The sequence below is a fragment of the Streptomyces sp. NPDC048600 genome (assembly GCF_055587025.1).
In genome coordinates this window covers 1-54253 of the sequence record NZ_JBVJGZ010000038.1, presented here as the reverse complement: position 1 = coordinate 54253, position 54253 = coordinate 1, and the positions used below count along the sequence as shown (strand labels likewise).

Genomic DNA, 54253 nt, shown 5'->3' with positions numbered 1-54253 from the left:
CGTGTTTCCCGGGGACCGTCCGGCCGTGTTTCCAGGGGACCGTCCGGCCGTGTTTCCAGGGGACCGTCCGGCCGTGTTTCCAGGGGACCGTCCGGCCGTGTTTCCAGGGGACCGTCCGGCCGTGTTTCCAGGGGACCGTCCGGGGTGACCGACCGCTAAGTATGGAACCGGGTTACCATCGCTGACGCCATGCAGAAGAACCCTACGTACACCAGCCTGGTCGCCGTCGGCGACTCCTTCACCGAGGGCATGTCCGACCTGCTGCCCGACGGCTCCTACCGGGGCTGGGCCGACCTGCTCGCGGCGCGGATGGCCGCGCGCACGCCCGGTTTCCGGTACGCCAACCTCGCGGTGCGCGGGAAGCTGATCGGGCAGATCGTCGACGAGCAGGTGGCCGTGGCCGCGGCGATGCGGCCCGATGTGATCACGCTCGTCGGCGGCCTGAACGACACCCTGCGCCCCAAGTGCGACATGGAGCAGGTGAAGGGGCTGCTCACCGAGGCCGTCGAGCGGCTCGCCCCGGCCTGCGAGCGGCTCGTGCTGATGCGCAGTCCCGGTCGGCAGGGCCCGGTGCTCGAGCGGTTCCGGCCGCGTATGGAGGAGCTGTTCGACTGCGTCGACGGGCTCGCGGCGCGGCACGGCGCGGTGGTGGTGGACCTGTACGGGGCGCCCTCCCTGAGCGATCCGCGGGCGTGGGACGTGGACCGGCTGCATCTGACGCCCGACGGCCATCGCCGGGTCGCCGAGGCGGTCTGGCAGTCCCTGGGCCACGACGCCGAGGACACCGAATGGCGGGTGGCCCCGCCGGCCACGCTGCCGCCCGGCTGGTCCGCGCGCCGGGCCGCCGATGTGCGGTTCGCCCGGCAGTACCTGCTGCCGTGGATCGGGCGCCGGCTGACCGGCCGCTCCTCGGGCGACGGCCGCCCCCCGAAGCGCCCGGAACTGCTGCCGTTCGAGGGGCCAGTGGGCTAGGGCGTGTGATCGCGGGGCCGGAGGGGGTGTGCCGGCCGGACCAGGCCCCCCGCCTGCCTGCGCGGCACGGCCGCTGTCGTGCTTCGGGGCGCCGGTCACAGGGCCCGACGGACGGGACGGCGGGGCGGACGCCGCACGTGACGGGCGTCTCGTAGCTTCCGCCGAACCGGGCCGCGGCGCTGGCCTGCACGAATCGCCAGTAAACTCTGGACACGTGACTTCAGCTCCCGCCAAGCCCCGCATCCCGAACGTCCTCGCCGGACGGTACGCCTCCGCCGAGCTCGCCACGCTCTGGTCCCCCGAGCAGAAGGTGAAGCTGGAGCGTCAGCTCTGGCTCGCCGTGCTGCGGGCCCAGAAGGACCTCGGCATCGAGGTGCCGGAGGCGGCGCTCGCCGACTACGAGCGTGTCCTGGACCAGGTCGACCTGGCCTCCATCGCCGAGCGCGAGAAGGTCACGCGGCACGACGTGAAGGCGCGGATCGAGGAGTTCAACGACCTCGCCGGGCACGAGCAGGTCCACAAGGGCATGACGTCCCGCGACCTCACGGAGAACGTCGAGCAGCTCCAGATCCGCCTCTCGCTGGAGCTGGTGCGCGACCGCACGGTGGCCGTGCTGGCCCGCCTCGGCAAGCTGGCCGGGGAGTACGGCGAGCTGGTCATGGCCGGCCGCTCCCACAACGTCGCCGCGCAGGCCACCACCCTCGGCAAGCGGTTCGCGACCGCCGCCGACGAGCTGCTCGTGGCGTACGGCCGCGTCGAGGAGCTCCTCGGCCGCTACCCGCTGCGCGGCATCAAGGGCCCGGTCGGCACCGCGCAGGACATGCTGGACCTGCTCGGCGGCGACGCCGGCAAGCTCGCCGAGCTGGAGGACCGGATCGCCGGGCACCTCGGCTTCTCGCAGGCCTTCACCTCGGTCGGCCAGGTCTACCCGCGCTCCCTGGACTACGAGGTCGTCACCGCGCTGGTGCAGCTGGCCGGGGCGCCCTCGTCGCTGGCCAAGACGATCCGGCTGATGGCCGGGCACGAGCTGGTCACCGAGGGCTTCAAGCCCGGCCAGGTCGGCTCCTCCGCAATGCCGCACAAGATGAACACCCGCTCCTGCGAGCGCGTCAACGGCCTGATGGTCATCCTGCGCGGCTACGCCTCGATGACCGGCGAGCTGGCGGGCGACCAGTGGAACGAGGGCGACGTGTCCTGCTCGGTGGTGCGCCGGGTCGCGCTCCCGGACGCGTTCTTCGCGCTGGACGGCCTGCTGGAGACGTTCCTGACGGTGCTCGACGAGTTCGGCGCGTTCCCGGCCGTCGTCGCCCGTGAGCTGGACCGCTACCTGCCGTTCCTGGCCACCACAAAGGTCCTCATGGGCGCGGTGCGGGCCGGGGTCGGCCGCGAGATCGCCCACGAGGCCATCAAGGAGAACGCGGTGTCGACCGCGCTGGCCATGCGGGAGCAGGGCGCCGAGCGCAACGACCTGCTGGACAAGCTGGCCGCCGACGAGCGGCTGCCGCTCGACCGTGAGCAGCTGGGCGCCCTGATGGCCGACAAGCTGTCCTTCACGGGTGCCGCGGCCGCCCAGGTCGCGTTGGTCGTCGGCCGGATCGACGAGATCGTCAAGCGGCACCCGGAGGCCGCGGGCTACACGCCGGGAGCGATTCTCTGACCCGGTTCACCGCGCAGGACCTGGAGGCCGCCCGCGACCGTCTCGTACCGGACGTCGTCGCGGACGGCCTCCGTGTGCTCTTCTGCGGGATCAACCCCGGTCTGATGACCGCCGCGACCGGCCATCACTTCGCCCGTCCCGGCAACCGCTTCTGGCCGGTGCTGCATCTGTCCGGGTTCACGCCGCGGCTGATGAAGCCCGCCGAGCAGGCGGAGCTGCTGTCCTTGGGGCTCGGCATCACCAATGTGGTGGCGCGGGCCACCGCGCGCGCCGACGAGCTGAGCGCCGAGGAGTACCGCGAGGGCGGGCGGTTGCTGGCCGCGAAGGTGGAGCGGCGGAAGCCGGACTGGCTGGCGGTGGTGGGAGTGACCGCCTACCGGGCCGCCTTCGGCGAGCGCAGGGCCGGGGTGGGGCCGCAGGACCGGACGATCGGGGGCACGCGTGTGTGGGTGCTGCCGAATCCGAGCGGTCTGAACGCGCACTGGACGGCGGCGACGATGGCGGAGGAGTACGCGCGCCTGCGGACGGCGACGGAGAACTGAGCCGCCCCTTCTACGCCGCGCCAGTCTGTGGCGAAGCCGATCCTTGTGCTGCCGTCGCGCAGGCCGGTCGCGGCGAGGCTTGGACTTGCGCCTTCGTCGCACAGTCCGGTCGCGGCAGGGCTGAGCCTTGCGCTTCCGTCGGCCAGGCCGCCTCCCGGCGCCGGTCGGAGAGGTCCGCACGGCTCAGGGCCGGTCGGAGGGATCCGCACGGCTCAGGGCGGGTCGACCTCGGTCACCACGGCGAGCAGCCGGAAGTCGTCCGGCTCCCCGCGCGCGGCCACCCCCACGGCCACCCAGCGGTCGCTGTCCGACGCCTGCCACAGGGACATCTCGTCCAGCAGCACCCCGACACTCCCCCACGGCTCGGGTATCTCCTCGCCCCGCGCCATCCGCACCTGGAGGGTCAGCGTGCTCCAGGGCGACCGAGTCCCCCAGCGCTCGTCCAGGCGCTGCGCGATGCCCTCGCGAAACGCCTCCAACTGCTCCACCGCGCGGCCCCCGCACGCCTCTTCCCCGTCCTCTGCCCCGCCCCCCGCGGCCAGCTCCGCCGTCCAGTAACCCGGCCCCGCCCGGCCCACGTCCGACCAGCCGTGCCGCGCCGGAAAGGGGCGGGAGCACAGCCGGTCGATCGTGTCCAGATACCGCGCGATGTCCATGCCTCCCAGTAAACCCGCCGCCACTGACAATTGGCGGGGCGTCAGGGGCGGGCGAGGACGGGCACGCTGTCAGGCGTCCCGGCGGCACACCCGCCAGGCCCCCGCGGCGAGTGCGGCGGCCGCCCAGCCGGCCGTCACGGCGAGGCCCGACCACGGCCCGAGCGAGCCCTCCCAGGCCTGGTGCAGCACCACCTGACCTGCCTTGTCGGGCAGGAAGTCGGTCACCTTCCCGGCGGTGTCCCCGACGACGAACGAGACCACGAGGACGAAGGGGACGAGGACCGACAGCGCGCCGACGCCGCTGCGCAGCACCGCCGTGAGCCCGGCCGCGAGGAGCGCCGTCAGGGCGAGATAGAGGCCGCAGCCCACGACCGCGCGCGTCTGCTGACCGGTGGTCAGGGTGTCCGCCCCGGAGCCCATCGAGGCACGGGCCGCCGCGAGCGAGCAGGCGGCCGTCAGCAGACCCGTCACCAGGGCCGGCCCGCCGACGGCCACCGCCTTGGCCGCGAACCACCGTCCCCGGCGGGGCACCGCGGCCAGCGACACGCGCAGGAACCCGTTGTGGAACTCCGCCGACACGGCCAGGGCGCCGAAGGCGATGGCGGCGATCTGACCGGGCAGCACACCCGCGAAGGCCATGAACAGCGTGTCGGCCCCCGGCTCCGAGGCACCGGAGAGGGCGGAGAACGCCGTGGACACGGCGAGCAGCGCGAAGAGCGCCCCGTACAGCGGGCGCAGGGTACGGATCTTCAGCCACTCGGCGTGCAGGATCGGTGCGAAGGACATGGTCAGGCCCCCTGGAGCTGTGCGGTGTACTCGGTCTCGGTCGCGGTCAGGTCGAGGTAGGCCTGTTCCAGCGTGCCCTCCTGCGCGGCGAGTTCGAGGATCGGCAGGCCCGCCTCGGAGAGCAGTCGGCCGATCTCGTCCACGCGCGCGTGCCGTACGGTCCAGGCGCCCTCCGGGCCGGCTTCGACGCCGAGGCCGTGGCGGGTGAGCAGATCCACCAAGGCGGGGCCGTCGCTCGTGCGCACCCGGACCCGTGGCTGCACGCGCGCCTCGATGAACTCGCGCATCGGCTGGTCGGCGAGCAGCCGCCCGCGGCCGAGGACGACCAGGTGGTCGGCGAACTCGGCGGTCTCGTTCATCAGATGGCTGGAGACCAGGACGGTCCGGCCCTCGGCGGCGAGCCCGCGCACCAGGGTGCGGATCCAGATGATGCCCTCGGGGTCCAGGCCGTTGGACGGCTCGTCCAGCATCACGACGGGCGGGTCGCCGAGCAGCGCGGCGGCGATGCCGAGGCGCTGGCGCATGCCCAGCGAGTACGTTCTGACGCGGTGCCGCGCGACGGACTCCAGGCCGGTCTCGCGCAGCACCACGTCCACGCGGCGCCCCGGGATGCGGTTGCTCGCGGCCAGCACCCGGAGGTGGTCGCGGGCGGTACGGGAGCCGTGGGCGGCCCGGGCGTCGAGCAACGCGCCGACCCTGCGCAGGGGTTCGTCGTAGGAGGCGTAGGCGCGGCCGCCGAGGGTCGCGGTGCCCGAGGTGGGGCGGTCCAGGCCGAGGACGAGCCGCATGGTGGTGGACTTGCCCGAGCCGTTGGGGCCGAGGAAGCCGGTGACCCGGCCGGGGCGCACGCTGAAGGTCAGGGCGTCCACGGCCCGCCGGGTGCCGTACTCCTTGGTGAGGTCTTGGACGTCGATGCTGGTCATGGCATCAGCGTGGCCGCCGGAGCGGCTGGTTCGCCTCCCCCGCGGGGGGAGAGCGTCTCCCCCAGGTGGGGGAGGCCTTTTGTCGTCGGCGGCTGCCACGATGGGCGGATGAACCGCCTGCTCAGCCCGTTGACCCGGGCCGTGACCTACACACGATGGCTGCATCTGTTCATGGCCGTGGTGTGGCCGGCCATGTGGGGCCTGCTGTTCCCCGAGGAGTGGTGGGTGTGCGTGATCCTGCTGGGCCTGGCCGGGCTGGTGCCGGGCATGCGGACGGTGGAGGGGCTGCAGGCCCGTCTGCTGCTCGTGGGGCGTCGGCAGGAGGGCGAGGGTGCCGAGATCGTGACCGCGCCCGCCGCGACCTGGGGCGACCGCGGACGGACCGTGCTGTGGCTGGAGGCGCGGCTGCTGCTGGGCGGTCTGGTCGCGCTGCTGACGGTCCAACTGCCCATCACCACCGAGACGCTGGTGCGCGCGGGGCTGGGGGCGGGCGGCCCGGACGAGGGAGCGCTGGTCCGGGTCCAGGGCAGTCACTGGTGGCATCTCGCGCTGGCGCCGCTGCCCGTGCTGCTGCTGCCGGTGGTGGTCGTGGCCGCGGGCGTGCTGATCACCCGGCTCGCCGGGCGGCTGCTCGGGCCCTCCCCCGCAGAGCGGCTGGCCGCCTTGGAGGAGCGCACCGAGCGGCTGCTGGAGCACAACCGCATCGCCCGCGAACTGCACGACTCGATCGGGCACGCGCTGACGGTGGCCGTCGTCCAGGCGGGGGCCGCGCGGACGGCGAAGGACCCGGAGTTCACCGAGCGGGCGCTGGCGGCCATCGAGGACACCGGCCGGGCGGCCCTGGAGGATCTGGACCGGGTGCTGGGTGTGCTGCGCGAGGCGCGGCAGCCGGTGAGTTCCCGGCCGACCCTCGCCGACGCCGAACTGCTGCTGGAGTCCGCGCGGGCGTCGGGGGCCGAGGTCGACGCCGAGGTCAGCGGCCCGGTGGAGGACGTGCCGGGCCCGGTCTCGCGCGAGGGGTACCGCATCCTCCAGGAGGCGCTGACCAATGTGCTGCGGCACGCGGGGGCCGTGCCCGTGCGGGTACGGGTGCGGGTGGCCGACGGCACGCTCGGCCTGGAGGTGCGCAACGCCCTGCCGAGCGCGGTCGCCACGTCCGGCAGGGGCAGCGGGCTGCGCGGCATACGCGAGCGCGCCACCCTGCTGGGCGGCCACGCGGACACCGGCCCGCAGGACGGGGACTGGCGCATACGGGCGGAACTCCCCCTGCGCTGACCGCCGTACACGGCCCGGCCTGGCCGATGGGGCAGCGGGCCGTCGGGCGGTCGCGAGAGCTCGACTAGGCTGGCCGGATGCCCGTCTCCGTTCTTCTCGTCGACGACGAACCGCTGGTCCGTGCGGGTCTGCGGGCCGTGCTGGACGCCCAGCCCGACATCGAGGTCGTCGGGGAGGCCGCGGACGGGGCGGCCGTGATCCCGCTGGTGCGGCAACTGCGGCCGGACGTGGTCGCGATGGACGTGCGGATGCCGCTGCTGGACGGGATCGAGGCCACGCGCGCGGTGCTGCGGACGGTGCCCGAGCCGCCGAAGATCCTTGTCGTGACGACGTTCGAGAACGACGAGTACGTCTACGACGCCCTGCGGGCCGGTGCCGACGGGTTTCTGCTGAAACGGGCCCGGCCGGCGGAGATCGTGCACGCGGTGCGGCTGATCGCGGCGGGCGAGTCGCTGCTGTTCCCGGCCTCGGTACGGCAGTTGGCCGCGGAGTACGGCGGCGCCGGGGAGGGTGATCCGGCCGCGCGGGAAGCGCTGGAGCGGGCCCGGCTGACCGAGCGCGAGGCGGAGGTGCTGCGGCTGATGACCCGGGGCCTGTCCAACGCGGAGATCGCCGTCCGGCTGACCGTGGGCACGGAGACGGTGAAGTCGCACGTCAGCGCCGTACTGGCGAAGCTGGGGGCGCGCGACCGCACGCAGGCGGTCATCGTGGCGTACGAGTCGGGGTTCGTCTCGCCCGGTTGACCCCGGGCTTCACCCGGAACCGGCACCTCCGGCACTCGCCGCGGTCGGCCGTGCCGAGTAACATCCGGCCAACACGCGCACGAGCTGGGAGGACGGACGGTGGGGCGGCTGACCGGCGGGGATCCCTCGCTGCTGCGAAGGATCAATTCCGCGGTGGTGCTGCACGCTCTGCGTGCCACCGACTGCGCGACGCTCACGGAGATCACCCGCGTCACCGGGCTGTCCCGGCCGACCGTCGAGGGCGTCGTCGAGGGACTCATAGAGGCCGGTCTGGTCGTCGAGAAGGCGGCCGAGGAGGGTGCCACCCGGCGGCAGGGCCGGCCCGCGCGCCGGTTCCGGTTCCGGGCCGAGGCGGGCCATCTGCTGGGCCTGGAGATCGGTGTCCACCGGGTGGCCGCACTCCTCGCCGACCTGGACGGCCGGGTGCTGGGCGCCCAGACCAAGGAGGTCGACGAGACGGTCGACGCGGACGAGCGGCTGGAGCGGGTGCGCGGCGCGGTGGCCGAGCTGCTGCGCCGGGCAGGTGTCTCGCGCGCGTCGGTGCGGGCGGTGGGCGTGGGCACGCCCGGGATCGTCGAGGCGGACGGCACCGTGCGGCTGGGCACCGCGCTGCCCGGGTGGACGGGGCTGCGGCTGGGCGAGCGGCTGAGCCGCTCCTTCAAGTGCCCGGTGCTGGTGGAGAACGACGCGAACGCCGCGGCGGTCGCCGAGCACTGGAAGGGCTCGGCGACGGACTCGGACGACGTGGTGTTCGTGCTGGCCGGGCTGAGCCCGGGCGCGGGCGCGCTGATCGGCGGCCGGCTGCACCGCGGCTACGGCGGGGCGGCCGGGGAGATCGGCGCCCTGCATCTGCTGGGCCGCGAGGTCACGCCGGAGAAGCTGCTGTCCACGACGGACGAGCCGCTGCACCCGCTGGACGAGCAGGCGGTCGCCGATGTCTTCGCCCGGGCGCGACGGGGCGACGAGGGATCCCGGGCGGCGGTCGACCGCTTCATCCAGCGGCTGGTGCACGACGTGGCGGCGCTGGCCCTGGCCCTGGACCCGGAGCTGGTCGTGATCGGCGGCTGGGCGGCCGGCCTGGACGACGTACTGGAACCGCTGCGGCGTGAGCTGGCCCGCTACTGTCTGCGGCCGCCGAGGGTGGCGCTGTCACTGCTGGGCGAGGCGGCCGTGGCGACCGGGGCGGTGCGGCTGGCCCTGGACCATGTGGAGGAGCAGCTGTTCGCGGTGGAGGGCACGGTCACGGCCCGGCGGTGACCGGTGGCCTTCCCTGCCTCGAGGCTTCGGCGGCCTTCCCCGCCCCGAGGGTTGGGCGGAGAGCTCCGGTGCCCCGTGGGGGAAGGGCACCGGCGGGCCGCCGCGCCGCAGCTCGGGGCGGCGGGATCCTCAGGACGCCCGGCGCTGCGGGTCCTCGTGGATCTCGACGCGGCCCGAGTCACCGAAGGTGAGCCGGCAGGTGTCCGCGCGGTAGGTGGCGACCGACAGCGCGGCCGTACGCCCGGCGGCGAGGAACCGGGTCGTCACGATCAGGACGGGCGCGCCGGGCAGCCGGTCCAGCTCCTTGGCGTCGTCGGCGCGGGCGGAGCCCAGCTCGACGGCGTTCTCGTGGCCCTCCGGCTCCAGGCGCTGGAGCTCGCGCAGCACCGCACGCGCGCGTGCCGCGCCCGAGGGGGCGTCTATGGCGGACAGCGCGGGGACCGAGGCCGCCGGGATGTGCAGCAGTTCGGCGGCGACCGGCTGGCCGTGGGTGACGCGGATACGGCGCACGGTGTGCACGGGCTCGCCCGCGCCGGTCTCCAGCGCGGCGGCGACGGCCGCGGGCGGCACCTCCAGGACGCAGTCGACGGGCTGCCAGGCGTCCCCGGGGCCGCCGGGCCAGGCGTCCCGCTCGCTGCCGACGGCGACGCCCACGCGCGGCGGGGCCACCGTCGTGCCGACACCGCGGCGGCGCTGGAGGCGGCCCTCCAGCTCGAGCTGTTCCAGGGCCTGGCGCAGAGTGGCGCGGGCGACGCCGAACCGGGCCGCGAGATCACGCTCGTTGGGAAGGATCTCCCCCACCGCGAACTCGGAGTCCAGTGCCTCGGTGAGCACGGTCCTGAGGTGCCAGTACTTCGGTTCCGGCACCGATTCCAGCTGCTGGGTCCCCACCCTGTCCTCCGCAATCGCCGTGATCCGGCGGCGTTTTAGCGCCCTTGTTTATTAAAGGTTGTTGCACTTATACGCGACCATAGGGCGGCCCCCACCCTTGGTCAAGACCAATCCTCGATCCCCTGGTCGGCTCACGGGGCGCGCGCGGCGGAGCGTTCACGGCGCGTTCGCACAGGGCCGCATTCGTGACATGACGGCAAAACCCCCGTCGCCCAGGTCAACGCGTCGCCACCCTGCGGGCGTTGGCGTGAACACGGGGTGTACAACTCGGGGCTACCCACGAGTAGCAATCGCTGACAAGCTGTCCGCGAAGCGTCGGCCGTCGTCGCGGGAGTCGTCGGAGGCCTCCGAGCCGCCGGAACCAAGGGAGCCGCTCATGTCCGCCACCGTCACCTTCGAGGTCCCCTCACCGCAGGGGCGGCGGTCCGTGACCATGTCCTACGCGCGCGTGGGCAGCGGTGAGCCGCTGCTCCTGCTGCACGGCATAGGCCACCATCGGCAGGCCTGGGACCCGGTCATCGACATCCTGGCCGCCGAGCGGGACGTCGTCGCCGTCGACCTGCCCGGCTTCGGCGTCTCCCCGTCCCTGCCGGACGGCCTCTCCTACGACCTGCCCACCACCAACACCGCGCTCGGAGCGCTGTGCGAGGCCCTGGACCTGGACCGCCCGCACGTGGCGGGCAACTCGCTCGGCGGTCTGCTCGCGCTGGAACTGGGCCGGGAGAAGCGCGTGCGCTCCGTCACCGCCCTGTCCCCGGCCGGGTTCTGGAGCCAGGCCGAGCGGCGCTACGCGTTCGCGGTGCTGCTGGCGATGCGCCACAGCGCACGTCGGCTGCCCCTGCCGCTCGTCGAGCGGCTGTCCCGCTCGGCGGCCGGCCGGGCCGTCCTGACGAGCGCGATCTACGCCCGCCCCGGCCGCCGTTCCCCGGAGGCCGTGGTGGCCGAGACGCTCGCCCTGGTCAACTCCGACGGCTTCACCGACACACTGCGCGCGGGCACCGACGTACGGTTCTCCGACGACGTCTCCGGCATCCCGGTCACCGTGGCCTGGGGCACCAAGGACCGGCTGCTGCTGCCCCGGCAGGGCGTGCGCGCCAAGGCGACCATCCCCAAGGCCCGGCTGGTCCGGCTGCCGGGCTGCGGCCATGTGCCGATGAACGACGACCCGGCGCTGGTGGCCCGCGTCATCCTGGACGGCAGCCGCTGAGCCGACGGGCGCGGCGGTGGGGTCACCGGCGTGGCGGTGGGGTGACGGGCCGGTGGGCGTGGCCGCGGGATGACGGGCCGTCGGACCGGCGCGCTCCGGCCGGGCCGCGCGGGCCGGTGGCTGCCGTAGGCTCTGAGCGTGCCGCGCACCGGCGTCATCCCCCGGTGTGCGGCACCCGGCGGGCGCCGAGGCCGAGTTGGGTGATCGCGAAACGGTCAAAGAGGCAATAAACCGTACGGAAGCATGCTTTACCCATCGGTCACAAAGCGTTCGTGATCACGCAACACCACTCGTCCAGAGTGGCGTCATGAAACAGAAATTCTCAGACGTCACTCGCGCGCGGCACGGCCGCCCCGTCCACCACTGGCGGCGCGACGTGGTGGAACTCGCCGCCCTGTTCACGGCCGTCGCGGTCGCCGACGCCGTCGCCAACCTGATCGGGCACGGCCCCGACGGTCCGGCCCTGCTGGTGATCTCCGCGGTGGTGCTGCTCGCCACGGCCACGTTCCACATCTGGTGGGCCCGCAGGCACGGCCACGAACCGCCCACGAGCCATACGAGCGATACCGGCGCCCGGCCGCGCTCCACCGAGCGGCAGGCCGGGCCGTCGGGACCGTCCGCCGAGGACGCCACCGGGCACAGCACCCTGTGGCGGATGCGGACGACCGTGAAGGACACCCCCGGTTCGCTGGCCGCGCTGTGCACCGCCCTGGCCGCGCGCGAGGTCGACATCCTCACCCTCCAGACGCACCCGCTGGGCGAGGACACCGTCGACGAGTTCCTGCTGCGCTCGCCCGGCACGCTCACCGCGACGGAGATCACCCGCGCGGTGGCCGAGGCAGGCGGCACACGGACCTGGATCGAGCGGGCCGACGCCCACGACCTGGTCGACGCGCCCACCCGGGTGCTCGGCCTCGCCACCCGCACGGCCCTGGACGCTTCCGAACTCCCTCTGGCACTGCGGCAGTTGCTGGGCCGCTGCACGATCCGCTCGCTGCCCTCCGCTCCCTCGGCCGACGCCGGCGAGGGCGCGGGTCCCGTGGAGGGCGCGCTGGAGGGCACCGTGCTGCGCCTGCGGGCGCCCGAGGGCGGAGTGATCACCGTGGAGCGGCCGTATCTGCCGTTCACCCCGACCGAGTTCGCGCGGGCGCGGGCACTGGTGGAGCTGGACGCGCGGCTCGGCCCGCGGGTGCCGCACGGCCAGGACGTGCTGACGCTGCCGCAGGGCGAGGCCATCACCGTGCGCCGGGCCGACCTGCCCGACGTGGAGGCCGCGAAGGCGATGCACGAGCGGTGCTCGCAGCGGACCCTGAGCATGCGCTACCACGGGCCGGTCAAGGACGCCGACCGCTATCTGAACCACCTCCTCAGTCCGCGCTTCGGCCGGACCCTCGCGGCGCAGGCCCGCTCGGGACGCATCGTGGGACTCGGTCACCTTCTGTGGGACGGTGACGAGACGGAGGTCGCGCTGCTCGTCGAGGACGAGTGGCAGCGCCGCGGCGTCGGCGCGGAACTGCTCGGCCGGCTGGTGACGATGGCGGTGGAGGCGGGCTGCGACAGCGTGTACGCGGTGACGCAGGCCTCCAACACCGGCATGGTCGCCGCGATGCGGGGTCTCGGACTCCCGCTGGACTACCAGATCGAGGAGGGCACGCTGGTGATCACGGCCCGCCTGGACGCGACGCCGGTCACCTCGCGGCTGCCGTACGACGTGCCGAAGGAGTGGAGCGTGCGGGACTGAGCCACGGCGGCTCCTGAGGAGCACCGGCCGCGACGCGGCCGGTGCCGAACGGGAGTCATGGCCGGTCCTGAGGAGCGCCGACCGCGGCCGGACCCGAACGGGGACGAGTCGCGGCCGGTCCTGGGAGGGACGGCCCGGCGCACAACGCGCCGGGCCGTTCCTTGTTCGGTGCGGGACGCTCCTGACGGAACACGCCCGGTCGTCCGCGCCTCGGGTCAGACCCCGGACACCGCCTCGACGCGGGCCGTCGCGCCCGCGGGACCGCCGGCCCGACCGAGCGCCTGGTCCAGGTCGGCCCACAGGTCCTCGACGTCCTCCAGGCCGACCGACATGCGCAGCAGCCGGTCGGAGACGCCCGCGCCCCGGCGGTCGTCGGCGTCGACGATGCGGTGGCTGATGGATGCGGGGTGCTGGATGAGCGTGTCGACGCTGCCCAGGCTCACGGCCGGGGTGATCAGGCGGACGCCCGCGATCACCTCGTGCGGCTCCCCGTGGACCTCGAAGGCGACCATCGCGCCGCCGATGCGCGGGTAGTGCACCCGGGCCACGCGCGGGTCGGCGGCGAGCCGGCGGACCAGCTCGGCGGCGGTGTCCGACGCCGCGCGCACCCGGACCGGGAGGGTGGACAGGCCGCGCAGCAGCAGATAGCCGGCCAGCGGGTGGAGGACACCGCCCGTGGCGAAACGTATCTGCCGGAGCTTCCCCGCGAACTCCTCGTCGCAGGCCACGACACCGGCCATGACGTCACCGTGGCCACCGAGGTACTTGGTGGCGCTGTGCAGCACCAGGCGGGCGCCGTGCTCGGCGGGGCGCTGGAGCACCGGCGTGGCGAAGGTGTTGTCGGCCAGCAGCGGGACGGATCCGCAGGCGTGCGCGACAGCCCGCAGGTCGACCTCCGCGAGGGTCGGGTTGGCCGGAGTCTCGACCATCACCAGGCCGGTGTCGGGGCGCAGCGCGTCGGCGATGCCGGCCGGGTCGGTCCAGGTGACCTCGGAGCCGAGCAGCCCCGCGGTCAGCAGATGGTCGCTGCAGCCGTACAGCGGGCGCACGGCGACGACATGGCGCAGGCCCATGGACGACCGCACCAGCAGCACCGCGCTGAGGGCGGCCATGCCGCTGGCGAAGGCCACGGCGGACTCGGTGCCCTCCAGCCGGGCCAGGGCGGTCTCGAAGCGGGCGACGGTCGGGTTGCCCAGCCGGGCGTAGACCGGCGGGCCGTCCAGCTCGGCACCGGTCTGCGCGAACGCGTCGATGCGGGCGGCCTCCCCCCGGCTGTCGTAGGAGGGGTAGGTGGTGGACAGGTCGATCGGCGGGGCGTGCAGCCCCTGGCGCGCGAGGTCGTCGCGGCCGGCGTGCACGGCCTCGGTGGCCAGGGCCCGGGGTGCGGGCCGGAAGGCGGGCGCCGGGGTGGCGGAGCCCGCGGGCGTGTCCATGTCGGTGTCCATGGACGGACAGGGTGAACACCGGCCGGGCCGGATGAGGTGAGCCCCGTGCTACGTTCGACGAGTGGCTGAATCTGTCGTACTGGATCCGGTCGATCTTCAGTTGCTGACCTTGCTGCAGAACGACGCCCGGACGACCTACCGCGACCTCGCCGCCCAGGTGGGGGTCGCCCCCTCGACCTGCCTCGACCGGGTGACCCGGCTGCGGCGGGCCGGGGTGATCCTCGGGCACCAGCTGCGGCTGGATCCCGCCAGGCTGGGCCGGGGGCTCCAGGCGCTGCTGTCGGTGCAGGTCCGGCCGCACCGGCGGGAACTGGTCGGTCCGTTCGTCGAACGCGTGCGGGCGCTGCCGGAGTCGCTGACCGTCTTCCATCTCACCGGCCCCGACGACTACCTCGTCCATGTCGCCGTCGCGGACATGGCCGATCTCCAGCGGCTGGTGCTGGACGGGTTCACCGCCCACCGGGAGGTGGCCCGGGTGGAGACCCGGCTGATCTTCCAGCGCTGGGACTGCGGGCCGCTGCTGCCTCCTTCGCCCTCGGCGCAATCGGGGTGACGCGCGGCGGGCCGCCGTACGAGGATGGTCCGCATGTCAGACACCACGAGCCCGCTGCCCCGCGAGGTCGCCGACAGCTATGTCGACGAGCTCGTCGCCCTCGATCCGGTCGCCGGTACCTACCTGGGAGTCAAGGAGAGTTCGGGGAGGCTGCCCGACCTCTCGCCCGCGGGCCAGGAGGCGCTCGCCGCGCTTCAGCGGGCCACCCTCGCCGCGCTCGACGAGGCCGAACGGCGGCCCGGCGCCGACAGCGACATCGAACGCCGCTGCGCCCGGCTGCTGCGCGAGCGTCTGACCGCCGAACTCGCCGTGCACGAGGCCGACGAGGGCCTGCGGGCCGTCGGCAACATGGGCACCCCCGCCCACCATGTCCGTGAGGTCTTCACCGTCACCCCCACCGGCACCGACGAGGACTGGGCGGCGATCGTCCGGCGGCTGCGCGCGGTCCCGGCCGCGCTCGCGGGCTACCGGGAGTCGCTGACCCTCGGCCTGGAGCGCAAGCTCTACGCGAGCCCGCGTCCGACGGCCACCTTCGTCGAACAGCTCGGCGAGTGGGCCGACACGGACGGCCACGGCCGCGGCTGGTTCGAGGACTTCGTCTCGGCCGGACCCGACGCGCTGCGCCCCGAACTGGACGAGGCCGCGCGCGGCGCGACCGCGGCCGTGGTGGAACTGCGGGACTGGATGCGGGAGGTGTACGTCCCGGCGATCGAGGGCGCCCCGGACCCGGTGGGCCGTGAGCGCTACGCCCGCTGGTCGCGCTACTACAACGGCACGGACCTGGACCTCGACGAGGCGTACGCCTACGGCTGGGCGGAGTACCACCGGCTGCTCGGCGAGATGCGCAAGGAGGCCGAGAAGATCCTGCCCGGCGCCGAGACCCCTTGGGTGGCGCTCGCGCACCTCGACGAGCACGGCCGGCACATCGAGGGCGTCGACGAGGTCCGCGAGTGGCTCCAGGGCCTGATGGACCAGGCGATCGAGGCGCTCGACGGCACGCACTTCGAACTCGCCGATCCGGTGCGGAAGGTGGAGTCGCACATCGCGCCCCCCGGCAGCGCGGCCGCGCCGTACTACACGCAGCCGTCGGAGGACTTCTCCCGGCCGGGCCGCACCTGGCTGCCGACGATGGGGCAGACCCGGTTCCCGGTCTACGACCTCGTCTCCACCTGGTACCACGAGGGCGTGCCGGGCCACCACCTGCAGCTCGCGCAGTGGACGTACGTCGCCGGGAACCTCTCCCGCTACCAGGCCACCCTCGGCGGCGTCAGCGCCAACGCCGAGGGCTGGGCGCTGTACGCGGAGCGGCTGATGGACGAACTGGGCTTCCTCACCGACCCGGAGGAGCGGCTCGGCTATCTGGACGCGCAGATGATGCGCGCGGCCCGGGTGATCGTCGACATCGGCATGCACCTGGAGCTGGAGATCCCGGCGGACTCGGCCTTCCACCCGGGCGAGCGGTGGACGCCGGAGCTGGCGCAGGAGTTCTTCGGCGCGCACAGCAGCCGTCCGGCGGACTTCGTGGAGAGCGAGCTGACCCGCTATCTGACGATCCCGGGCCAGGCGATCGGCTACAAGCTGGGCGAACGCGCCTGGCTGCTGGGCCGCGAGCAGGCCCGCGCGCGGCACGGTGACGCCTTCGACCTCAAGGCCTGGCACATGGCCGCGCTGTCGCAGGGGTCGCTGGGTCTCGACGATCTGGTGGACGAGCTGTCCGCGCTCTGACGCGGGGACGGGTGCGGCGGGGTCGTACGGGCCGCGCCGCACCCTGTGCCGGCCGGTGCCGGACGGGCCGGGCCGCACCCCGCACCTGCGGTGCGGCGGCCGGTCCGCCGCGCCTCGCCGCTCAGCAGCCGCAGTCCTCGGCGTCCACGGGAGCGGTCAGCGGGTCCGCCGCCCTGCGCTCGCGGCCCTCCCAGGTCTCGTACTCGAAGCCCTCGCGCACCCAGTACTCGAAGCCGCCGAGCATCTCCTTGACCTGGAAGCCGAGTTCGGCGAGGGCGAGGGCCGCGCGGGTGGCGCCGTTGCAGCCGGGGCCCCAGCAGTACGTCACGACGGGCACGGACCTGTCGAGGAGCTGACCGGCCTGCTCGGGGATGAGCGCGGTCGGCAGGTGGACGGCGCCGGGCACATGGCCCTGGTCCCAGGACGCGGTGGAGCGGGAGTCCAGCACGACGAAACCGGGGTCGCCGCCGGCGGCCAGCGCGGCGGCCACGTCGGAGACGTCGGCGTGGAACACCAGGCTGGCGCGGAAGTAGGCGGCGGCCTCGGCCGGGGCGGCGGGGGCGACGCGCAGGACGGGGTTGGTGGTGGCGGCGGTGGTCATCGCGGACCCTTTCGCTGAGGGCTGTCCCACGACAGTGCCGGCCGGGCGACGACGTTGTCCGAACGGCCTTGCTGTCCGATGACCGGAAATCTACGGCCGTTGATCACCTTCCAGAAGTGCCGTTCCACGGCGTGGACCTTGATCGGCCGGGGATTCTCCTGCTATCCATCGGGGATGACCGCTTTTTCCCCGGACGCCACCGACTGGCGCATCCTCGACGTCCTCCAGCGCGACGGCCGGGCCAGCTTCGCCGAGCTGGCCCGTGCGGTGGCGATGTCCGCGAGCGCGGTCACCGAGCGGGTGCGGCGGCTGGAGGAGGCGGGGGTCATCCGGGGGTACTCCGCGGTCGTGGACCCCGACCGGCTGGGGCTGCCGATCCTGGCGTTCGTGCGGCTGCGCTACCCCAACGGCAACTACAAGCCCTTCCACGACCTGGTCGCCGTGACGCCGGAGATCCTGGAGGCGCACCACGTCACGGGCGACGACTGCTTCGTCATCAAGGTCGCCGCCCGCTCGATGCGGCATCTCGAGGAAGTGTCCGGCAAGATCGGCGCGCTGGGCTCGGTGACGACCAGCGTCGTCTACTCCTCACCGCTGCCGAGACGCCCGCTGGGTCAGTGAACGCGCCGGAAGCAGCCCGATGGGCGGGGCGGGGTCCGTGACCGTGCCGGCATCCGCCTGACCGGCAGTGCGGGGGCACCCGACCGCGCTGGGACCCGCCCGACCCGACGGTGGCCGGGTCAGGTGCCGCGCTGCCGCAGCTCCGACCCCGCTCTGCCCTTGACGACCTCCAGCTGGGCGTGGATCCGCCGCCGCAGGTCGGGGACATGGCTGACGATGCCGACACTGCGGTCGCGTTCGCGCAGGGAGTCCAGGACGTCCAGGACCTCGTCGAGGCTCTGGTCGTCCAGGCTGCCGAAGCCCTCGTCGATGAAGAGGGTGTCCAGGCGCACCCCGCCCGCCTCGTCGGTGACGACGTCCGCGAGGCCGAGGGCGAGGGCGAGCGAGGCGAAGAAGGTCTCGCCGCCCGACAGGGTCGCGGTGTCCCGCTCGCGTCCGGTCCAGGCGTCGACGACATGCAGGCCGAGTCCGCTGCGGCCGCGCCCGGAACGGTCGTCGGAGTGCACCAGGGTGTAGCGGCCGGAGGACATCCGCAGCAGCCGGGCGCTCGCCGCGGCGGCGACCTGTTCCAGACGGGCGGCCAGGACGTAGGACTCCAGGCGCATCTTGCGCTCGTTGTCGGCCGAGGTGCCCGCGGTCAGCGCGGCCAGGCGGGCCACGCGGTCGTGCTCCTCGCGCAACGGGGCGAGCCGGCGCACCCCGGCGGCCGCGCGCGCGGACAGCCGGTCGAGCTCGGTGCAGCGCCGGGCGGCCGCGTCCCGCGCGGAGGCGGCCTCGCGCAGCCGCCGGGACGCGTCGGCGGCGTGTGCCTCCGCGCCCGCGAGGTCGGCGGGCGGCCGCTGGGCGGCCGCGGCGGTGTCGGCCTCGGCGAGCACGGCCCGTACGGCGGCCTCCTCCTGCTGCCAGGCGTCCAGACGGTGCTGCAGTTCGCGGTGGGCGGCGTCGTCGAGGAGCGCGTCGGCGGCGGCCCGCGGGGTGTCGAAACCGGCCTTGAAGGCGGCGTCGGCGAGCCGGGCGTCGGCGTCCTTGAGCCGCTGGGCGGCGTCCTCCGCGGCGCGGGCGGCCCCGGCGGCGGCGTCCAGCAGCGCGACCTGCCGTTCCAGCTGCGCGGCGCGGGCGGCCACGCTGTCCAGGGCACCCCGGGCCTCGGCCAACTCGGCTTCCAGCGCTGCCCGTTCCCGCTCCAGGGCCTCGCGGCGGGCCGCGCGGGAGGCGGACCCGAGGGCGGCCTGCTGGCGGGCCTCGGTGCGGCGCCGGTGCTCCTCCTCGGCCCGGCGCAGGTCCTCGTGCGCGAGGTGGAGGCCGGAGGCCTCGTCCCGGGCGCGGGTGTGGCGCCGCTCCAGTTCTGCGGCCTCCTCGCCGAGCAGGGCGGCGGGGCTGTCACCGGCCTCGGCGGTGGCGGCGGCCAGTTCCTCCCGCAGCGTGCCGAGGCGGCGCTCGTCCCTGGCGCGGGTCTCCTCGGCGCGCTGGGAATCGGCCAGCGCGTGTTCCTCTGCCTCGCGGTCCACGTGCCCGGAGACCTTGCGGGCGGGCGCGGGGTGTTCGGTGGCGCCGCAGACCGCGCAGGGTTCGCCGGCGCCTAGGTTCGCGGCGAGTTCGGCGGCGATGCCGGTGAGCCGCTGTTCCTTGAGGTCGAGCCAGTGGGCGCGGGCGTCCACCGCGCGCCGCGCGGAGGCCAGTGCCCGCTCCCGGGCGGCGTCGGTCTCGGCGGCGAGGCGGTCGCGCCGCACGGCCGCGTCCAGCCGCCGCCGGGCCGGTTCGCGCTGCACGGCGAGCTGCTCGGCGCGGGTGGCGGCCTCCTGCGCGGCGTCGATCCGGGTCTGCAGGGCCGCGCGGCCGGTCTCCCATCCGGCGAGCCAGCCGTCCGCCTCGGCGAGGACGTCCTCGTCGGCGCGCTCCTGCCGGTCCAGTCCCGCGCGTTCGGCGCGCAGTCCGGCGAGCCGCTGCTCGGCGCGCCGGGCCGACTCCAGCCCGCCCAGCTCCTCGGCGGCCCGGCGGGCGGCGGCGGCGAGCCCGGCCGCGCCCTCGCCCGCGAGGCGGTCGGGCAGCGGCGCACGCGCGTGGGCCTCGGCGGCAGCGGCGCGGCGGTGCTCGGTGTCGGCGATGTCGCGCAGGTCGAGAGCGGGCGCGACGGCCTCCGCCTTGCGGGCCCGCTCCATGCGCCGCTGAGCCGCCTGGTGGGCCTCGGAGCGGTCCTGGAGGCGCCGCGCCCGCTCGCGCGCCTCGGCGGACCGCCGCTGCAGCCGCGCGGTCTCCCGTACGTCGGCGAGGGCGTGGTCGGCGGCGGCCTGGGCGGACTCGGCGGCGGCGAGGCGGCAGTGGGCGACGGTGAGCTGCTCGCGCGCGGTGCCGCGGGCGACGGCCGCCGCGATCAGCACGGCCTCGGCCAGGCCGGGCTCGCCGGGCGCCAGTTCGGGCAGCTCCATGGCGGCCCCCGCGGCCTGCTGCATGCGATGGGCGTCCGCGAGCAGCGCGGAGTCCCCCTCGCGCACCCCGGCCTCGGCACCGCGGCGGCGTTCGGCGAGGCGCTTCTCGGCCTCGGCGAAACGCTGGGTGTCGAAGAGCCGGCCCAACAGCCTGCCGCGGGCCTCGGCGTCGGCGCGCAGGAACCGCGCGAAGTCGCCCTGGGGCAGCAGCACGACCTGGCAGAACTGCTCCCTGCTCATCCCGAGGAGCTGGGTGACCTCCTCGCCGACCTCCTGGTGGGAGCGGCTGAGGTCCTTCCAGGCGGCGGCCGTGGTGTCGTACTCGCGCAGCCAGGTCTGGGCCTTGTCGAGCGTCGTCCCGGCGCCGCGCTTCTTGGGTCGCTCCCAGGGCGGCTGCCGGGTGATCTCCAACCGCCTTCCGGCGACGGTGAGTTCGAGCGTCACGGACGTACGGGCGGCCGGGGCGGCGTGGTCGCTGCGCAGGGCGGCGCCGAGGCGGGCGCCGGGCACCGAGCCGTAGAGGGCGTAGCAGACGGCGTCGAGGACGGAGGTCTTGCCCGCTCCGGTGGGGCCGTGCAGCAGGAAGAGCCCGGCGGCGGACAGAGCGTCGAAGTCGACAGTGTGGGAGGCCCCGAAGGGGCCGAAGGCGGTCAGTGCCAGGCGGTGCAGCCTCACCGGGCCACCTCCCGCACGGCCGCGTCGACGCGCGCGGCGTCGAAGGCGTCCCGCAGAACGGTCCGCTCCCGCTCGTCGGGGCCGGCGCCGCGCACATGGGCCACGAAGTCCTCGGCGATCTCCTCGTCGCTGCGGCCCGCCAGCCGCCGGGCGTAGGACACGTCGGGGTCGTCCGGGGCGCGGTCGGGGTCGAAGACCAGGCTGAGGGTGTGCGGGAACCGCTCGGCGAGCCGGGCCATGGGGTCGGCGGGGCGCACGGCGTCGGTGAGGGTGGCCTCGACCCAGGCGTCCTGGTGCGGGGCGAGGTCCGGGTCGGCGAGCAGCTCCTCCAGCGTTCCCCTGATCCTGGCCAGCTCACGCGGCACCGGGCAGTCGAGACGCTCGGCGGCGACCGTGCCGTCGGCGTCGAGGTCGACGAGCCACATGCTCTTGCGGTGACTCGCCTCGGAGAAGGAGTACGGCAGCGGGGAGCCGGAGTAGCGGACGCGCTCGGTGATGGTCTGGCAGCCGTGCAGATGTCCCAGCGCGGCGTAGTCGACGCCGTCGAAGACACCGGCGGGGACGGCGGCCACACCGCCGACGGCAATGTCCCGCTCGCTGTCGCTGGCCTCGCCGCCGGTGACGAAGGCGTGCGCGAGGACGACCGACCGCGTGCCCGGCGCGCGTGCGGCGAGGTCGGCGCGGACCCGGTCCATGGCCGCCGCGAGCACGGTCGCGTGTCCCGGCCGTTCGACGCCGAACTCGTCCTTGACCAGGGCGGGTTCGAGGTAGGGCAGGCCGTAGAAGGCGACGTCGCCGTGGGTGTCCGCCAGCAGCACGGGCGTGCCGCACGCGGCAGGGTCGGTGCGCAGATGGATGCCCGCCCGCCCGATCAGCCCGGCCCCCACCCCGAGCCGGCGCGCGGAGTCGTGGTTCCCGGAGATCATCACCGTCGGCACCCCGAGGTCGGCGAGCCTGTGCAGCGCCTCGTCGAACAGCTCGACGGCGGCCAGCGGCGGCACCGCCCGGTCGTACACGTCTCCCGCCACGACCACCGCGTCGACCTCGCGCTCACGCGCGGTCGCGACGAGGTGGCCGATGAACTCGGACTGGGCACCGAGCATGTTCACGCGGTGGAACGCCCGGCCGAGATGCCAGTCGGAAGTGTGCAGGAGCCTCATGATCCCCGAGGTTAACGGCCGGGTCTGACATCACGGGCGGTTACTCCCGTATCGCCCGTCATGACAGTTCTCACGTACGCAAGTCATGCCCGATTCATCACCGATTGGCCACTTATTGGTCTCAGGCGTCCCCGTACGCCTCGCCGCCCAGCTCGAACCCCGCGGACCCGGCGGTGATGTCGGCGAGCCACCCGCGGAAGGCGTCCACGTCGGCGTCGGGGAGGCCGATCTCGATGGTGACCCGCTCTGCGTAGCGGACGTCGCGGACCTCGCGGCCGGTGGCGCGCAGGTCGTTCTCGACCTTGCCCGCGCGCTGGTGGTCCACGGTGACCGTGGCGAGGCGGAAACGGCGGCGGGTGAGCGTGCCGAGGGTGTCGACGGCCTCGCCGACGGCACCTCCGTAGGCGCGGATCAGGCCCCCCGCGCCGAGCTTGACCCCTCCGTAGTAGCGGGTGACGACGGCGACGACGTAGCGCATGTCGCGGCGCAGCAGCATCTGGAGCATGGGGACGCCCGCGGTGCCGCCGGGCTCGCCGTCGTCGCTGGCCTTCTGGACGGAGGCGTCGGCGCCGATGACGTAGGCCCAGCAGTTGTGGGTGGCGTCCGCGTGCTCCTTGCGGACGGCGGCGACGAAGTCCTGGGCCTCCCGCTCGGTGGCGGCGGGGGCGAGCGCGCACAGGAAGCGGGAGCGGTTGACCTCGGTCTCGTGCACGCCCGCGCGGGCGACTGTGCGGTACTCGTCCTGCATCCGGCCAGCCTATGCGGTGCGCGCCGGGCGGCCGTACCCGGTGCCGTGACCGGAAGGGGTCACCGGCTCACCTGTCCGGTCAGGGCCCTAGTTCTTCCTGCCCCGCGGAACCATCACGCCCATGAGCAGCGCGCAGCCAGGCGCGAGGGCGTTCCAGGAGTGTCCGTACCAGGCGAGGACGGCGATCGCCGAGGTGGGGAACTTCTCGCGGACCGTCTCCAGGGAGTCGTCCAGTGAGCTCCCGGCCAGGGTGAGGACGAGCTCCTCCAGACCCGGGTTGTGACCGACCAGCAGGAGCGTCTGCACCGCGGGCGGTGTCCCGCGCGCCACGGTCAGCAGATCCGGCACCTCGGCGGCGTACACCCTCTCGTCGTAGCGCACCGGCGGCGGGGTGGCCCATTCCGCGGAGGCCAGTTCCCAGGTGCGGCGGGCGCGGACGGCCGTGGAGCACACCGCGAGGTCCGGTACGCAGTCGGCCTCGGCGAGCGCGCGGCCCGCCTCGGGGGCGTCCCTGCGGCCCCGGCCCGCCAGCGGGCGCTCGTGGTCGGGCACGCCCTCGGGCCAGGCGGACTTCGCGTGCCGCAGCACGAGCAGGCGGCGCAGCGGGCCTGCTCCCGTACGAGGGTTCACCGCGGGGCCCCCAGGTCGTGGGTGAGGTCCAGGCCCAGCAGCCGGTCGGCGTAGGCGTACGTCTCGAAGCGGGCGCCGTCCGGCAGGTCCGGCCCGGCCCCCTCCACCTGCCGCAGCACCCGCAGGACGCCGGGCAGGTCCAGGTCGTCCTCCCAGGCCTCGCGCAGACGCTGCCGTACCTCGGCGGGGATCGGCCGGGAGGGGCTGCGGGCCCATCCGGCGACGGCCCGCCTCCAGCGCACCAGACTCTCGTGGGCCTCCGTGCGGGCCGCGGTGTCCAGCTCCATCTCGGTGCCGCGCGGCCGCGTCAGCAGGGCGAGCCGCAGGACCGCGGGGTCGGGGCCGGGTTCCGAGGCGGCGAGCACGGGGGCGACCTCGACCAGGACGCCCCCGTCCGCGACGGGACCCTCTTCCCGTACGCCCACGTGGATGACCTGCGCCTCGCCCAGGCCCGCCCCCATGTCCCGGCCGTCCTCGAAGGGCCGTACGCCGAGGGCCGCCGCGGCCGCGCGCAGCTCGGCCTCCCGAGGGGCTCCGGCGAGGACGGCCCACACCGGGGTGCCGCCCAGTTCCAGCGCGCGCACCAGCAGGTCGGCGACGAGCAGCACACGCAGGGCGGTGAGGCCGGGCCCGCCGGCATGGGCCTCGACCCGGGTCAGGCCCCGGCGGACGGGGGCGGCCTCGACGGGCTCGCCGGTACGGGCGTCGATGATGCGCAGCACGAAGCGAGCGTAGGCGCGTGTGCCGGAGTGCGCAGGCATGTCGTACGCATTCAGGTCACGGCGTCGCGCGACCCCGGCGCGGGGAATCAGCGTGCGCCCCTCTCTGTTGGCCACTCTGGGCGGCACCGGCCGCCCGGAGTGACGACGAGGCCGAGGGAGGCCCTGGTGTACGGCGACGCAGCGGCGGTCCGCAAGATTCTCACCGAGTCCGGTGACACCTGGGCCGTGGTCGGCCTGTCGCAGAACCGGCGGCGCGCGGCGTACCGCGTCGCCGAGGTGCTGCAGCGCTACGGCAAGAAGGTCGTGCCCGTGCACCCCAAAGCGGAGACCGTGCACGGCGAGCCGGGCTACGCCTCGCTCGCGGACATCCCCTTCGAGGTGGACGTCGTCGACGTCTTCGTGAACAGCGATCTCGCCGGGGCGATCGCCGACGAGGCCGTCGCCAAGGGCGCGCGGGCCGTCTGGTTCCAGCTCGACGTGATCGACGAGGCGGCCTACGGCCGTACCCGCGCGGCCGGTCTGGACATGGTCATGGACCGCTGCCCGGCGATCGAGATCCCGCGCCTGGGCTGAACCGCCGGACCCCTTCTCAGCCGGCCGTCGCGAGCAGGAACATCACCGCCCCCGCCACCACCGAGAAGGCGCCCGCCATGGTGTGCAGCCGGGCCCGGCGCAGGGCGCCGCGGACCTGCCAGGCATGGGCCAGTTCGAGGAGGTCGCGGCGGCGGCGCCCGGCCTGCTCGGCGTTGGCGCGGGCCAGGGTCAGCCGGTAGGAGACCTCGGCGCGGCGGCGGTCGTCGCTCTCGTGGACGAGCAGGGCCTCCAGGTTGGCGGCGACCCTGCCGTGCAGCCGGCAGGCCGCGTCCAGCTCGGCGGGCGTGGTGCCGAAGGGCCCGTAGAACGCCCCTGGGGAGGCTTCGAGTTCGGCGTGCAGGTCGGCCAGCTCCCGGCGTTCGCGGGGTGTCGGGCCGGTGAGCACGCGCAGGGTGGTCAGCCGGGGCGTGAGTGCCTCGGCGGTGTGCCAGATCGCCCAGGCGACCCCGAGGACGGCGAGCGTCAGCCCGGCCGAGGCCAGGGCCAGGTCGCCGCCGTCGTGCACCTCGCCGATCCCGGCCAGCGGCAGCCCGCCCAGCATCACTCCGCCGACGGCGGCGAACGCGACAACGGTCCAGCGGGCCGTGGCACGCATGTCGGTGACCGCCGCCTGCGCGGCGGAGACCAGCGCGGCGTCGGCCGACGGCTGGGGCTCGGGCGGTGTGGTCACCTGGGCTCCGGGGCGGTGGGGCCGCGGTCCGGGTCCGTGAAACCGCCTCCGTCGGCGTCCGCCGGGTCCGCCCTGCGCACCAACGCCCGTGCCTCCTCCTCGCTCGTCGCGAGGTCGGGATACAGCCCCCAGACCTCCCCGTCGTAGAACTCCACCTGCCCCAGGTCGTTGAACCGCACGCTGCCGATCTCGGGCCCGTCCGTGCCGTCCCCGCCCGTCCCGCTCATCCCGTTCCCCCTCCCGCACCGATCTACTTCGGCTGTGCCACCGACGTGGTCCCGCGAACCCCCGCCGCGCCGGTTCTCCCTCAGCCCCACGCGTCGTGGGTGCGTGCCCCGCGCGGTCCGGCGGGGTCGGGCAGCCGCTCGCGGAAGTACTCGCCGACGACGGTGTCGACGACGGCCCTGCGGGCCGGGCCGGGCCGGCAGGCCTCCAGCAGCGCCCACAGCAGGGCCGGGGACGGTCGCGCCCCGGCCGCGGCAAGGACCGCGTGGACGGCGCGCCTGCCGAGCCGGGCGCCGACGGTCCAGCGCAGCAGCAGGCGGTAGAGGCGGATGGCCAGCGCGGGGTTCCGCGGTGCCATGCGGTCCACGGCCTCGGCCAGGAACTCGGTGCGGCGCAGCACGTCGTACGCGTCCCGGCGGGCGCGGCGGCCGGCGCCGTGCTCGGCGCAGCGCTCCAGCAGGGCGCGGGCCCGTTCGGGCTCGGTGTGGCTGATGCGGTCGATCTCGCGGATCAGGTCGGTCGTGTCGAACCGGCCCACCAGTACCTCCGTCAAGTCGTCGAGGGCGTCCCTCGCGAGTCCCGTCCGTGCGGCGCAGGCCAGCAGCGGCACCACGTCGAAGGCGACGCCCCTCCCGGCCGCCCGGTCCATCCGTTCGTCCAGCTCCGCGCGGACCAGGTCCGGGTCGGGCGGGGCGGCGCGCAGGACGTTCTCGAGCTCGGAGCGGGCGCCCTGCGAGGCGGTGTCGAAGGTGCGCCGCAGGGCCGTGAGCCGGATCTCCTCGTGCACGAGCCGGTAGTGGTCCGCCTCGGGTGTCCGGGCCGACCAGGCCTGCAGCAGCCGGGCGAGGTGTGCGTCCTTGAGTCGGCCGAGCTCCAGGCGGACCGGGGGCAGGGCGGCGCGGCTGCCCAGATAGGCGGCCTCGGTGGCGGTCAGGTCGCCGTGCGGCGCGGCCTCCAGCAGGCTGGTGAGGTCGCTCAGCAGACCGGGGGCGAGGCTGTGCTGTTCGAGCCATGCGTGGACCTGCTCGGCGGTGGCCAGGGGGTGCGTGGGCCGCATGCGGCCGAGGGCCCGCCGGCCGCGCCTGCGCCGGAGCCTGACGAGCAGCGCGGCGTAGGCGCGCAGCGGTCCGCCGGGCCCGTCGGGGGCGCCGGCGTCGATACGGCGCCGGGTGCCCTGGTGCGCGGCCGTGGCGTCGGGGCGTACGAAGACGAACTGCGGGAGTTCGTGCAGCGCGTCGCTCTCCTCACGGGTGGCGAACGTCCAGTCGCCGACGACGACCTGGCCGAGCAGGTCGGCCAGCGCGTGCACCACGACCTCGCCGGGCACGGGTGAGCCGACCACGGTCAGCGGGGCTCCGGGATGCTCCATGAGGGCCTCGGCGAGCCGGGTCAGCAGGCCCTCGGGCACGTCGAGGACGGCGCTGTCGAGGTCCTCCAGGAGATGGTTCCGGTTCAGCAGCAGGCCGCGCACCCGGTCCAGGGCCACCCTGGACAGCAGTTCGGACTCGGGGCCGCGCGGGGCGTGGCCGTCCAGGAGCGCGGCCAGGCGGGCCGGGGGCGGCAGCCAGTCGTCCCAGTCGCTGCGGCAGGCGGCCAGCGCGAGGTTCAGGTCCATGCTGTCGGCGGGGCCGGTGAGCACATGGGTGAGGGTGGAGCCGGAACGCCCGTGCCGGTCGCGCGCGGGGACCTTGCGCAGCAGGGCCGCCTCGTGGCCGTAGCGCAGGTAGACGAAGCCGGGGGCGGTGTCCCCGGAGTCGTCCTGGGCGGCCCACACGAGGTGCTCTATGCGGTTGTTCCAGCGCAGCAGCGCCTCGCGTTCGAGCGAGGTGGTGACCGGGCCGACGTCGCCGCGGCCGAGCAGGGAACGGTCGGACCAGCGGTAGACGGTCAGGTCGGCACGCGCGGACCGGATCACCGCGTCAGCTCCCCGGCGCGCCGGACGGCGTCGGCGTGTAAGCGCCGGGCCGTGACGGCGGGCCGGCGGGCCCGCCGGAGGTACGTGGTGTCGTCGAGGTCCTCGGCGGGTCGGCGCGGTCGCCGTGCCTGGTACGGGGGTTCGCCGGAGCGGGCCTGTTCGCCGGTCTCCGCCGTCAGCCCGAAGGACACCGGCTCCCCACCGCCGGTTCCGGGCCGTCGCCCGCGGAACTGCTCCACCCCCGTGTCACCTCCCCGTCGGGGACCGTACGCCGTTCGGCGGATCCCCTCCGCACACCAACTATCACAGAACGTGGTCCGCGTGACGGCCTGTTCGGTCAGCACTCGCGTGGCGTGCCCGGATCGAAACCATGCATGACGTGCAGTCAACTTGCTTTCTACGAAGGCAGTTTGGCTCCTCAGGCACTCAGTGGATCGGGTGCCGCGGGGCGTTCGCCTTCACATCGGAGGCCCTGACGGCGGCGGCCCGTCGGGACCGGGCCGGGCCGCCGTGAGCGGTACGGCGGCCACCGCGAGGGGTACATCCAGGACAGGGCGCCGGCGGAGTGCGCCCGCGCCACGACGCGAGGTGATCGCCATGCCTTTCGCCGACGGGGACATCACCGTCAAGCAGATCGACGCCGAGACCTGGGAGTTGAGGGAGGTACTCACCTACCGGGGCAGCAGGCAGACGTTCGTCGTCCCGGTCCCCTTCCGTACGGACTTCGCCTCGGTGCCCACCATGTTCGTGTGGCTCATCCCCCGCTACGGCGTCTACACCAAGGCGGCGATCCTGCACGACTTCCTGTGCCGCGAGGCCCCGGTGAGCCGGGCCGACGCGGACGGCATCTTCCGGCGTGCCCTGCGCGAGCTGGGCGTCTCGGCCCTGCGGCGCTGGATCATGTGGGCGGCGGTGCGTACGGGCAGCAGGCTGTCGGGGGCCGGAGCCGGTTCCTGGCTGCTGTGGCTGCTGGTGACCGTCCCGGCGGTGGCGTTCCTGGCCGTGCCCGCGCTGATCGTGACCGTGTGGCTGGCCCTGTTCTGGGTGCTGGAGTGGATCGCGTACCTCTTCACCGGCCGCCGCACTCCCGGCCGGGCCAACGAGCCTAGCTTCAGCGGCGTACCGACGCCCGGGTCCTGACCCCGGCGTACCGACGCCGGGGTCCCGGCCCCGCTCAGTCCTCGTGCGGGGGCCGGTCCGCGATGCGGTGGTCCGCGACGCTGAGCGCCTCGGCGACCAGTCGCCGCAGATGACCGTCGCGCAGCGCGTAGACCACCCGGCGGCCCTCCTTGCGGGTGCCGACCAGTCCGGCGAGCCGCAGCCGCGCCAGATGCTGGCTGACGGCGGGCCGGGCCGCCCCGCACCGCTCGGTGAGCGTGCTGACGTCCGCCTCGCCGTCGGTCAGCGCGTGCAGCAGGGCGAGCCGTGTGCGGTCGCCGAGCAGGGCCAGCAACTCCGCCGCGAGCGCGAACTGTTCCTCGCCCGGGGTGCGCGGATGCGCATCGTGCGCAGGTGACAGGTGCATGCGTGCGTTCATACGCACATAATGTCGCCAGGCGCGGGGTACGTCCACCACGCCGCACCGGAAGGGGAACGACGTGAGCGACCGGCACGAGCACGACCACGGACATGACCACGCGGACGGTCATGGACACGGTCACGGGCACCACCCGGCCCGCGGCGGTCTCCGGCACCGCCTCGCCCATCTCCTCACCCCGCACTCGCACGAGAGCGCCGACAAGCTCGACTCCGCCCTGGAGACTTCGGCACGCGGGATGCGCGCGCTGTGGGTGTCGCTCGCGGTGCTGGGTGTGACGGCGCTCGCGCAGGCGGTGGTGGTGACGGTGTCGGGCTCGGTCGCGCTGCTCGGCGACACCGTGCACAACGCGGCGGACGCGCTGACCGCCGTGCCCCTCGGGATCGCCTTCGTGCTGGGCGGCCGCGCGGCCACCCGGCGCTTCACCTACGGCTACGGGCGCGCCGAGGACCTGGCGGGCATCGCGATCGTGCTGACCATCGCCGCGTCGGCGGTGTTCGCGGGCTGGACGGCGGTCGACCGGCTGCTGGACCCGCGGCCCGTGGCACACCTCCCCGCGGTCGCGGGAGCGGCGCTCGCCGGGTTCGCGGGAAATGAGTGGGTCGCCCGCTACCGCATCCGGGTGGGCCGGGAGATCGGCTCGGCCGCGCTGGTCGCCGACGGACTGCACGCCCGCAGCGACGCGTACACCTCGCTCGCCGTACTGCTGGGCGCGGCCGGTTCGGCGCTCGGCTGGCGGCTCGCCGACCCGGTGGTGGGTCTGGCGATCACCGCGGCGATCGTGCTGATACTGCGGGACGCGGCCCGTGAGGTGTTCCGGCGAGTGCTCGACGCCGTGGACCCGGCGCTGGTGGACCGGGCCGAGGAGGCGCTGCGGGAGGTGCCGGGCGTGCGCGGGGTGGGTGAGCTGCGGCTGCGCTGGATCGGGCACCGGCTGCGGGCGGAGGTGGCGGTGGTCGTGGACGGGGAGACGACCGTGCGCGAGGCCCACGCCGTCGCGGTGGCCGCCGAGCACGCCCTGCTGCACACCGTGCCCCGGCTGACCGCGGCCCTGGTGCACGCCGACCCGGCTCCCGTGCCGGGCGAGGCGGACCCGCACCAGGCTCTGGCGCATCACGCGCCCGCCCCGGGGGTCTCCCGCCCCGTCATCACGGCGTAGTCATCACGGCGTAGGAGGCGCGGGGTTCAGGACAGGGCGAGTCCCAGACCCTCGAGCACCGTGACGCCCGGCAGGTCGGCGAAGGCCTTGCCCGGGACGAGGAGCTTGCCACGCCGTCGGCCGCTGCCGACCAGGACGTACGGCAGGTCGACGACGGCGGCGTCGACCAGCAGAGGCCAGTCCGCGGGCAGCCCGACGGGGGTGATGCCGCCGTACTCCATGCCGGTCTCGCCGGTCGCGGTGTCCATCGCGGCGAAGGAGACCTTGCGGGCGCCGAGATGGCGACGGACGGCACCGTTGACGTCGACGCGCGTGGTGGACAGCACGACGCACGCGGCGAGGGTCGTCTCGCCGCCGCGTCTGCCCGCCACGACGACACAGTTCGCGGACCGCTCCAGCAGCTCGCGGCCGTAGTGCTCCACGAAGACGGCCGTGTCGGCCCACCGAGGGTCGGTCTCGACGTAGACGATCTGCTCGGCGGGCACACCGCCGCGCCAGTCGCGCACGGCGTCGGCGACCGGGCGGATCAGCTCGTCCAGACAGTCGGGGGCGGGTACGGCGTGGTCGAAGTCTCCGATGGGTGCACGCATGACCGCACGCTAACAGCCGCTCCGGCCACCGGCCTCGACGTCTCAGTGCACGGGCGGCACGGAGACGGCGAGCACCATCTCCATCGGTTCGCCACCGGTGTTGCCGTACGTGTGCGGGGCCCCGGCCTCGAAGGAGGCGCTGGCGCCGGCCGGGACGCGGTACTCGACGCCGTCCACGGTCAGGGTCAGCTCGCCCGCGGTGACATGGACGAGTTCGACCGTGCCGACCGGGTGCGGATCGGAGGAACTGGACTCGCCGGGCATCAGCCGCCAGTCCCACAGCTCCAGCGGGCCGGGCGACTCCGTTCCGGCGAGGAGCCTGCTGTAGCTGCCGGCCTCCGTGTGCCAGAGCCGTACGGCCTCCTCGCCCGGGACGATCCGGACCTTCGGGCCCTGTTCGTAGTCGAGCAGGGTGGTGATGCTGACACCGAGCGCGTCGCCGATCTTCACGACCGTGCCGAGACTGGGGTTGGTGCGGGCCTGCTCGATCTGGATGAGCATGCCGCGGCTGACGCCGGCCCGGGCGGCGAGCGTGTCCAGGGTGAAGCCGCGCTCCGTCCGCCAGCGCTTGACGTTGCGTGCCAGGGACTGGGTCAGCAGGTCGAGGTCCGCCACATTTCCGTCCAAGGAGTCGGGCCGGGCACGGCTCGGGCCGGTGAACCCGAGGCCTGGTCCAGTATTTTGGATGACAGGGTTCAATCGACCGCACTACGGTGACGTGCACCCGATCGTTCACCGAACTGTACTGCGAGGGTCCTGTGACAGCACTCTTCGCCCTGGCCACCAGCCTGCTCTGGGGCCTGGCCGACTTCGGCGGCGGACTGCTCGCGCGGCGCGTCCCGTCGCTGACGGTGGTGGTCGTCTCGCAGTCGATCGCGGTGGGCGTTCTCGGCGCGGTCGTGGTGGCCACGGGCGGCTGGAGCGAGGCGGGACCGCGCCTGTGGTTCGCCGTGGCCGCGGGCCTCGTCGGCCCGGTCGCCATCCTGTGCTTCTACGAGGCCCTCGCGCGCGGCCCGATGGGCGTCGTCTCCCCGCTCACCACGATCAGCGTGTTCGTCCCCGTGTCCGTCGGCCTCGCCCTGGGCGAACGCCCTCATCCACTGCAGATCGCGGGCATCGCGGTCGCCGTGACCGGTGTGGTGCTCGCCGGAGGGCCGCAGTTGCGCGGCGCCTCGGTGGAGCGTCGGACGATCCTGTTCACGCTGGTGGGCGCGCTGGGCTTCGGGACCTGCGTCGCGCTGATCGCCGAAGCGTCCACCACGCTCACCGGGCTGTTCCTCGCCCTGTTCGTGCAGCGGCTGACCAATGTGCTCGTCGGCGGCACCGCGCTCTATGTGTCCGCGCGGCGCGGCGCGCCGGTGCTGCCGCGGGGCGGCTTCCCCTGGCGCGCGCTGCCGGCGCTGGCCTTCGTCGGGCTGGCGGACGTCGCCGCGAACGGCACGTACTCCGTCGCCGCCCAGCACGGGCCGGTGACCGTGGCCGCCGTGCTCGCCTCGCTGTACCCGGTGGTGACCGCGCTGGCCGCGCGCGGGTTCCTGGGGGAACGGCTGCGGGGGGTGCAGGCGGCGGGGGCGGGGCTGGCCCTGATGGGGACGTTGTTGCTGGCGGCGGGGTGAGGCCGGGGCGGCCGGTCCGGGCCGGGGTTCAGCTCTGGGGGTCGGGGGCCGGTTCCAGTTCGGCCAGCCGGGCCACCGTCTCCTCGTCCAGGTCCGACAGGGCGCGCAACTGGTCCGGGGTGACGCCCTCCGGGATCGGCACCGGGGCCGGGGTGCGCAGGGGCGGCTGCCAGCCGTCCTCGGGCGTCCAGCGCCGAACGACCCGGGCGGGGGCGCCCGCCACCACCGAGTGGTCCGGCACCGCGCCCCGCACCACCGCGCCCGCGGCCACCACCACGTTCCGGCCGATCCGGGCGCCGGGCAGGATCACCGCCCCGGTGCCGATCCAGCAGCCCGGGCCGATCTCCACCGGCTCCATCCGCGGCCACTGCCTGCCGATGGGCTCGTGCGGGTCGTCGTAGGAGTGGTTCGTGGACGTGACGTAGACGTACGGGCCGAAGTAGCAGTCACTGCCGATCGTGACCGTGGTGTCGGCGATGACATGGCTGCCGCGGCCCAGGACCACGCCGTCGCCGATGCGCAGGATCGGGTCCGGGCCGAGGTCGAGATCGGGCATCAGTCCGGCGGTGAGGGTGACCTGCTCGCCGACGATGCAGTGGGAGCCGACGTGGATCCAGGGCTCGCCGAAGACCGTGCCGAGCGGGAAGGCCAGCCGGCTGGCCTCGCCGAGCGCGCCGAAGCGGAACCGCCCGGGGCGCTCCGCCGTCACGGAGCCCGTGCGCTGCACCCAGGCCCAGCCCGTGTGCACGACGCGCTGCGCGAGGCGGCGCCGCCAGGATGAGAACGTGTTCTTGCTCTTCGGCACGGCCTCACGGTACTCAGCGCGCCGCTCCGCCATGGTGTCCAGGGCCTGTGATCTTCGCCCCACCGGGTGGCGTACCGTGCCGGATGTCTACGACTGGGAGGCCGACATGGAACAGCGTGCGTTGATCACCGGCATCGGTGGCAAGGAGCCCGCGATCGACGAGAGCGCCTTCGTCGCGCCCACGGCCTCGGTGATCGGGGACGTGACGCTCGGGGCGGGGGCGAGTGTCTGGTACGGGGCGGTGCTGCGGGGGGACGTCGAGCGGATCTCCGTCGGCGCGAGCAGCAATGTGCAGGACAACTGCACGCTGCATGCGGATCCCGGGTTTCCGGTGAACGTCGGTGAGCGGGTGTCGATCGGGCACAACGCGGTGGTGCACGGGGCGACGGTCGAGGACGACTGTCTGATCGGGATGGGGGCGACCGTGCTCAACGGGGCGGTGATCGGGGCGGGGTCCCTGGTCGCCGCCCAGGCGTTGGTGCCGCAGGGGATGGTGGTGCCGCCGGGGTCGCTGGTCGCGGGGGTGCCGGGGAAGGTGCGGCGGGCGTTGTCCGAGGAGGAGCGGCAGGGGGTTTCGCTGAACGGGGTGATGTACGCGGAGCTGGGTAAGGCGCATGGGGAGGTTCATGCGGAGGGTTAGCCCTGGCCGACGGCTTGGCGGGGGGCTTGGGGGGCTTTCCGTCGCGGTTCGCCGTCCGGCCGTCTTGGGCTGGTCGCGCAGTTCCGCGCGCACCTTGGGGGGCGTTGTGGGGGGCCGGGCCGGGGACCCGGCTCTCCGCCGTCGTGGGGGTTTGCGCAGTTCCCCGCGCTCCTCGGGGGCGTGGCCGGCTGTGGATCCGGCTTTCCGCCGTCCTTGGGTGCGCAGGTCCCCGCGCCCCTTGGGGGGTACCCCGTGTCCCTAGAGGGTTTCTGTGGGGACGGGGGCTGGGTCGGGGGTTGCTGCTTTGGCCTTGCGCTTGAGGATCAGCATGGATGTGAGGCCGATCAGGACGGCGGCTACCAGGCCGAGCCAGGAGAAGCGCTTGAGCCAGGACTCGGCGACGACGCCGACGTAGTAGATGACGGCCGTGGTGCCGCCGGCCCAGACGATGCCGCCGAGGACGTTGGCGATCAGGAACTTCCAGTACGGCATGTGCAGCACGCCCGCGAGGGGGCCCGCGAAGATGCGGAGGAGGGCGATGAAGCGGCCGAAGAAGACGGCCCAGACGCCCCACTTCTGGAAGGAGCGCTCGGCGGTCGCGATATGCCCCTCGCTGAAGTGCTTGGGGAACTTCCCGCCGAGCCAGGCCAGCAGTGGCCGCCCGCCCTTGCGGCCGATCGCGTAGCCGATGGAGTCGCCGACGATCGCGCCGACACTCGCGCACGCGCCGAGGACGAACGGGTCGATGTCACCGTGCTGCGAGGCGAGCAGCGCCGAGGAGACCAGGATGATCTCGCCCGGCAGCGGGATGCCCAGGCTCTCCAGGCCGATGACGACGCCGACCAGCAGATAGATGGCGAGCGGGGGCACCGATTCGAGCCATTCCTGGACGTGCAACGCCGCTACCTCCCAGATCTGCGCAGACCACTGCGTCTCTTCGTGTGCCCGGCGGCGGCACACGCCGCGAAGCCTACCCAGTCAGTCTGACGTCCCGGCCGTCACGGTGGTTGTGCCGGTCCCCGTGGGACACGGTGACGTACGCCACGTCACCGTACCGGCCGGTCAGGCGCGGATCTCCACGCTCGCGCCGAGCGGCAGGTCGCGCGAGGAGGCGCCGAGCCAGACCGTACGGCGGCCGGTGCCGAGGACCCAGTCGTGGCGGCCGGTGTCCCAGGAGGACACGGTGCGGGCGACGACCTGGACGGTGACCTGTCGCCGCTCCCCCGCACGCAGCGCCACCCTGCGGTACCCGGCCAGCACCCGCACCGGCTGGTCGAGCGCCAGGTCGGGCGAGGGCCCGAGGTACACCTGCGGCACGGCCACGCCGTCGCGGTCGCCCGTGTTGCGCACGGTGAAGGACACGGCCAGGCCGCCCCGGGCACGGCGTACCACCAGGTCCGCGAAGGAGAAGGACGTGTAGGAGAGCCCGTGGCCGAAGGGGAAGAGGGGCGGGACGTCCTGGGCGTCGTACCAGCGGTGGCCGATGTGGACACCCTCCGTGTACTCCTCGACGCCGTCCACGCCCGGGTAGCGGCGGGGGTCCCCGGCGACGGGGTGGCTGTCGTCGTCGGCCGGGAAGGTCTGGGTGAGCCGGCCGCCGGGGTCGACGTCGCCGAAGAGGACGGCGGCGGTGGCGGCGGCGCCCTCCTGGCCCGGGTAGTACATCTGGAGCACGGCCCCGGTGCGCTCCAGCCAGGGCATCGCGGTCGCGGACGAGGTGTTGAGGACGACCGTGGTGCGCGGGTTGGCCGCGGTGACGGCCTCGATCAGGCGCGCCTGGTCGCCGGGGAGGGCGATGGTGGTGCGGTCCCGCCCCTCGGTGGCGTCCTCGTAGGCGAACAGCACGACGTGGCGGGCCGCCCGCGCGGCCGTGACCGCCTCGGCCAGGTCGGCGGAGCGGGTCGCGGCGGTGCTGCGGCGCAGCCGGAACAGCAGTCCGTCGGCGCCGCCCTCGGCGGTGATCCGCAGCCGGTGCGCCCCGGCGCCGAGGGCGAGGGTGCGGCGGCGCACGGCCAGGCCGTCGGGGGCGGCGGTGACCAGGCCGCCCATCAGGTACTCGCCCCAGCCGGGCGCGAGCGGGAAGAGTTCCTCGTCGTCGACGAAGACCTCGGGACGGCCGTTCGGCGGGCCCGAGGAGTGCAGGACGAAGGTCCACTCGTCCGCTTCGTCGAGCGTGAGTGTGCCGTCGTAGCTCCAGGTCGTCCCGGCGTCCACGCCCTGGCCCTCGGTGGCGAGGGCGGGGGTGAGGGCGCCCGCGGGGACCGGCTTGCCGAAGAGGTCCTCTCCGAGGGCGTAGGTGACGCGGGTGTCCTGTCCGGCGCGGGCGCGCAGGGCGTCGAGGGGGCTTGCCGCGCGGTCGGGGGCGACATGGGCGCTGCCGCCGCCGCTGACGAAGGGGATCGCGCCGGTCGGGCCGACGACCGCGATGTCGCCCTCGGTCAGCGGCAGGGTGCCGCGTTCGTTGCGCAGCAGCGTGGCGCCCGCCTCGGCCACCTCCCGGGCGAGGGCCGCGCCCGCCTCCGGGTCGCGGCCGGGGCGCGGGGGCCGTTCGCCGTCGAGCAGGCCGAAGCGGTCCAGCGTCGACAGCAGCCGGCGCACCGCCCGGTCGACGTGGCGCTCAGCGACGCTGCCGTCCTTCACCGCCGCCTTCAGCGCGGCGCCGAAGTGGCGGCCGTCGGGCATCTCCATGTCCAGCCCGGCGGTGAGCGCCGGGGCGGTGCTGTGCGCGGCGAACCAGTCGGTCATCACCCAGCCGTCGAACCCCCAGCGCTCGCGCAGGATGTCGCTGAGCAGTTCCTTGTTCTCGCAGGCGAAGGTGGAGCCGACCTTGTTGTACGCGCCCATGACCGCGCCGGTTCCGGCGGCGACGGCGGCCTCGAAGCCGCGCAGCTCGACCTCGTGCAGGGTGCGCTCGTCGACCCGTACGTCGACGGAGTCGCGGTCCTTCTCCTGGTTGTTGAGCGCGAAGTGCTTGACGGTGGCGACGAGGCCCTCGCCCTGGATGCCCTCGATCTCGGCGGCGACCAGGTCGGCGGAGAGCAGCGGGTCCTCGGAGAAGGTCTCGAAGTTGCGGCCCGCGTAGGGGGTGCGGATCAGGTTGACCATCGGGGAGAGCAGTACGTCCTGGCCGAGCGCACGGCCCTCGCGGCCGATGACCCGGCCGTAGCGGCGGGCCAGTTCGGGGTCGAAGGCGGAGGCGAGCAGCACGGGGGCGGGCAGCGCGGTGGCGCGCCGGGTGACGCGGACCCCGGCCGGGCCGTCGGCCAGCCGCAGCGGCGGGATGCCGAGCCGGGGCACGCCGGGGACGTATCCGGCCTGGCCGAGGGAGGCGGGGTCGGGGGCGCCGTGCAGCAGGGAGATCTTCTCGTCGAGGGTGAGGGCGGTGAGGAGGGCCTCGACGCGGGGAACGGCGCCCTTGTCCCGGCGCCCGGCCGTCGCGCGGGCCGGGGTGAAACCGCCGGCGGTGGCCGCCGTGGCCACGGCGATGGCGACACTCAGCAGGCGCAGCGCGGATCGCCGGGGAACGGTGTCGGACATGGGCCGTCACTCCTTCGGTGAGCTGGCACGACAGGTGAACCGCGGGGTGCGCCCGGCGGCCCGGGCTGGGTTCGCCCTGTGGACCCACTGTGCTGCACTGCTCATATGACGGCCCGTCAGACACCACCGGCGCGCGGGAAAAGTACGGGCATCGGCTGCCCGTGTCCATGCCCGCGGCGGACGGCCGCCGGGAACGGCGAAGGCCCCCGCCATGAGGGCCGCGACGCGCGCAAGGCCCCAGCCATCGGGGCCGGGAACGGCGAAGGCCCCGGCCGTGAGGGCCGGGGCATTGCGCGCGTCGCGGCCGGACGGGCCGGAGCCTTGTCCGTGTCGTGCTCAGCCGTTGGGCCGCAGGGTCCACACGACGGTCATCTCACTGGTCACGGCGCCGTCCTCGCGCTGGATGGCGACGGTGACCGGGAACTCGGGGCGCTTGCCCTCGTCCAGCTCCGCGACGACGTCGGCGATGGGCCGGCCGAGCGTGGCGGTGGCCTTGACCGGGCCGAGCGCGATCTTCTTGAAGGCGATGTCCGCGTGCACCGGGAGCGGCACGGCGCGGGAGAGCTGGTCGCCGAAGGCCGCGAGCACGATCGCGCCGCTCGCCGACTCGCCGAGGGTGAACATCGCGCCCGCGTGCGGACCACCGACGTGGTTGCGGTACTCGCTCTGGTCCGGCAGGGCCAGCACGGCCTTCTCCGGAGTGGTCTCCAGGTACTCGAGGTTCAGGGTGCGAACCATCGGCACCGTGGCGGCGAGCAGCTCGCCGATGGACATCTGATCTGCGCTCATGGCGAGGATGTTACCCACGAGTAGCCGAGGTGGCCAGATGCCTCGGGTGTCGCCTTCACCTCTCTTTCGGCCACACGCCCGACACGGGGCCCCGCCGTGCCCGTGCGACTCCCCAGCCGCGCGCGTACTGCACCCCCGCCCCGCCCGTGCGGCATCCCCGGCGCGGCTCCTCACCGCCGGTTTCCCGTGTTGGTACGTCCCTGACAAGGGGCAGTGACCGAATCGTGTCCGGGGCGGCACTAGGGTTACGGCACATGTGGCCAGGAGAGCAGCCGCCCGGGGGCGAGCAGAACCCGCAGACGAACAACCCGTACCAGCAGCCGGGGTACCAGCAGCCGAATCCGTATCAGCAGCCCGGCTACCAGCAGCCCAACCCGTACGCGCAGCAGCCGCAGTGGGCCCAGCCCCAGACGGTCGGCATGCCCCAGCCGCAGCCCGGCGGGGGCGGCGGTGGCGGGAACCGGACCAAGCTGGTGGCGATCATCGCGGCGGCCGCCGTGGTGGCGACGGCCGCGGTGACCGGCTTCCTGGTGCTCGGCGGTGACAAGGACGACACCGCGGACGGCGGTGACAAGGGCAAGAAGACGACGAGCCCGTCGCCAACGGAGTCCGCCGAGCCGAGCGCCTCGGAGAGCGGGTCGGACGACAATCCGCGCGGCACCGAGACCCTCGAGCCCACCGTCGCGGGCTGGAAGGTCGTGGTGAACCCCAAGTGGGGCATCGCCTTCGACGTGCCGGCCGACTGGGAGGTGGAGTCCCCGACCCTGAGCATCGGCTTCGAGGACGACAAGTCCGACTCGGCCAAGCCGCTGATCGTGATGTCGGCGCCCGCCTTCTACAAGTCCAAGTGGTGCACGACCGACGACAACAAGGACGGCCGCACCGAGGACACGGCTCTGGCCGCGGTCGGCAGCAAGGGTGCCGACGGCGCCAAGAACACCGACGAGGTCGCGGTCAATCAGGTCCCCTGGTGGGTCTACGGCGGCTACACCCAGCCCGACAAGAAGAGCCTCACCTTCGACAAGAAGGCCACGGCCTACACCACCGCCTCCGGCATCAAGGGCAGCCTGGCCTGGGCGCAGTCCACGAACACTCCGCAGAAGGGCAAGTGCGCCAGCGACGGCAAGGCGGCCACCTTCGGCTTCAAGAACGCCGACGGCGCCTACGTGGCCTGGAACTTCTACGGCGCCAAGGGTGTGAAGGGCGAGGTGCCGAAGGAGACGATCATGAAGATCCTCAGCACGGTCCGGCTGCACGGCGAGGCGACGGCCAGCTGAACGGTCCGCTGACGCGGCGAGGGTGAGGGCGGCCGCAGCGTCCGCCCGCTCGGCGGCGCGACGGAGACCCGAGCGTCCGCCCGCGCGGGGACACGAAGGTGCCCTCGTGAGGGCAGGGGCGCCGGCCCGCCGCTCGTCGGACAATCGGTTTGGCAAACGCGGGCCCGGGCAGGGATAGTCGGCCGGTGAACTCCGCCGTCTCCCCCCGCCCCGGCCGCCACCTGCGCAGACCCGACTGGGCCGGGCGCAACTACAGCCTGCTGACCGCCGCAGCCTTCGTCACCAACCTCGGCGGTCACGGAGCCCTGATCGCCGCCGCGTTCGCGGTGCTGGAGAACGGCGGCGACGGCGGTGACGTGGGCCTGGTGGCAGCGGCCCGCACCCTGCCGCTGGTGCTGTTCCTGCTGATCGGCGGCGCGGTCGCGGACCGGGTCCCCCGGCACCGGGTGATGGTCGCGGCCAACGCCCTCAATTGTGTCTCCCAGGGCCTGTTCGCCGTGCTGGTGCTGACCGGTGAGCCGCTGCTGTGGCAGATGATGCTGCTCACCGCTCTCGGCGGCACCGGGCAGGCGTTCTTCGGCCCCGCGGCCGAGGGCATGCTGCTGTCCTCGGTGTCCGGGGCGCAGGCGAGCCGCGCGTTCGCCGTGTTCCGGATGGCGATGCAGGGCGCGGCGGTCGGCGGTGCCGCGCTCGGCGGTGCGATGGTCGCCGTGGTCGGGCCCGGCTGGGTGCTGGCCGCCGACGCCGCCGCGTTCGCCGTCGCCGGAGCGATGCGCTCCCTGCTCGACGTCGGGCACATCGCCCCGCGCGAGCCCGGCGGGGGAATGCTCGCCGATCTGCGGGAGGGCTGGCAGGAGTTCGTCGGGCGGCCCTGGCTGTGGGCCGTCGTCGTGCAGTTCTCGATCGTCGGCGCGGTCGTCGGCGCCGCCGACGCGGTCTACGGTCCGCTCGTCTCCCGCGACCATCTCGGCGGGGCGGGCCCCTGGGGTCTGGCCCTGGGCTTCTTCGGGGCGGGCACGGTGGCGGGCGCCCTGCTGATGACCCGCTGGAAGCCCCGCCGGCTGCTGCTCGCGGGCACCCTGTGCGTCTTCCCGCTCGCCCTGCCCTCCGCCGCGCTCGCCGTGCCGGTGCCGATCGGGGTGCTGTGCGCGGTGATGTTCGTGACGGGCGTGACCCTGGAGGTCTTCGGCGTCTCCTGGATGACCGCGCTGCACCAGGAGATCCCCGAGAACAAGCTCTCCCGCGTCTCCGCCTACGACTGGTTCGGCTCGGTCGCCCTGACGCCGCTGGCGGTCGCGCTGGCCGGTCCGGCGGAGGAGGCCTTCGGCCGCACCGAGGCGCTGTGGGGCTGCGCCGTGACGGTCTTCACGGTCACCGCGCTGGTCCTGCTCGTACCGGACGTACGCCGACTGCGCCGCCGTACGAAGGAGGTCGCCACAGGGCCGGTGGCCGTGAGCGGCTCAGCCGATGCCGAATGCCCCGTCGGGGGGCACGGGTGAGGGCACGGCGTCCTCGTCCCCGACCGGCCGCGCGTCCCCGGTGAACTCCCTCAGCGCGGCCCCCTGTTCCACTCTCGCCGCGAACGCGTCGGCCGCGGTGAGCCGGGCCAGGGCGGCCGTGTCGACGGGCTCGTGCGAGGCGACCAGCACGGCGTTGCCGAACCGCCGCCCACGCAGCACGCCGGGTTCGGCGATCATCACCAGCTCCTCGAACACCGCGCCGAACGTGGCCAGCTGGGACCGCAGGAACGCGAACGGCGCCCCGTCCGCCAGGTTGGCCAGATAGACGCCGTCCTCGCGCAGCACGCGCTCCGCCTCGCGGGCGTACCCGAGGCTGGTCAGATGCGCGGGCACGCGGGAGCCGCCGAACACGTCGGCGACGATCACGTCCGCGGAGTCCGCCGTGGCCCCGGCCAGAAAGGCCCGGGCGTCCTCGGCGTGGGTGGTGACACCGGCGTCGTGCGGCAGCGGCAGATGCTCGGCGACCAGGTCCAGCAGCCCCCGGTCGGCCTCCACCACGTCCTGCCGCGAGCCCGGCCGGGTCGCCGCGAGGTACCGGGGCAGCGTGAACGCCCCTCCCCCGAGATGCAGGACGTCCAGCGCCCGCCCCGCCGGCGCGACGGTGTCCAGGACATGCCCCAGCCGCCGCGCGTACTCGAACTCCAGATGGGTCGGCTCGTCCAGGTCCACGTAGGACTGGGGCGCCCCGTCGACCGTGAGCAGCCAGGCACGCTCACGGTCGACGTCGGGCATCAGCTTGGCCGTGCCGTGGTCGACGGCGCGGGAGACGGGGAGGGCTTCGTTCACCGCTCCATTCTGCCCGCGGCGCGCACCGCTCAGGAGCGCGGGGAACCGCGCGACCGGCCGCACCGGCCCGCGGTCCCCCGCCCCCTCGCCTCACCTCACAGCAGGGCGGTCACCGTCCCCGCCCCCACGGTCCGGCCGCCCTCGCGGATCGCGAAACCGAGGCCCGCCTCCAGCGGCACGTCACGGCCGAGCTCGACCGTCATGGAGACGGTGTCCCCGGGCCGCGCGACCCCCGGTTCGCCGAGGTCGACGTTCCCGACCACGTCCGCGGTGCGGATGTAGAACTGCGGCCGGTACCCGGTCGCGACCGGCGTGGTACGGCCGCCCTCCCGCGCCGACAGGACATACACCTGGGCCTGGAACCGGCCGCGCGGCACCACGCTGCCGGGCGCGGCGACGACATGCCCGCGGCGTACGGCGTCCCGGGGCACACCCCGTAGCAGCAGCGCCACGTTGTCCCCGGCCTGCGCCTCCTCCATGGGCTTGCCGAAGGTCTCCAGCCCGGTGACGACGGACTCGACACCGGCGCCGAGCACCTCCACCCGGTCGCCGACCCGGACGACGCCGCGCTCGACGGCGCCGGTCACCACGGTGCCCCGGCCGGTGATGGTCAGGACGTTCTCGACGGGCAGCAGGAACGGCGCGTCCAGGTACCGCTCGGGCATGGGCACGTACGTGTCCACCGCGTCGAGCAGTGCCTCGATCGACGCCGTCCAGCGCGGGTCGCCCTCCAGTGCCTTCAGCCCCGAGACCCGTACGACGGGCACGGAGTCACCGCCGTAGCCGTGGGTGGTCAGCAGGTCGCGGACCTCCAGCTCGACCAGGTCGGTCAGCTCCTCGTCACCCGCGTCCGCCTTGTTGAGCGCGACCACGATGTGGTTCACCCCCACCTGACGGGCGAGCAGCACGTGCTCAGCGGTCTGCGGCATGATCCCGTCGAGCGCGGACACGACGAGGATCGCCCCGTCGAGCTGCGCGGCGCCGGTGACCATGTTCTTCACGTAGTCGGCGTGACCGGGCATGTCGACGTGCGCGTAGTGCCGGGTACCGGTCTCGTACTCGACGTGCGCGATGTTGATGGTGATGCCGCGCGCCGCCTCCTCGGGGGCGCGGTCGATGCGGTCGAACGGCACGAAGGTGCCGGCTCCGCGGTCGGCGAGGACCTTGGTGATGGCGGCGGTCAGGGTGGTCTTGCCGTGGTCGACATGACCCATGGTGCCGATGTTCAGATGCGGTTTGGTACGGACGTACGCCGTCTTGGGCATGGCTCTACCTCGAAGCGTGTGCGAAGGAAGCGGGACCCCGGGACCGGCCGACCCTCCCCCTGCGGGGTCCGCCGGACTGTCCGGAGAGGGTCAGCTTCGGGCGCCGTCGGCAGCGGCCAGGAAGATCTCGACGGCAGCCTTCGGCGCATCCGCGACTGCGGATGCTGCGAGGAGGAAGGCGTGCCGGAACATGTCGTCGATCATCGCCGAGCCGGGGTCCGGCGTCGAACGATTTTCCGTACGACGACGAAGCCTCCCGCGGCACGCTGCCGGGGAGGCTTCGAGGAGCAGGAGCGTCGTCCGGGTGCTAGCCCGCCGACTCCGCCGCGTGCGGGCTCAGGACGCCCGTGACGACGAGGCCGATCAGCACCACACCGAGGATGATGCGGTACCAGACGAACGGCATGAAGCTCTTGGTGGAGATGTACTTCATGAACCAGGCGATCACCGCGTACCCGGTGGCGAAGGCGATGATCGTGGCGAAGATCGTCGGACCCCAGGAGACATGGCCGCCCTCCATGGCGTCCTTCAGCTCGAACGTGCCGGAGGCGAGCACCGCCGGGATGGCGAGCAGGAAGGAGTAGCGGGCCGCGGCCTCACGCTGGTAGCCCATGAAGAGGCCGCCGCTGATGGTCGCGCCGGAGCGGGAGACGCCGGGGATCAGGGCGCATGCCTGGCAGAGACCGAAGATCAGGCCGTCGCGGACGCCGAGGTCCGTCAGGGTCTTGCGGGGCCGCGCGGCCCGGTGCTTGCCACCCTCCTCGTCGCGCGCGGCGAGCCGGTCGGCGACGCCGATGACGATGCCGACGACGATCAGCATCGTCGCGGTGACCCGCAGATCACGGAAGGGTCCCTCGATCTGCTCCTTCAGCGTGACGCCGAGCACACCGATCGGGATCGAGCCGACGATCACCAGCCAGCCCATCTGGGCGTCGTGGTCCTTGCGCATCTCCTTGTCGAACAGTGAGCGCGACCACGCCGACAGAATGCGGCCGATGTCCTTGCGGAAGTAGATCAGCACCGCCGCCTCCGTGCCGATCTGGGTGATCGCCGTGAAGGCAGCTCCGGGGTCCTCCCAGCCGGAGAAGGCCGCGGTCAGCCGCAGATGCGCACTGGAGGACACGGGGAGGAACTCGGTCAGCCCCTGGACGAGTCCGAGGATGAGTGATTCGAACCAAGACATGAAGTTACGGAGTCCAAGTGCCGATCGTGCTACGGGCGTCGGACACGCCGAGCCCGCGCGCGCGGGTCTGGTGTGTTGAGGGGCAGCGTAGCGTCCTCCGGCACAGTGCCATGACCTGGGGCCGTCGAGATGATCGTCGGACGAACGGACCGGGGTGTCGACGCTCATCGGGACGGCACCCGCGTCGCACGGTGGAAAGCTCTTGCCGTCCGGGCCCGCGCGCCTTCCGCTACGGCCGCGTCCTCGGCCCGGACGGCGAGGGCCGGTGTGAGCGCGACCTCTCTCGCCGGGACGGGACCGGCCGGCGCGCCTAGCCTGGACTCATGGCGACGGTGATGGTGCCGGTGCGGGGAGTCGACGTGGCCTACGCGCGCGTGGGCCACGGTCCGCCGCTGGTGCTGGTGCACGGCGCCGGAGCGGACGGTCGGATGTGGGAGCCGCAGACCGCCGCGCTGTCGGACGAGTTCACGGTGGTGTCCTGGGACGAGCCGGGCGCCGGAGGGTCCTCGGATCTGCCGCCGGACTTCACCCTCGCCGACTTCGCCCACTGTCTCGCCGCGGTGATCGAGGACGTGGGTCTCGGCCCGGCCCATGTCGCCGGGCTGTCCTGGGGCGGCACGGTCGCCCTGGAGCTGTACCGGCACCACCCGGAACTTGTGCGGACACTGATCCTGGTGGACACCTACGCGGGCTGGAAGGGCTCGCTTCCGCCGGAGGAGGTCGAGGCCCGGGTCGAGGGCGTACGGCGGATGCTCGCGGCGGAGCCGGAGGAGTTCGATCCCACGCTGCCGGGGCTGTTCGCCGGTGACCCGCCGACGGCGTTCCTGCCGGTGCTCGACGCCATGGCACGGGACGTGCGCCCCGCGACCATGGGCGCGCAGCTGTTCATGATGGCCGAGACCGACCAGCGCGACCTGCTGCCGGAGATCGCCGTGCCCACTCTGCTCGTCTGGGGCGAGCGGGACGCGCGGTCACCGCTGGGCGTGGCACGGGCGTTCCGGGACGCGATCGCGGGTGCGCGGCTCGTGGTGCTGCCCGGCGTGGGCCATATGAGCAACCTGGAGGCGCCGGAGGCCTTCGCTCGCGCGGTGCGCGGCTTTCTGCACGGGTTGCGGCCGCTGTAGGGCGGTCGGGGAAGGCGCCGAAGCGGGACGGGGGAAGCACGCGCGTCAGGCCGCCGTGGATCCTTCGGAACCGGAACCGGAACCGTGGACCGGTGGCCCGCCGTCAGGCCGCCGTGGGGCCCGAGACGGTCCAGCCGGGGCTCTGGGGATGGGCCGTGAGGTCCTCGTGGCGCACCTCACCGCCGCAGGCCCGGCAGGTGACGACGGGGACGAGTTCGTTGCCGCAGTCGTGCTCGATCACCATCGGGCGGTCGTCCTCGCCTCGCAGATGGCGGTCGCCCCACTCCTTGAGGGTCATCAGGACCGGTTCCAGCTCCAGCCCGGCCGGTGTCGCCCGGTACTCGAAGCGCTGCGGTCGCTCGCTGTAGACGCGCTTGGTGAGGACGCCGGCGTCCACCAGGCGGCGCAGACGGGTGGCCAGTACGTCGCGCGGGGCGCCGATGTTGCGCACCAGTTGGTCGAAGCGCCCGTTGCCCAGGCAGACCTCGCGGAGCACGAGCAGGGAGTACTTCTCGCCGACGAGCGCCAGGGTGTCGGCGATCGAGCAGGGGCGCGGGTCCTTGGTGGCGGCCATGCGCCCCATCCTAGGTGAGGGTTTGATTTCCCAACCGAGTGGGTTTGATTTTCCAACCCATGACGCTAGAGTGAGTCCAGATTTCCTACTCACTGGTAATCGCGCCGGTCGCCGCACCGCACCGCGGCGGCACCGACCGGCCGCCCCTGCCCTCACAGGAGGCCACGCAGATGCGTGACGCAGTGATCGTCGAAGCCGTACGCACCCCCATCGGCAAGGGCAGGCCCAACGGCTCCCTCGCCCAGGTCCACCCCGTCGAACTCCTCGCCCACACCCTGCGCACCCTCGTCGAACGCTCCGGCGTCGACCCCGCGCTCGTCGACGACGTGATCGGCGGCACCGTCGACCAGGTCGGCGAGCAGGCCATGAACACCACGCGGTACGCGGTGCTGTCGGCCGGCTTCCCCGAGACGGTCCCCGCGACCACCGTCGACCGCCAGTGCGGCTCCTCGCAGCAGGCCGTGCACTTCGCCGCGCAGGGCGTCATCTCCGGCGCGTACGACCTGGTCGTCGCGTGCGGGGTGGAGTCGATGAGCCGGGTGCCGATGTGGTCCAACGTGCCGCCCGGCGCCGACCCCTTCGGCCCCGGCGTGGCCGAGCGCTACCCCGAGGGCCTGGTACCGCAGGGCATCAGCGCCGAACTGATCGCCGCAAAGTGGTCGCTGACCCGTGAGCGGATGGACGCCTTCGCCGTCTCCTCGCACCGGCGCGCGGCGGCGGCCTGGGACCAGGGCCTCTTCGACGCCGAGGTGGCGCCCCTGCACGGCGTCTCGCGCGACGAGTGCGTACGCCCCGGGACCACCCCGGAGATCCTCGCGGGGCTGCGGCCCGCCTACGAGGACCCGGGCTTCGGCGAGCGCTTCCCACAGATCGAGTGGAACGTCACGGCGGGCAACGCCAGCCCGGTCAACGACGGCGCCTCGGCCGTCCTGATCACCTCGAGCGAGACCGCGGCCCGTCTCGGCCTTCGCCCGCTCGCCCGGCTGCACAGCTTCGCTGTCACCGGGTCCGACCCGCTGCTGATGCTCACCGGTGTCGTCCCGGCGACGGAGAAGGTGCTGCGCAGGGCCGGGCTGTCCCTCGACGACATCGACCTGTTCGAGGTCAACGAGGCCTTCTCCAGTGTCGTCCTGGCCTGGCAGCAGGAGACCGGCGCCGATCTCGCCAGGGTCAACGTGCACGGCGGGGCCATCGCCCTCGGCCATCCCCTCGGCGCCAGCGGCACCCGGCTGACCACCACCCTCGCGCACGCCATGCGCGAGCGCGGCGCCCGCTACGGGCTCCAGACGATGTGCGAGGCGGGCGGCCTGGCCAACGCGATGATTTTGGAGGCCGTCTGAGTCCTCGGCGCCCGCGGAGCTGATGCCTCTGAGCCCTCGGCGCACACGCAGGTGTTACATCTGAGCCTCAGCGCACACGCAGGTGTCACCTCTGAGTCCTCAGCGCACGCGCAGGTGTTACATCTGAGCCTCAGCGCCCGCGCAGGTGGTGCCGCTTGCGCCAGGCCACCACCGCGCCCGCCAGCGCGGGCAGGGCGATGCAGGCCATCGCGATCAGGAAGGCGGGCGAGGTCGGCGTGGAGGCGCGGGCCCCCGCGACGACGTAGGCGGCGGTGTTCGGGATCGTCCCGAGCGCCGTCGCCAGCAGGAACGGCAGCCAGCCCATCCGGGAGATCGCGGCGCAGTAGTTCGCCGCCTGGAACGGCACCCCGGGGAACAGCCGCACCGCGAGCATGGAACGGAACCCGTGCCGGCTGAGCTGCCCGTCCGCGGCCGTCAGCAGCCGCCCCCGCAGCAGCGGCCGCAACGCGTCCTGGCCGAGGATCCGCCCCAGACCGAAGGAGAGCCCGGCCCCCAGCACGGTGCCCGCCACGGCCGCGCCCAGCCCCAGCTGGGAGCCGAACAGGGCGCCCGCGGCGAGGTTCAGCAGCGGCCGGGGCACGAACGCCACGGTGCACAGTCCGTACGCCACCGCGAAGACGAGAGCCGCCGCCGCGCCGCCGAGATGCGGTGGCCACCCGTCGGCCAGCAGCCGCTGCGGCTCGAACACCAGCACGGTCGTGGCGGCGCCCGCGAGCAGCGCCACGAGCAGTGAGAAACGGGACCAGGGCGACAGCAGCAGGCGTGAGCAGCGCCCCGCGAGGCCGACGGCGGGGACCGGCGCGGGGACGGCGACGGGTTCCGGAACGGCGAGGGCGGCGACGACGGCGGTGCCCCCAGAGCGGGTGGTGGCATCGAGCGGCATCCGGTGACACTAACCGACGAACGTGTGTGATCGCCGTATGGTTCGTCTCATGACGGTCACAGGTACCGGCCCCGTAGCGGTCCCGGACAGCGCGCTGGCCGACACCCTGCTGGCACGGCTCACCGACGTCTACCCCGGCGCCGCCGACCCCGAGCGGGCGGCGGCCATGCGCGCGTACATGAAGGACGTGGCACCCTTCCTGGGCCTGCCCACACCCCTGCGCCGCACCCTGTCGCGCACGGTCACGGCGGGCACGGCCCGGCCCGCCGAACCCGACCTGACGGCCGTGGCCCTGCGCTGCTGGGAGCTGCCGGAACGGGAGTACCACTACTTCGCGGTCGACTATCTGCGCCGGTACGTGAGCCGCTGCTCCTCGGACTTCCTCCCGGTCGCCCGGCGACTGATCGTCACGGTCCCCTGGTGGGACACCGTCGACCTGCTGGCCGCGCACGTGGTCGGGGCGCTGGTAGCGGCCGACCCGGCGCTCGGCGCGGAGATGGACGCCTGGATCGCCGACGACGACCTGTGGATCGCCCGGACCGCCCTGCTCCACCAGCTCCGCCACAAGGACCGCACGGACCCCGACCGTCTCTTCGCCTACTGCCTCCGCCAGTCCGGCCACCCCGACTTCTTCATCCGCAAGGCCATCGGCTGGGCCCTGCGCGAGTACGCCAAGACCGACCCCGACGCCGTCCGCGCCTTCCTCACCCACGAACGCGCCCGCTTCGCCCCGCTGACGATCCGCGAGGCCCTGAAGAACATCGGCACCTGACACAGTCAGGGATCTCTCCCACGCATGAATCCATGGCGCGTTCGAACCCCTGACTCGCACCCCCCGCACCACATAACACCTGGCCGGACGGGTCCCACCCAACCCGGCCGAACTGATCGAGCGGTCAGTACCGGACAACCGCCACGGCCGATACCGTCCCTTCCCGTAGCCGGCCGGTAGCGCTGTGTCAGTGCTTGCCCCTAGGCTGGCCCGCATGTCCCCCGATTCCGAGGCCTTTGGTTCCGTGCGCTCCGCCGACGAGGTCAACGAGCGGATCCGCGCGCTGTGGAGACGCGCGGGCGGCAAGCTGACGGCTCAACAGCGCTCGGAGTACGAGCTGTTGGTGGTCCAATGGGCCGAGGCGGTACGCGGCGAGGTGGTCAGGGCCGCCTGACCGGCCGCCCGACGTGGCTCACCTCCGCAGATGGCCCGCCACGTCGTCGCTCAACGGGTAGACCGGCTCCCGCGGCAACAACGCCTCCGCGGCCTCCAGCTCACCGGCCCGCACCAGCTCATGGATCTCCGTCGCCAGCGGCGTGACGTCCTCGATGCCCACGATCCACTCGTCCGCGTACCGCTCGGTCGCCTCCCCCGCGAGGCCCAGCTGCAACGACCGGTACGGCAGCGGCCGAAGCCGCAGATCCCGCTCCGGATCCCACTGCACCCGCGCCGGAGACCGCTGCAACTGCCGCTTCCACTCCGCCTGATCGGCGTACAGCTCGGGCACGTAGTGCGACAGGCACGCGTTGCGCAGCGCCCACTCGAAGCCGTCCCGGCTGATCTCCACGGCGAGCACGGTCTCCTGCCCCTCCTTCACGCCCCATCCGCAGCGGTACATCATCCACAGGAAGGACGGCTTGATCCAGGTCAAGCCGCGTTCACAGTCCTTTTGGGCGGTGGGGTCGGTCATGCCGCGGCGCTGTCGTCTGCCGCACGTGTCCAGAGGGAAAGGTCGCTGCTGGTCGCTACGGCGATGGTGTGCCCGGAGGGCGAGAAGCCGAATGCCCTGAGTGTGGAGTAGTTCGAGTGAAGGATGTGCCACCACCGTTCTCCGTGCGGACCGGCGTGGGGCAGCCCGCCATCAGTGGACAGCAGGACACGCTCGTTCGGCCAGGCCGGGGTGACTGCCTCCAGGGTCCAGCCGTCCGCGGTCGTGGCATGAAGCCCTCCGCCGAAGAGTCCTGCGATGCGTACGCGGCTCCCGCTGATCGGCCCCAGTCCGGGGCAGGACAAGTCGGCAACCGCGTCGGGGGTGCTGTTCACGGGATCGGGGTCACGGTCCCGGGCGATCTTCTCTCCGGTGACGGCGTCGAAGAGACCGTGACCGTCGTGCGAGACGACCATCACCAGATCGTGGCCGTTGCCAGGATGCGATGCGAAGCCGATGCCGAGGAGCCCACCGACCGGGACGAACGGAATGGGCCGCCAGGGTTCGGGTGCCGGCACCACCGGGGCGGCGAGGAGTCGACTCCGCATCGCGCTCTGGTATGCGGAGAGTTCCGGCTCCCGCTCCAGTTGCTCGACCGGACCCGCCTTCTTCGTCCACCTCATCACGACTTCATGATCCACGCTTCGTCAGGTTCACCCAACGGAGTTGTCGGATCCCGGCGCAAGAGGCGGTCCAAAATCGGTGGCTTCCTGATCTGACCGACTCCACGCTGTACGCCATGGAAGAACCGCTCCGCAGAATCCGCGCGCTGCACACGGCGTCCACGATCACCGTCTACCAGGCGTACCGCCCGGAGATCGGCGAACCCGCCGCCCGCAAGGGCCGCTTCCCCGCCGCGTGGAAACCCGACCGCATGACGTGGATCAAGCCCAGTTTCCTGTGGATGATGTACCGCTCCGGTTGGGGCACGAAAGAGGGTCAGGAGACCGTCCTCGCCGTCGAGATCACTCGCGACGGCTTCGACTGGGCGCTGCGCAACGCGTGCCTGTCGCACTACGTTCGCGGACTGCATCCCGATCGCGTCACCTGGCAGCGTGACCTCAAGCGCTCACCGGCCCGCGTCCAGTGGGATCCCGAGCGCGATCTGCATTTGCGTCCCCTGCCGCACCGCTCGCTGCAACTGGGACTCTCGGGCGAGGCATCGTCGCGCTACGCGAACGAGTGGATCGTGTCCATCCGCGACGTGACCCCGCTCGCCCACCAGATCCGCACACTCGTCGGCAGCGGCGAACTGGACACAGCAACCCGACTGCTCCCCCAGGAACAGCACTACCCCGCGGGTGACGAACTACTGGCCCACCTGAGTGGCTGACCGGCGGTCCGGACACGACGCGACAAGGACCGCTTCCCTCCCCGCCCCTCAATAGTGATGCTTGTCGTGCAGGCAAGGGCCGTTGGGGAGCGCCATCACGGGCACCGGCACAGAACTTCTGGTCGCGACCGTCACGGAGGCCGGAGGACGCTGCCCCTCAAAAGTGGCGTGCATGGTTCAAACCAGGGCCGCTAACGTGCGCCACCATGGGCACGGACATTTATGGCGGGGTCGAGTTTCGTCACCCTCATGCAGGCACCGAGGACTACGACGGTGAACCATGGGTGACCGCAATGGATCTGTGGCCGCTGTACGACGAGACCGACTACACGGCCTTCGGTCTGCTCTTCGGAGTGCGCAACTACGCGGGCTTCCCGCCCCTCGCACCCAGCCGTGGGCTTCCCGTTGACCTGTCGAGCGCCATGCGCTCGGAGCTCAGCTCCTGGGTTGCCCGGGGTGAGCTGGACGGTGCGAGCTGGGTCAGTTGGGACGAGCTCGCTTCCATCGATCCCGAAACCCGACCGGAGCACTTCGTCGGCCGAGTGGCCTGGCACAAGCAGTCGCGCCCGTCGGCGCTGCATCGCCAGCTCGTATCCCATCAGTGGCCGACGGAGGTCCTGTCCGTGGTCGGCGAGCCACCGGTGGACTCGCGCAGCAGCTCAGGACCCGTTGCGTGGACCAACGGCGATCTGGCCTGCGCCTACGAACCACTGACCGCGGGTACTGTGCTGGGCCCGGAGACTCACTGGCCGCACGTCTTCGCCGTGATGAAGGCCCTGGCCGACCGCTTCGGTGACGGCGCTGTCCGCCTGGTCGTGGCATTCGACTGACGGCACACGCCCCGGAGCCTTGCCTCACACGCGACTGTGGACGGCCGCCGCTACGCCCCTGGCAAACCGCCTGTTGAGGTCTGCGAAAGCGGCTTGATGATCCAGGTCAAGCCATGTTCACAGCCCTTTCCGGACCATCCGAGAGGGCGGCTACTGCTCCCAAGCTGCCCTCGGTCCTCGCGGCTTTCACCAGCAGCATGGGAAGCAGAGAGATCATTCCCGGGCTCGGCACCAGCATGGTCGGGACCGGCGAGTCGGTGCGTGCGAGGGGGCTCGGTGTAACCGGGAGGCGAGGCGGGCGGAGGATGGGGAAGACTGCGCCGGGTGATCGTGATGCAGCCCGTCTTGGAGATGACCACCACTGCCGGGTTCGACCTCTGGCCTGTTGCTGAGTTCGAGTCGTTCAGCTTCCTGCCGCTCAGCGGCGAGCTGTCACGTGCTGAGATCGGGGCAGCGGTGATGCGCATCGCCGGCTGCAACGACGTCGACCCTGACGGCGATCGTCCGCCCCGACCGGTCGCCGCACTCGACTCGTTCCTTCACGGACTGCTCACCTTCGACATACTCTTTGCGGCCGGCGGCCTGCGGGTGACCGACAACTCCAGCGGCGTCACCTTTCTACCCGGTTGCTGCGATGGGCTGGAGGACTGGCGCGATTGGCAGCGATTCATCGACGACGGCGGCCTGCTCGGGTTCGGCCACGACCCCGTGTCACCGATCGCGGAGCGCTTCGGCAACACCATCCGGCTCACGGTCAATGCTGAACAGGGCGACAGCCCGGTGATCGAGTTGCCAGTCACCGAGCTCCGTCACCTTCTTACCGGTGTCGAGCGCGACCTCGTCGACTTTCTGGCGCTGGCAGCCGATTGGGCCTCTGGGCAGTTGCCGGACCACTGCTCTGCCGTTATAGGCGCACTCGCCGAGGTTCTGGACCTTCCATCGCCGGCCGTACAGCTGCACCGCTAGCACGGGGCCCGGGAACGTCATCGTGTGCAGCGCTTTGGCCGTGCGCCTGCCTACCTGACACCTCGACATGTATGCCGACACTTGATCGGCGGAGGGGCGTGCGCGCGAACCTGTCGACCACCGAGTAAGAGTCTGCGAACGCGGCTTAATGATCCATGTCAAGCCTCGTTCACAGACCATTGACGGGATCCGATATGCCTTGGGGCTCCGCGCAACACACTGGCGAAGGCAACCTCTTCGGCTTCGGGGGCCCGGTCTTTGTTGGGGCATCGGCCCGGCTAGGGCTCGTGTTCGTCTTCGGATGCGGATTCCAGCAACGTGCGGATTGCTTTGAGGCTGTTCAGGCGGATGGCGGTGTCGGGGTGGTCGGGGCCCAGGGCTGCCTCGGTGATGGCCAGCGCCCGCTCCTTTAGCGGCAGAGCCTCGGCGTGCCGGCCCAGCTCACTGAAGGTGGTGGCGAGGTTGCCCAGGCGGTTGGCGGTGTCGGGGTGGTCGGCGCCCAGGGCTGCCTCGGTGATGGCCAGCGCCCGCTCCGCCAACGGCAGAGCCTCGGCATACCGCCCCAGATCACTGAAGGTGGCGGCGAGGTTGCCCAGGCGGAGGGCGGTGGTGGGGTGGTCGGTGCCCAGGGCCGCCTCGCTGATGGCCAGCGCCCGCTCCTCCAACGGCACGGCCTCGGCGTGCCGGCCCAGCTCACTGAAGGTGGTGGCGAGGTTGCCCATGCGGTTGGCGGTGTCGGGGTGGTCGGCGCCCAGGGCTGCCTCGGTGATGGCCAGCGCCCGCTCCGCCAACGGCACGGCCTCGGCGTGCCGGCCCAGGTTGCTGAAGGTTCTGGCGAGGTTGCCCAGGCGGAGGGCGGTGTCGGGGTGGTCGGGGCCCAGGACTGCCTCGCTGATGGCCAGCGCCCGCTCCTCCAACGGCAGAGCCTCGGCATACCGCCCCAGCTCACTGAAGGTGGTGGCGAGGTTGCCCAGGCGGAGGGCGGTGTCGGGGTGGTCGGCGCCCAGGGCTGCCTCGGTGATGGCCAGCGCCCGCTCCTCCAACGGCACGGCCTCGGCGTGCCGGCCCAGGTTGCTGAAGGTTCTGGCGAGGTTGCCCAGGCGGTTGGCGGTGGTGGGGTGGTCGGGGCCCAAGGCCGCCTCGGTGATGGCCAGCGCCCGCTCCGCCAACGGCACGGCCTCGGCATACCGCCCCAGCTCACTGAAGGTTCTGGCGAGGTTGCCCAGGCGGAGGGCGGTGGTGGGGTGGTCGGGGCCCAAGGCCGCCTCGGTGATGGCCAGCGCCCGCTCCTCCAACGGCAGAGCCTCGGCGTGCCGGCCCAGATCACTGAAGGTGGTGGCGAGGTTGCCCAGGCGGAGGGCGGTGTCGGGGTGGTCGGCGCCCAGGGCTGCCTCGGTGATGGCCAGCGCCCGCTCCTC

54 protein-coding genes are annotated in these 54253 nt (G+C 73.3%); 25 read left to right on the top strand and 29 right to left on the bottom strand.

Annotation, left to right across the window (positions count from 1 at the left end):
• Positions 1-189: 189 nt before the first annotated feature.
• From ACZ6SQ_RS34555 to mug, 3 genes are all read left to right on the top strand, one after another.
• The gene (locus tag ACZ6SQ_RS34555) at positions 190-972 is read left to right on the top strand and encodes an SGNH/GDSL hydrolase family protein (RefSeq protein WP_469569244.1); all 783 of its coding nucleotides are present in this window, start codon (positions 190-192) and stop codon (positions 970-972) included.
• 214 nt (positions 973-1186) lie between these two features.
• On the top strand, positions 1187-2629 hold the full coding sequence (gene purB, locus ACZ6SQ_RS34550; protein WP_469569242.1) for an adenylosuccinate lyase: 1443 nt from the start codon (positions 1187-1189) through the stop codon (positions 2627-2629).
• Positions 2626-3171 carry a G/U mismatch-specific DNA glycosylase gene (mug, locus tag ACZ6SQ_RS34545; RefSeq protein ID WP_469569255.1) on the top strand — a complete coding sequence of 182 codons (546 nt, stop codon included), beginning with the start codon at positions 2626-2628 and terminating at the stop codon, positions 3169-3171. Before purB ends, mug begins: the two co-directional genes overlap by 4 nt.
• Positions 3172-3383: 212 nt before the next feature.
• Here mug and ACZ6SQ_RS34540 read toward each other — a convergent pair whose 3' ends face one another.
• From ACZ6SQ_RS34540 to ACZ6SQ_RS34530, 3 genes are all read right to left on the bottom strand, one after another.
• A complete protein-coding gene (locus tag ACZ6SQ_RS34540; RefSeq protein ID WP_469569239.1) occupies positions 3384-3827 on the bottom strand; it encodes a hypothetical protein in 444 nt (147 codons plus the stop codon).
• Between the two features lie 69 nt (positions 3828-3896).
• Positions 3897-4613: an ABC transporter permease gene (locus tag ACZ6SQ_RS34535; protein ID WP_469569237.1), complete on the bottom strand. Its 717-nt coding sequence runs from the start codon at positions 4611-4613 to the stop codon at positions 3897-3899.
• 2 nt (positions 4614-4615) lie between these two features.
• On the bottom strand, positions 4616-5536 hold the full coding sequence (locus tag ACZ6SQ_RS34530; RefSeq protein ID WP_469569235.1) for an ATP-binding cassette domain-containing protein: 921 nt from the start codon (positions 5534-5536) through the stop codon (positions 4616-4618).
• A 108-nt stretch (positions 5537-5644) separates the two neighbouring features.
• Between ACZ6SQ_RS34530 and ACZ6SQ_RS34525 the strand changes: the two genes are divergently transcribed.
• The 3 genes from ACZ6SQ_RS34525 (at position 5645) to ACZ6SQ_RS34515 (ending at position 8811) form a co-directional block, all read left to right on the top strand.
• Positions 5645-6811: a sensor histidine kinase gene (locus tag ACZ6SQ_RS34525; RefSeq protein ID WP_469569232.1), complete on the top strand. Its 1167-nt coding sequence runs from the start codon at positions 5645-5647 to the stop codon at positions 6809-6811.
• A gap of 77 nt (positions 6812-6888) precedes the next feature.
• Positions 6889-7554: a response regulator transcription factor gene (locus tag ACZ6SQ_RS34520; RefSeq protein ID WP_386379632.1), complete on the top strand. Its 666-nt coding sequence runs from the start codon at positions 6889-6891 to the stop codon at positions 7552-7554.
• 99 nt (positions 7555-7653) lie between these two features.
• Positions 7654-8811, top strand: coding sequence for an ROK family transcriptional regulator (locus tag ACZ6SQ_RS34515; RefSeq protein WP_469569228.1), 1158 nt, complete (start codon positions 7654-7656; stop codon positions 8809-8811).
• A gap of 129 nt (positions 8812-8940) precedes the next feature.
• On the opposite strand, the gene ACZ6SQ_RS34510 is transcribed toward ACZ6SQ_RS34515, so the two are convergent.
• Complete coding sequence (locus tag ACZ6SQ_RS34510) at positions 8941-9702, bottom strand: GntR family transcriptional regulator (RefSeq protein ID WP_469569227.1); 762 nt, start codon at positions 9700-9702, stop codon at positions 8941-8943.
• Between the two features lie 376 nt (positions 9703-10078).
• On the opposite strand from ACZ6SQ_RS34510, the gene ACZ6SQ_RS34505 reads away from it, so the two are divergent.
• Together ACZ6SQ_RS34505 and ACZ6SQ_RS34500 are read left to right on the top strand one after the other, a co-directional pair.
• On the top strand, positions 10079-10909 hold the full coding sequence (locus ACZ6SQ_RS34505) for an alpha/beta fold hydrolase (RefSeq protein WP_469569225.1): 831 nt from the start codon (positions 10079-10081) through the stop codon (positions 10907-10909).
• 307 nt (positions 10910-11216) lie between these two features.
• Positions 11217-12650, top strand: a complete 1434-nt coding sequence (locus ACZ6SQ_RS34500; RefSeq protein WP_469569223.1) for a GNAT family N-acetyltransferase — start codon at positions 11217-11219, stop codon at positions 12648-12650.
• Between the two features lie 215 nt (positions 12651-12865).
• Here the strand turns inward: ACZ6SQ_RS34500 and ACZ6SQ_RS34495 are convergent, their stop codons facing one another.
• Complete coding sequence (locus ACZ6SQ_RS34495; RefSeq protein ID WP_469569221.1) at positions 12866-14095, bottom strand: trans-sulfuration enzyme family protein; 1230 nt, start codon at positions 14093-14095, stop codon at positions 12866-12868.
• Between the two features lie 61 nt (positions 14096-14156).
• On the opposite strand from ACZ6SQ_RS34495, the gene ACZ6SQ_RS34490 reads away from it, so the two are divergent.
• Complete coding sequence (locus ACZ6SQ_RS34490) at positions 14157-14648, top strand: Lrp/AsnC family transcriptional regulator (RefSeq protein ID WP_469569220.1); 492 nt, start codon at positions 14157-14159, stop codon at positions 14646-14648.
• A gap of 33 nt (positions 14649-14681) precedes the next feature.
• Positions 14682-16373, top strand: coding sequence for a DUF885 domain-containing protein (locus ACZ6SQ_RS34485; RefSeq protein WP_469569218.1), 1692 nt, complete (start codon positions 14682-14684; stop codon positions 16371-16373).
• Between the two features lie 121 nt (positions 16374-16494).
• Here the strand turns inward: ACZ6SQ_RS34485 and ACZ6SQ_RS34480 are convergent, their stop codons facing one another.
• Positions 16495-16974, bottom strand: a complete 480-nt coding sequence (locus ACZ6SQ_RS34480; RefSeq protein WP_469569217.1) for a rhodanese-like domain-containing protein — start codon at positions 16972-16974, stop codon at positions 16495-16497.
• A 174-nt stretch (positions 16975-17148) separates the two neighbouring features.
• Between ACZ6SQ_RS34480 and ACZ6SQ_RS34475 the strand changes: the two genes are divergently transcribed.
• Positions 17149-17595, top strand: coding sequence for an Lrp/AsnC family transcriptional regulator (locus ACZ6SQ_RS34475; protein ID WP_386379641.1), 447 nt, complete (start codon positions 17149-17151; stop codon positions 17593-17595).
• A 119-nt stretch (positions 17596-17714) separates the two neighbouring features.
• On the opposite strand, the gene ACZ6SQ_RS34470 is transcribed toward ACZ6SQ_RS34475, so the two are convergent.
• From ACZ6SQ_RS34470 to ACZ6SQ_RS34450, 5 genes are all read right to left on the bottom strand, one after another.
• Positions 17715-20696 carry an AAA family ATPase gene (locus ACZ6SQ_RS34470; RefSeq protein ID WP_469569214.1) on the bottom strand — a complete coding sequence of 994 codons (2982 nt, stop codon included), beginning with the start codon at positions 20694-20696 and terminating at the stop codon, positions 17715-17717.
• Positions 20693-21856 carry an exonuclease SbcCD subunit D gene (locus ACZ6SQ_RS34465; RefSeq protein ID WP_469569212.1) on the bottom strand — a complete coding sequence of 388 codons (1164 nt, stop codon included), beginning with the start codon at positions 21854-21856 and terminating at the stop codon, positions 20693-20695. Before ACZ6SQ_RS34465 ends, ACZ6SQ_RS34470 begins: the two co-directional genes overlap by 4 nt.
• A gap of 121 nt (positions 21857-21977) precedes the next feature.
• A complete protein-coding gene (locus ACZ6SQ_RS34460) occupies positions 21978-22604 on the bottom strand; it encodes a YigZ family protein (protein WP_469569210.1) in 627 nt (208 codons plus the stop codon).
• 87 nt (positions 22605-22691) lie between these two features.
• A complete protein-coding gene (locus ACZ6SQ_RS34455; protein WP_469569209.1) occupies positions 22692-23234 on the bottom strand; it encodes a SixA phosphatase family protein in 543 nt (180 codons plus the stop codon).
• Positions 23231-23995, bottom strand: coding sequence for a hypothetical protein (locus ACZ6SQ_RS34450; RefSeq protein ID WP_469569207.1), 765 nt, complete (start codon positions 23993-23995; stop codon positions 23231-23233). Before ACZ6SQ_RS34450 ends, ACZ6SQ_RS34455 begins: the two co-directional genes overlap by 4 nt.
• Before the next feature lie 126 nt (positions 23996-24121).
• Between ACZ6SQ_RS34450 and ACZ6SQ_RS34445 the strand changes: the two genes are divergently transcribed.
• A complete protein-coding gene (locus ACZ6SQ_RS34445) occupies positions 24122-24529 on the top strand; it encodes a CoA-binding protein (protein ID WP_469569205.1) in 408 nt (135 codons plus the stop codon).
• A gap of 16 nt (positions 24530-24545) precedes the next feature.
• On the opposite strand, the gene ACZ6SQ_RS34440 is transcribed toward ACZ6SQ_RS34445, so the two are convergent.
• The 3 genes from ACZ6SQ_RS34440 to ACZ6SQ_RS34430 form a co-directional block, all read right to left on the bottom strand.
• Entirely contained in the window at positions 24546-25220 is a 675-nt protein-coding gene (locus tag ACZ6SQ_RS34440; protein ID WP_469569202.1) for a hypothetical protein, read from the bottom strand.
• Entirely contained in the window at positions 25217-25447 is a 231-nt protein-coding gene (locus ACZ6SQ_RS34435; protein WP_469569201.1) for a hypothetical protein, read from the bottom strand. Before ACZ6SQ_RS34435 ends, ACZ6SQ_RS34440 begins: the two co-directional genes overlap by 4 nt.
• 80 nt (positions 25448-25527) lie before the next feature.
• A complete protein-coding gene (locus ACZ6SQ_RS34430; protein ID WP_469569199.1) occupies positions 25528-27360 on the bottom strand; it encodes a hypothetical protein in 1833 nt (610 codons plus the stop codon).
• A gap of 597 nt (positions 27361-27957) precedes the next feature.
• Between ACZ6SQ_RS34430 and ACZ6SQ_RS34425 the strand changes: the two genes are divergently transcribed.
• Positions 27958-28500 (top strand): DUF1353 domain-containing protein, encoded by a 543-nt coding sequence (locus ACZ6SQ_RS34425; protein WP_386383671.1) that lies wholly within the window; start codon positions 27958-27960, stop codon positions 28498-28500.
• A 34-nt stretch (positions 28501-28534) separates the two neighbouring features.
• Here ACZ6SQ_RS34425 and ACZ6SQ_RS34420 read toward each other — a convergent pair whose 3' ends face one another.
• Complete coding sequence (locus ACZ6SQ_RS34420; RefSeq protein WP_469569196.1) at positions 28535-28897, bottom strand: ArsR/SmtB family transcription factor; 363 nt, start codon at positions 28895-28897, stop codon at positions 28535-28537.
• Between the two features lie 61 nt (positions 28898-28958).
• Between ACZ6SQ_RS34420 and ACZ6SQ_RS34415 the strand changes: the two genes are divergently transcribed.
• Entirely contained in the window at positions 28959-30056 is a 1098-nt protein-coding gene (locus tag ACZ6SQ_RS34415) for a cation diffusion facilitator family transporter (protein WP_469569195.1), read from the top strand.
• Positions 30057-30082: 26 nt separating this feature from the next.
• Here the strand turns inward: ACZ6SQ_RS34415 and ACZ6SQ_RS34410 are convergent, their stop codons facing one another.
• Positions 30083-30646, bottom strand: coding sequence for a YbaK/EbsC family protein (locus tag ACZ6SQ_RS34410; RefSeq protein WP_469569193.1), 564 nt, complete (start codon positions 30644-30646; stop codon positions 30083-30085).
• Between the two features lie 42 nt (positions 30647-30688).
• On the bottom strand, positions 30689-31261 hold the full coding sequence (locus tag ACZ6SQ_RS34405) for a helix-turn-helix domain-containing protein (RefSeq protein ID WP_386383664.1): 573 nt from the start codon (positions 31259-31261) through the stop codon (positions 30689-30691).
• Between the two features lie 143 nt (positions 31262-31404).
• Between ACZ6SQ_RS34405 and ACZ6SQ_RS34400 the strand changes: the two genes are divergently transcribed.
• Positions 31405-32262, top strand: coding sequence for an EamA family transporter (locus ACZ6SQ_RS34400; protein ID WP_469569190.1), 858 nt, complete (start codon positions 31405-31407; stop codon positions 32260-32262).
• Between the two features lie 28 nt (positions 32263-32290).
• Here ACZ6SQ_RS34400 and ACZ6SQ_RS34395 read toward each other — a convergent pair whose 3' ends face one another.
• Complete coding sequence (locus ACZ6SQ_RS34395) at positions 32291-33067, bottom strand: acyltransferase (protein ID WP_469569188.1); 777 nt, start codon at positions 33065-33067, stop codon at positions 32291-32293.
• Between the two features lie 106 nt (positions 33068-33173).
• On the opposite strand from ACZ6SQ_RS34395, the gene ACZ6SQ_RS34390 reads away from it, so the two are divergent.
• Positions 33174-33707 carry a gamma carbonic anhydrase family protein gene (locus ACZ6SQ_RS34390; protein ID WP_469569252.1) on the top strand — a complete coding sequence of 178 codons (534 nt, stop codon included), beginning with the start codon at positions 33174-33176 and terminating at the stop codon, positions 33705-33707.
• Positions 33708-33965: 258 nt separating this feature from the next.
• On the opposite strand, the gene ACZ6SQ_RS34385 is transcribed toward ACZ6SQ_RS34390, so the two are convergent.
• From ACZ6SQ_RS34385 to ACZ6SQ_RS34375, 3 genes are all read right to left on the bottom strand, one after another.
• Complete coding sequence (locus ACZ6SQ_RS34385) at positions 33966-34604, bottom strand: DedA family protein (RefSeq protein WP_469569187.1); 639 nt, start codon at positions 34602-34604, stop codon at positions 33966-33968.
• A gap of 165 nt (positions 34605-34769) precedes the next feature.
• Complete coding sequence (locus ACZ6SQ_RS34380) at positions 34770-37244, bottom strand: beta-glucosidase (RefSeq protein ID WP_469569185.1); 2475 nt, start codon at positions 37242-37244, stop codon at positions 34770-34772.
• Between the two features lie 336 nt (positions 37245-37580).
• Complete coding sequence (locus ACZ6SQ_RS34375) at positions 37581-38018, bottom strand: DUF4442 domain-containing protein (protein WP_386383691.1); 438 nt, start codon at positions 38016-38018, stop codon at positions 37581-37583.
• A gap of 269 nt (positions 38019-38287) precedes the next feature.
• Between ACZ6SQ_RS34375 and ACZ6SQ_RS34370 the strand changes: the two genes are divergently transcribed.
• Both ACZ6SQ_RS34370 and ACZ6SQ_RS34365 read left to right on the top strand, forming a co-directional pair.
• Positions 38288-39310 (top strand): DUF8017 domain-containing protein, encoded by a 1023-nt coding sequence (locus ACZ6SQ_RS34370; protein ID WP_469569184.1) that lies wholly within the window; start codon positions 38288-38290, stop codon positions 39308-39310.
• A 185-nt stretch (positions 39311-39495) separates the two neighbouring features.
• Complete coding sequence (locus tag ACZ6SQ_RS34365; RefSeq protein ID WP_386383653.1) at positions 39496-40809, top strand: MFS transporter; 1314 nt, start codon at positions 39496-39498, stop codon at positions 40807-40809.
• Here the strand turns inward: ACZ6SQ_RS34365 and ACZ6SQ_RS34360 are convergent.
• From ACZ6SQ_RS34360 to ACZ6SQ_RS34350, 3 genes are all read right to left on the bottom strand, one after another.
• A complete protein-coding gene (locus tag ACZ6SQ_RS34360; protein ID WP_469569182.1) occupies positions 40771-41616 on the bottom strand; it encodes a spermidine synthase in 846 nt (281 codons plus the stop codon). The two genes, ACZ6SQ_RS34365 and ACZ6SQ_RS34360, sit on opposite strands and share 39 nt — an antisense overlap.
• Positions 41617-41711: 95 nt before the next feature.
• Positions 41712-42881 carry an elongation factor Tu gene (tuf, locus tag ACZ6SQ_RS34355; protein WP_469569180.1) on the bottom strand — a complete coding sequence of 390 codons (1170 nt, stop codon included), beginning with the start codon at positions 42879-42881 and terminating at the stop codon, positions 41712-41714.
• 307 nt (positions 42882-43188) lie between these two features.
• Complete coding sequence (locus tag ACZ6SQ_RS34350) at positions 43189-44064, bottom strand: undecaprenyl-diphosphate phosphatase (RefSeq protein WP_386383647.1); 876 nt, start codon at positions 44062-44064, stop codon at positions 43189-43191.
• Between the two features lie 323 nt (positions 44065-44387).
• Between ACZ6SQ_RS34350 and ACZ6SQ_RS34345 the strand changes: the two genes are divergently transcribed.
• On the top strand, positions 44388-45188 hold the full coding sequence (locus ACZ6SQ_RS34345; RefSeq protein ID WP_469569178.1) for an alpha/beta fold hydrolase: 801 nt from the start codon (positions 44388-44390) through the stop codon (positions 45186-45188).
• 103 nt (positions 45189-45291) lie between these two features.
• Here ACZ6SQ_RS34345 and ACZ6SQ_RS34340 read toward each other — a convergent pair whose 3' ends face one another.
• Positions 45292-45762 (bottom strand): winged helix-turn-helix transcriptional regulator, encoded by a 471-nt coding sequence (locus ACZ6SQ_RS34340; RefSeq protein WP_389322069.1) that lies wholly within the window; start codon positions 45760-45762, stop codon positions 45292-45294.
• A gap of 170 nt (positions 45763-45932) precedes the next feature.
• On the opposite strand from ACZ6SQ_RS34340, the gene ACZ6SQ_RS34335 reads away from it, so the two are divergent.
• Positions 45933-47102, top strand: coding sequence for a thiolase family protein (locus tag ACZ6SQ_RS34335; RefSeq protein WP_469569176.1), 1170 nt, complete (start codon positions 45933-45935; stop codon positions 47100-47102).
• Positions 47103-47232: 130 nt separating this feature from the next.
• On the opposite strand, the gene ACZ6SQ_RS34330 is transcribed toward ACZ6SQ_RS34335, so the two are convergent.
• Positions 47233-48006: a TVP38/TMEM64 family protein gene (locus ACZ6SQ_RS34330; RefSeq protein WP_469569174.1), complete on the bottom strand. Its 774-nt coding sequence runs from the start codon at positions 48004-48006 to the stop codon at positions 47233-47235.
• A gap of 49 nt (positions 48007-48055) precedes the next feature.
• On the opposite strand from ACZ6SQ_RS34330, the gene ACZ6SQ_RS34325 reads away from it, so the two are divergent.
• A complete protein-coding gene (locus ACZ6SQ_RS34325; RefSeq protein ID WP_469569172.1) occupies positions 48056-48778 on the top strand; it encodes a DNA alkylation repair protein in 723 nt (240 codons plus the stop codon).
• A 214-nt stretch (positions 48779-48992) separates the two neighbouring features.
• Positions 48993-49172: a hypothetical protein gene (locus ACZ6SQ_RS34320; RefSeq protein ID WP_469569170.1), complete on the top strand. Its 180-nt coding sequence runs from the start codon at positions 48993-48995 to the stop codon at positions 49170-49172.
• 18 nt (positions 49173-49190) lie between these two features.
• Here ACZ6SQ_RS34320 and ACZ6SQ_RS34315 read toward each other — a convergent pair whose 3' ends face one another.
• Together ACZ6SQ_RS34315 and ACZ6SQ_RS34310 are read right to left on the bottom strand one after the other, a co-directional pair.
• Positions 49191-49721, bottom strand: coding sequence for a DUF4291 domain-containing protein (locus ACZ6SQ_RS34315; protein ID WP_469569250.1), 531 nt, complete (start codon positions 49719-49721; stop codon positions 49191-49193).
• Positions 49685-50329, bottom strand: a complete 645-nt coding sequence (locus ACZ6SQ_RS34310; RefSeq protein WP_469569248.1) for a hypothetical protein — start codon at positions 50327-50329, stop codon at positions 49685-49687. Before ACZ6SQ_RS34310 ends, ACZ6SQ_RS34315 begins: the two co-directional genes overlap by 37 nt.
• A 116-nt stretch (positions 50330-50445) precedes the next feature.
• Between ACZ6SQ_RS34310 and ACZ6SQ_RS34305 the strand changes: the two genes are divergently transcribed.
• The 3 genes from ACZ6SQ_RS34305 (at position 50446) to ACZ6SQ_RS34295 (ending at position 52835) form a co-directional block, all read left to right on the top strand.
• Entirely contained in the window at positions 50446-51039 is a 594-nt protein-coding gene (locus ACZ6SQ_RS34305; RefSeq protein ID WP_469569168.1) for a DUF4291 domain-containing protein, read from the top strand.
• A gap of 206 nt (positions 51040-51245) precedes the next feature.
• A complete protein-coding gene (locus ACZ6SQ_RS34300; RefSeq protein WP_469569166.1) occupies positions 51246-51869 on the top strand; it encodes a hypothetical protein in 624 nt (207 codons plus the stop codon).
• 333 nt (positions 51870-52202) lie between these two features.
• On the top strand, positions 52203-52835 hold the full coding sequence (locus ACZ6SQ_RS34295; protein ID WP_469569246.1) for a hypothetical protein: 633 nt from the start codon (positions 52203-52205) through the stop codon (positions 52833-52835).
• A 278-nt stretch (positions 52836-53113) separates the two neighbouring features.
• Here ACZ6SQ_RS34295 and ACZ6SQ_RS34290 read toward each other — a convergent pair.
• Positions 53114-54253, bottom strand: a 1140-nt coding sequence (locus ACZ6SQ_RS34290; protein ID WP_469569164.1) for a tetratricopeptide repeat protein, incomplete at its 5' end; no start/stop codon positions are given.

Coding starts and splice junctions, on each gene's coding strand:
- ACZ6SQ_RS34555 (WP_469569244.1), top strand. CDS start 190: ATGCAGAAGAACCCTACGTACACCAGCCTGGTCGCCGTCGGCGACTCC.
- ACZ6SQ_RS34540 (WP_469569239.1), bottom strand. CDS start 3,827: ATGGACATCGCGCGGTATCTGGACACGATCGACCGGCTGTGCTCCCGC.
- ACZ6SQ_RS34535 (WP_469569237.1), bottom strand. CDS start 4,613: ATGTCCTTCGCACCGATCCTGCACGCCGAGTGGCTGAAGATCCGTACC.
- ACZ6SQ_RS34530 (WP_469569235.1), bottom strand. CDS start 5,536: ATGACCAGCATCGACGTCCAAGACCTCACCAAGGAGTACGGCACCCGG.
- ACZ6SQ_RS34525 (WP_469569232.1), top strand. CDS start 5,645: ATGAACCGCCTGCTCAGCCCGTTGACCCGGGCCGTGACCTACACACGA.
- ACZ6SQ_RS34520 (WP_386379632.1), top strand. CDS start 6,889: ATGCCCGTCTCCGTTCTTCTCGTCGACGACGAACCGCTGGTCCGTGCG.
- ACZ6SQ_RS34505 (WP_469569225.1), top strand. CDS start 10,079: ATGTCCGCCACCGTCACCTTCGAGGTCCCCTCACCGCAGGGGCGGCGG.
- ACZ6SQ_RS34500 (WP_469569223.1), top strand. CDS start 11,217: ATGAAACAGAAATTCTCAGACGTCACTCGCGCGCGGCACGGCCGCCCC.
- ACZ6SQ_RS34495 (WP_469569221.1), bottom strand. CDS start 14,095: ATGGACACCGACATGGACACGCCCGCGGGCTCCGCCACCCCGGCGCCC.
- ACZ6SQ_RS34485 (WP_469569218.1), top strand. CDS start 14,682: ATGTCAGACACCACGAGCCCGCTGCCCCGCGAGGTCGCCGACAGCTAT.
- ACZ6SQ_RS34480 (WP_469569217.1), bottom strand. CDS start 16,974: ATGACCACCGCCGCCACCACCAACCCCGTCCTGCGCGTCGCCCCCGCC.
- ACZ6SQ_RS34475 (WP_386379641.1), top strand. CDS start 17,149: ATGACCGCTTTTTCCCCGGACGCCACCGACTGGCGCATCCTCGACGTC.
- ACZ6SQ_RS34465 (WP_469569212.1), bottom strand. CDS start 21,856: ATGAGGCTCCTGCACACTTCCGACTGGCATCTCGGCCGGGCGTTCCAC.
- ACZ6SQ_RS34460 (WP_469569210.1), bottom strand. CDS start 22,604: ATGCAGGACGAGTACCGCACAGTCGCCCGCGCGGGCGTGCACGAGACC.
- ACZ6SQ_RS34450 (WP_469569207.1), bottom strand. CDS start 23,995: ATGCCTGCGCACTCCGGCACACGCGCCTACGCTCGCTTCGTGCTGCGC.
- ACZ6SQ_RS34435 (WP_469569201.1), bottom strand. CDS start 25,447: ATGAGCGGGACGGGCGGGGACGGCACGGACGGGCCCGAGATCGGCAGC.
- ACZ6SQ_RS34425 (WP_386383671.1), top strand. CDS start 27,958: ATGCCTTTCGCCGACGGGGACATCACCGTCAAGCAGATCGACGCCGAG.
- ACZ6SQ_RS34420 (WP_469569196.1), bottom strand. CDS start 28,897: ATGAACGCACGCATGCACCTGTCACCTGCGCACGATGCGCATCCGCGC.
- ACZ6SQ_RS34410 (WP_469569193.1), bottom strand. CDS start 30,646: ATGCGTGCACCCATCGGAGACTTCGACCACGCCGTACCCGCCCCCGAC.
- ACZ6SQ_RS34390 (WP_469569252.1), top strand. CDS start 33,174: ATGGAACAGCGTGCGTTGATCACCGGCATCGGTGGCAAGGAGCCCGCG.
- ACZ6SQ_RS34380 (WP_469569185.1), bottom strand. CDS start 37,244: ATGTCCGACACCGTTCCCCGGCGATCCGCGCTGCGCCTGCTGAGTGTC.
- ACZ6SQ_RS34375 (WP_386383691.1), bottom strand. CDS start 38,018: ATGTCCATCGGCGAGCTGCTCGCCGCCACGGTGCCGATGGTTCGCACC.
- ACZ6SQ_RS34370 (WP_469569184.1), top strand. CDS start 38,288: ATGTGGCCAGGAGAGCAGCCGCCCGGGGGCGAGCAGAACCCGCAGACG.
- tuf (WP_469569180.1), bottom strand. CDS start 42,881: ATGCCCAAGACGGCGTACGTCCGTACCAAACCGCATCTGAACATCGGC.
- ACZ6SQ_RS34350 (WP_386383647.1), bottom strand. CDS start 44,064: ATGTCTTGGTTCGAATCACTCATCCTCGGACTCGTCCAGGGGCTGACC.
- ACZ6SQ_RS34345 (WP_469569178.1), top strand. CDS start 44,388: ATGGCGACGGTGATGGTGCCGGTGCGGGGAGTCGACGTGGCCTACGCG.
- ACZ6SQ_RS34340 (WP_389322069.1), bottom strand. CDS start 45,762: ATGGCCGCCACCAAGGACCCGCGCCCCTGCTCGATCGCCGACACCCTG.
- ACZ6SQ_RS34335 (WP_469569176.1), top strand. CDS start 45,933: ATGCGTGACGCAGTGATCGTCGAAGCCGTACGCACCCCCATCGGCAAG.
- ACZ6SQ_RS34330 (WP_469569174.1), bottom strand. CDS start 48,006: ATGCCGCTCGATGCCACCACCCGCTCTGGGGGCACCGCCGTCGTCGCC.
- ACZ6SQ_RS34325 (WP_469569172.1), top strand. CDS start 48,056: ATGACGGTCACAGGTACCGGCCCCGTAGCGGTCCCGGACAGCGCGCTG.
- ACZ6SQ_RS34320 (WP_469569170.1), top strand. CDS start 48,993: ATGTCCCCCGATTCCGAGGCCTTTGGTTCCGTGCGCTCCGCCGACGAG.
- ACZ6SQ_RS34310 (WP_469569248.1), bottom strand. CDS start 50,329: ATGAGGTGGACGAAGAAGGCGGGTCCGGTCGAGCAACTGGAGCGGGAG.
- ACZ6SQ_RS34305 (WP_469569168.1), top strand. CDS start 50,446: ATGGAAGAACCGCTCCGCAGAATCCGCGCGCTGCACACGGCGTCCACG.
- ACZ6SQ_RS34300 (WP_469569166.1), top strand. CDS start 51,246: ATGGGCACGGACATTTATGGCGGGGTCGAGTTTCGTCACCCTCATGCA.
- ACZ6SQ_RS34295 (WP_469569246.1), top strand. CDS start 52,203: ATGCAGCCCGTCTTGGAGATGACCACCACTGCCGGGTTCGACCTCTGG.